The organism is Pseudomonas sp. AC239 (genome assembly GCF_979258545.1).
In genome coordinates, this window is record NZ_OZ409864.1 from 4362127 (window position 1) to 4417194 (window position 55068).

General features: G+C 60.9%; 56 protein-coding genes (2 of these 56 cut by a window edge). 26 read left to right on the plus strand and 30 right to left on the minus strand.

Annotated elements, in window-relative coordinates:
* On the minus strand, nt 1–125 hold the start of the coding sequence (locus ACZ0AZ_RS19975) for a class I SAM-dependent methyltransferase (protein WP_463537972.1). It extends 817 nt beyond the left edge of the window; the window shows 125 of its 942 coding nt (coding positions 1–125); the start codon lies at nt 123–125; its stop codon lies off the left edge, out of view.
* A 198-nt stretch (nt 126–323) separates the two neighbouring features.
* Between ACZ0AZ_RS19975 and ACZ0AZ_RS19980 the strand changes: the two genes are divergently transcribed.
* From ACZ0AZ_RS19980 to ACZ0AZ_RS19995, 4 genes are all read left to right on the plus strand, one after another.
* Entirely contained in the window at nt 324–737 is a 414-nt protein-coding gene (locus tag ACZ0AZ_RS19980; RefSeq protein ID WP_039762256.1) for a response regulator, read from the plus strand.
* Between the two features lie 57 nt (nt 738–794).
* The gene (locus tag ACZ0AZ_RS19985; protein WP_463537973.1) at nt 795–1463 is read left to right on the plus strand and encodes an HAD-IA family hydrolase; all 669 of its coding nucleotides are present in this window, start codon (nt 795–797) and stop codon (nt 1461–1463) included.
* 165 nt (nt 1464–1628) lie between these two features.
* Complete coding sequence (locus tag ACZ0AZ_RS19990; protein ID WP_041477026.1) at nt 1629–2426, plus strand: SDR family NAD(P)-dependent oxidoreductase; 798 nt, start codon at nt 1629–1631, stop codon at nt 2424–2426.
* Nucleotides 2427–2447: 21 nt separating this feature from the next.
* Entirely contained in the window at nt 2448–2858 is a 411-nt protein-coding gene (locus ACZ0AZ_RS19995; RefSeq protein WP_463537974.1) for an SRPBCC family protein, read from the plus strand.
* 131 nt (nt 2859–2989) lie between these two features.
* On the opposite strand, the gene ACZ0AZ_RS20000 is transcribed toward ACZ0AZ_RS19995, so the two are convergent.
* Entirely contained in the window at nt 2990–4384 is a 1395-nt protein-coding gene (locus tag ACZ0AZ_RS20000; RefSeq protein ID WP_039762252.1) for a sensor histidine kinase, read from the minus strand.
* Nucleotides 4362–5045 carry a response regulator transcription factor gene (locus tag ACZ0AZ_RS20005; RefSeq protein ID WP_056788996.1) on the minus strand — a complete coding sequence of 228 codons (684 nt, stop codon included), beginning with the start codon at nt 5043–5045 and terminating at the stop codon, nt 4362–4364. Before ACZ0AZ_RS20005 ends, ACZ0AZ_RS20000 begins: the two co-directional genes overlap by 23 nt.
* Before the next feature lie 308 nt (nt 5046–5353).
* On the opposite strand from ACZ0AZ_RS20005, the gene ACZ0AZ_RS20010 reads away from it, so the two are divergent.
* From ACZ0AZ_RS20010 to hcnC, 5 genes are all read left to right on the plus strand, one after another.
* A complete protein-coding gene (locus tag ACZ0AZ_RS20010) occupies nt 5354–6283 on the plus strand; it encodes a hypothetical protein (protein ID WP_039762248.1) in 930 nt (309 codons plus the stop codon).
* 211 nt (nt 6284–6494) lie between these two features.
* Nucleotides 6495–7043, plus strand: a complete 549-nt coding sequence (locus tag ACZ0AZ_RS20015) for a hypothetical protein (protein WP_346654679.1) — start codon at nt 6495–6497, stop codon at nt 7041–7043.
* Nucleotides 7044–7279: 236 nt separating this feature from the next.
* Entirely contained in the window at nt 7280–7594 is a 315-nt protein-coding gene (locus ACZ0AZ_RS20020; protein ID WP_133336715.1) for a (2Fe-2S)-binding protein, read from the plus strand.
* Entirely contained in the window at nt 7591–9000 is a 1410-nt protein-coding gene (gene hcnB, locus ACZ0AZ_RS20025; protein ID WP_463537975.1) for a cyanide-forming glycine dehydrogenase subunit HcnB, read from the plus strand. Before ACZ0AZ_RS20020 ends, hcnB begins: the two co-directional genes overlap by 4 nt.
* Nucleotides 8993–10252 carry a cyanide-forming glycine dehydrogenase subunit HcnC gene (gene hcnC, locus ACZ0AZ_RS20030; protein ID WP_463537976.1) on the plus strand — a complete coding sequence of 420 codons (1260 nt, stop codon included), beginning with the start codon at nt 8993–8995 and terminating at the stop codon, nt 10250–10252. The genes hcnB and hcnC overlap by 8 nt, the downstream gene beginning before the upstream one ends.
* A gap of 148 nt (nt 10253–10400) precedes the next feature.
* On the opposite strand, the gene ACZ0AZ_RS20035 is transcribed toward hcnC, so the two are convergent.
* The gene (locus tag ACZ0AZ_RS20035; protein ID WP_463537977.1) at nt 10401–12209 is read right to left on the minus strand and encodes a monovalent cation:proton antiporter-2 (CPA2) family protein; all 1809 of its coding nucleotides are present in this window, start codon (nt 12207–12209) and stop codon (nt 10401–10403) included.
* A gap of 248 nt (nt 12210–12457) precedes the next feature.
* On the opposite strand from ACZ0AZ_RS20035, the gene ACZ0AZ_RS20040 reads away from it, so the two are divergent.
* Entirely contained in the window at nt 12458–13372 is a 915-nt protein-coding gene (locus tag ACZ0AZ_RS20040) for a LysR family transcriptional regulator (RefSeq protein WP_129998422.1), read from the plus strand.
* Here ACZ0AZ_RS20040 and ACZ0AZ_RS20045 read toward each other — a convergent pair.
* Nucleotides 13362–14132: a substrate-binding domain-containing protein gene (locus tag ACZ0AZ_RS20045; protein ID WP_039762240.1), complete on the minus strand. Its 771-nt coding sequence runs from the start codon at nt 14130–14132 to the stop codon at nt 13362–13364. The genes ACZ0AZ_RS20040 and ACZ0AZ_RS20045 overlap by 11 nt on opposite strands.
* A gap of 12 nt (nt 14133–14144) precedes the next feature.
* The gene (gene tcuC / locus ACZ0AZ_RS20050) at nt 14145–15437 is read right to left on the minus strand and encodes a tricarballylate/proton symporter TcuC (RefSeq protein ID WP_463537978.1); all 1293 of its coding nucleotides are present in this window, start codon (nt 15435–15437) and stop codon (nt 14145–14147) included.
* An 818-nt stretch (nt 15438–16255) separates the two neighbouring features.
* Here tcuC and ACZ0AZ_RS20055 point away from each other — a divergent pair.
* Both ACZ0AZ_RS20055 and ACZ0AZ_RS20060 read left to right on the plus strand, forming a co-directional pair.
* A complete protein-coding gene (locus ACZ0AZ_RS20055; RefSeq protein ID WP_039762238.1) occupies nt 16256–16564 on the plus strand; it encodes an RcnB family protein in 309 nt (102 codons plus the stop codon).
* Nucleotides 16565–16652: 88 nt separating this feature from the next.
* Nucleotides 16653–17165: a hypothetical protein gene (locus tag ACZ0AZ_RS20060; protein ID WP_052269133.1), complete on the plus strand. Its 513-nt coding sequence runs from the start codon at nt 16653–16655 to the stop codon at nt 17163–17165.
* 1 nt (nt 17166) lies between these two features.
* Here ACZ0AZ_RS20060 and ACZ0AZ_RS20065 read toward each other — a convergent pair whose 3' ends face one another.
* Both ACZ0AZ_RS20065 and ACZ0AZ_RS20070 read right to left on the minus strand, forming a co-directional pair.
* Entirely contained in the window at nt 17167–17478 is a 312-nt protein-coding gene (locus ACZ0AZ_RS20065; RefSeq protein WP_039762237.1) for a protealysin inhibitor emfourin, read from the minus strand.
* 14 nt (nt 17479–17492) lie between these two features.
* Complete coding sequence (locus ACZ0AZ_RS20070; protein ID WP_039762235.1) at nt 17493–18539, minus strand: M4 family metallopeptidase; 1047 nt, start codon at nt 18537–18539, stop codon at nt 17493–17495.
* Nucleotides 18540–18672: 133 nt separating this feature from the next.
* On the opposite strand from ACZ0AZ_RS20070, the gene ACZ0AZ_RS20075 reads away from it, so the two are divergent.
* A complete protein-coding gene (locus ACZ0AZ_RS20075; RefSeq protein ID WP_041477007.1) occupies nt 18673–19011 on the plus strand; it encodes an FKBP-type peptidyl-prolyl cis-trans isomerase in 339 nt (112 codons plus the stop codon).
* Nucleotides 19012–19073: 62 nt separating this feature from the next.
* Here ACZ0AZ_RS20075 and ACZ0AZ_RS20080 read toward each other — a convergent pair whose 3' ends face one another.
* The 4 genes from ACZ0AZ_RS20080 to ftrA form a co-directional block, all read right to left on the minus strand.
* A complete protein-coding gene (locus ACZ0AZ_RS20080; RefSeq protein WP_463537979.1) occupies nt 19074–19406 on the minus strand; it encodes a hypothetical protein in 333 nt (110 codons plus the stop codon).
* A gap of 8 nt (nt 19407–19414) precedes the next feature.
* Nucleotides 19415–19654, minus strand: a complete 240-nt coding sequence (locus ACZ0AZ_RS20085) for a pyocin S6 family toxin immunity protein (protein WP_039762231.1) — start codon at nt 19652–19654, stop codon at nt 19415–19417.
* Nucleotides 19655–19668: 14 nt separating this feature from the next.
* Entirely contained in the window at nt 19669–20889 is a 1221-nt protein-coding gene (locus ACZ0AZ_RS20090) for an S-type pyocin domain-containing protein (protein ID WP_463537980.1), read from the minus strand.
* 146 nt (nt 20890–21035) lie between these two features.
* Nucleotides 21036–21992 (minus strand): transcriptional regulator FtrA, encoded by a 957-nt coding sequence (gene ftrA / locus ACZ0AZ_RS20095; RefSeq protein ID WP_463537981.1) that lies wholly within the window; start codon nt 21990–21992, stop codon nt 21036–21038.
* Nucleotides 21993–22093: 101 nt separating this feature from the next.
* Here ftrA and ACZ0AZ_RS20100 point away from each other — a divergent pair, with 101 nt between their 5' ends.
* The 4 genes from ACZ0AZ_RS20100 (at nt 22094) to ACZ0AZ_RS20115 (ending at nt 25791) form a co-directional block, all read left to right on the plus strand.
* Nucleotides 22094–22522, plus strand: coding sequence for a rhodanese-like domain-containing protein (locus tag ACZ0AZ_RS20100; protein ID WP_463537982.1), 429 nt, complete (start codon nt 22094–22096; stop codon nt 22520–22522).
* 277 nt (nt 22523–22799) lie between these two features.
* Complete coding sequence (locus tag ACZ0AZ_RS20105; RefSeq protein ID WP_463537983.1) at nt 22800–23579, plus strand: ABC transporter substrate-binding protein; 780 nt, start codon at nt 22800–22802, stop codon at nt 23577–23579.
* 202 nt (nt 23580–23781) lie between these two features.
* Nucleotides 23782–24894 (plus strand): succinylglutamate desuccinylase/aspartoacylase family protein, encoded by a 1113-nt coding sequence (locus tag ACZ0AZ_RS20110; protein WP_463537984.1) that lies wholly within the window; start codon nt 23782–23784, stop codon nt 24892–24894.
* Between the two features lie 180 nt (nt 24895–25074).
* Complete coding sequence (locus ACZ0AZ_RS20115; RefSeq protein ID WP_463537985.1) at nt 25075–25791, plus strand: alpha/beta hydrolase; 717 nt, start codon at nt 25075–25077, stop codon at nt 25789–25791.
* Here the strand turns inward: ACZ0AZ_RS20115 and ACZ0AZ_RS20120 are convergent.
* Both ACZ0AZ_RS20120 and ACZ0AZ_RS20125 read right to left on the minus strand, forming a co-directional pair.
* Nucleotides 25781–26338, minus strand: coding sequence for a DcrB/PsbP domain-containing protein (locus ACZ0AZ_RS20120; RefSeq protein ID WP_039762223.1), 558 nt, complete (start codon nt 26336–26338; stop codon nt 25781–25783). The two genes, ACZ0AZ_RS20115 and ACZ0AZ_RS20120, sit on opposite strands and share 11 nt — an antisense overlap.
* Before the next feature lie 84 nt (nt 26339–26422).
* Nucleotides 26423–27196, minus strand: a complete 774-nt coding sequence (locus ACZ0AZ_RS20125) for a hypothetical protein (RefSeq protein ID WP_039762222.1) — start codon at nt 27194–27196, stop codon at nt 26423–26425.
* Nucleotides 27197–27342: 146 nt separating this feature from the next.
* Between ACZ0AZ_RS20125 and ACZ0AZ_RS20130 the strand changes: the two genes are divergently transcribed.
* From ACZ0AZ_RS20130 to ACZ0AZ_RS20145, 4 genes are all read left to right on the plus strand, one after another.
* A complete protein-coding gene (locus ACZ0AZ_RS20130; RefSeq protein WP_129998430.1) occupies nt 27343–27879 on the plus strand; it encodes a chalcone isomerase family protein in 537 nt (178 codons plus the stop codon).
* 146 nt (nt 27880–28025) lie between these two features.
* Nucleotides 28026–29345, plus strand: coding sequence for an Nramp family divalent metal transporter (locus ACZ0AZ_RS20135; RefSeq protein WP_039762218.1), 1320 nt, complete (start codon nt 28026–28028; stop codon nt 29343–29345).
* 154 nt (nt 29346–29499) lie between these two features.
* A complete protein-coding gene (locus ACZ0AZ_RS20140) occupies nt 29500–30720 on the plus strand; it encodes a putative DNA modification/repair radical SAM protein (protein ID WP_039762216.1) in 1221 nt (406 codons plus the stop codon).
* Nucleotides 30717–31538 carry a TIGR03915 family putative DNA repair protein gene (locus tag ACZ0AZ_RS20145; protein ID WP_039762215.1) on the plus strand — a complete coding sequence of 274 codons (822 nt, stop codon included), beginning with the start codon at nt 30717–30719 and terminating at the stop codon, nt 31536–31538. Before ACZ0AZ_RS20140 ends, ACZ0AZ_RS20145 begins: the two co-directional genes overlap by 4 nt.
* Before the next feature lie 156 nt (nt 31539–31694).
* Here the strand turns inward: ACZ0AZ_RS20145 and ACZ0AZ_RS20150 are convergent, their stop codons facing one another.
* From ACZ0AZ_RS20150 to ACZ0AZ_RS20170, 5 genes are all read right to left on the minus strand, one after another.
* Nucleotides 31695–32714, minus strand: a complete 1020-nt coding sequence (locus tag ACZ0AZ_RS20150; protein WP_039762213.1) for a branched-chain amino acid aminotransferase — start codon at nt 32712–32714, stop codon at nt 31695–31697.
* A gap of 245 nt (nt 32715–32959) precedes the next feature.
* Nucleotides 32960–34333: a dihydrolipoyl dehydrogenase gene (gene lpdA / locus ACZ0AZ_RS20155; protein ID WP_039762211.1), complete on the minus strand. Its 1374-nt coding sequence runs from the start codon at nt 34331–34333 to the stop codon at nt 32960–32962.
* 6 nt (nt 34334–34339) lie between these two features.
* Nucleotides 34340–35614 carry a dihydrolipoamide acetyltransferase family protein gene (locus ACZ0AZ_RS20160; protein ID WP_129998433.1) on the minus strand — a complete coding sequence of 425 codons (1275 nt, stop codon included), beginning with the start codon at nt 35612–35614 and terminating at the stop codon, nt 34340–34342.
* Nucleotides 35615–36673, minus strand: coding sequence for an alpha-ketoacid dehydrogenase subunit beta (locus ACZ0AZ_RS20165; protein ID WP_039762207.1), 1059 nt, complete (start codon nt 36671–36673; stop codon nt 35615–35617).
* A 1-nt stretch (nt 36674) separates the two neighbouring features.
* On the minus strand, nt 36675–37910 hold the full coding sequence (locus ACZ0AZ_RS20170; protein ID WP_101162558.1) for a 3-methyl-2-oxobutanoate dehydrogenase (2-methylpropanoyl-transferring) subunit alpha: 1236 nt from the start codon (nt 37908–37910) through the stop codon (nt 36675–36677).
* Between the two features lie 185 nt (nt 37911–38095).
* Between ACZ0AZ_RS20170 and bkdR the strand changes: the two genes are divergently transcribed.
* Both bkdR and ACZ0AZ_RS20180 read left to right on the plus strand, forming a co-directional pair.
* Nucleotides 38096–38584 (plus strand): Bkd operon transcriptional regulator BkdR, encoded by a 489-nt coding sequence (bkdR, locus tag ACZ0AZ_RS20175; protein WP_039762201.1) that lies wholly within the window; start codon nt 38096–38098, stop codon nt 38582–38584.
* A gap of 127 nt (nt 38585–38711) precedes the next feature.
* A complete protein-coding gene (locus ACZ0AZ_RS20180; RefSeq protein WP_129998435.1) occupies nt 38712–39428 on the plus strand; it encodes a class I SAM-dependent methyltransferase in 717 nt (238 codons plus the stop codon).
* Nucleotides 39429–39442: 14 nt separating this feature from the next.
* On the opposite strand, the gene ACZ0AZ_RS20185 is transcribed toward ACZ0AZ_RS20180, so the two are convergent.
* The 7 genes from ACZ0AZ_RS20185 to ACZ0AZ_RS20215 form a co-directional block, all read right to left on the minus strand.
* Nucleotides 39443–39691, minus strand: coding sequence for a DUF6555 family protein (locus ACZ0AZ_RS20185; RefSeq protein WP_039762197.1), 249 nt, complete (start codon nt 39689–39691; stop codon nt 39443–39445).
* A gap of 213 nt (nt 39692–39904) precedes the next feature.
* Nucleotides 39905–40837: an MBL fold metallo-hydrolase gene (locus ACZ0AZ_RS20190; protein ID WP_129998436.1), complete on the minus strand. Its 933-nt coding sequence runs from the start codon at nt 40835–40837 to the stop codon at nt 39905–39907.
* A 40-nt stretch (nt 40838–40877) separates the two neighbouring features.
* Entirely contained in the window at nt 40878–42080 is a 1203-nt protein-coding gene (locus ACZ0AZ_RS20195; protein WP_039762194.1) for an NAD(P)/FAD-dependent oxidoreductase, read from the minus strand.
* A 301-nt stretch (nt 42081–42381) separates the two neighbouring features.
* A complete protein-coding gene (locus ACZ0AZ_RS20200; RefSeq protein WP_463537986.1) occupies nt 42382–42741 on the minus strand; it encodes a DUF6124 family protein in 360 nt (119 codons plus the stop codon).
* Nucleotides 42742–42856: 115 nt separating this feature from the next.
* Entirely contained in the window at nt 42857–43222 is a 366-nt protein-coding gene (locus ACZ0AZ_RS20205) for a DUF6124 family protein (RefSeq protein ID WP_076563354.1), read from the minus strand.
* A 544-nt stretch (nt 43223–43766) separates the two neighbouring features.
* A complete protein-coding gene (locus ACZ0AZ_RS20210; RefSeq protein WP_463570720.1) occupies nt 43767–44162 on the minus strand; it encodes a response regulator transcription factor in 396 nt (131 codons plus the stop codon).
* 96 nt (nt 44163–44258) lie between these two features.
* Complete coding sequence (locus tag ACZ0AZ_RS20215) at nt 44259–45263, minus strand: GlxA family transcriptional regulator (RefSeq protein WP_463537988.1); 1005 nt, start codon at nt 45261–45263, stop codon at nt 44259–44261.
* 197 nt (nt 45264–45460) lie between these two features.
* Here ACZ0AZ_RS20215 and ACZ0AZ_RS20220 point away from each other — a divergent pair, with 197 nt between their 5' ends.
* On the plus strand, nt 45461–46132 hold the full coding sequence (locus tag ACZ0AZ_RS20220) for a response regulator transcription factor (protein ID WP_463537989.1): 672 nt from the start codon (nt 45461–45463) through the stop codon (nt 46130–46132).
* A 58-nt stretch (nt 46133–46190) separates the two neighbouring features.
* On the plus strand, nt 46191–51653 hold the full coding sequence (locus ACZ0AZ_RS20225) for a trifunctional serine/threonine-protein kinase/ATP-binding protein/sensor histidine kinase (RefSeq protein WP_463570718.1): 5463 nt from the start codon (nt 46191–46193) through the stop codon (nt 51651–51653).
* A gap of 34 nt (nt 51654–51687) precedes the next feature.
* Here ACZ0AZ_RS20225 and ACZ0AZ_RS20230 read toward each other — a convergent pair whose 3' ends face one another.
* Nucleotides 51688–52563 (minus strand): LysR family transcriptional regulator, encoded by an 876-nt coding sequence (locus ACZ0AZ_RS20230; RefSeq protein WP_039762185.1) that lies wholly within the window; start codon nt 52561–52563, stop codon nt 51688–51690.
* Between the two features lie 120 nt (nt 52564–52683).
* Between ACZ0AZ_RS20230 and ACZ0AZ_RS20235 the strand changes: the two genes are divergently transcribed.
* Nucleotides 52684–53553, plus strand: a complete 870-nt coding sequence (locus ACZ0AZ_RS20235) for an SDR family oxidoreductase (RefSeq protein ID WP_039762184.1) — start codon at nt 52684–52686, stop codon at nt 53551–53553.
* A 99-nt stretch (nt 53554–53652) separates the two neighbouring features.
* Here ACZ0AZ_RS20235 and ACZ0AZ_RS20240 read toward each other — a convergent pair whose 3' ends face one another.
* The 3 genes from ACZ0AZ_RS20240 to gstA all read right to left on the minus strand — a co-directional run.
* Nucleotides 53653–54057 (minus strand): nuclear transport factor 2 family protein, encoded by a 405-nt coding sequence (locus ACZ0AZ_RS20240; protein ID WP_463537991.1) that lies wholly within the window; start codon nt 54055–54057, stop codon nt 53653–53655.
* A complete protein-coding gene (locus ACZ0AZ_RS20245) occupies nt 54047–54418 on the minus strand; it encodes a Rid family hydrolase (protein ID WP_039762180.1) in 372 nt (123 codons plus the stop codon). Before ACZ0AZ_RS20245 ends, ACZ0AZ_RS20240 begins: the two co-directional genes overlap by 11 nt.
* A 62-nt stretch (nt 54419–54480) precedes the next feature.
* Nucleotides 54481–55068 carry the 3' portion of a glutathione transferase GstA gene (gene gstA / locus ACZ0AZ_RS20250; protein WP_310409258.1) on the minus strand. The gene runs 24 nt beyond the window's last position, so only the last 588 of its 612 coding nucleotides appear in the window; its start codon lies off the right edge, out of view — the gene reads right to left on this strand; it ends in the stop codon at nt 54481–54483.

Sequence of the window (55068 nt, forward strand, 5' to 3'; positions counted from 1 at the left end):
GTCAACTGCTCGAGTCCCGGCCAGCAACGCCCGCGCCCGTGGAACAGCCGGCGGGTTTCGCAGTGTGCCGCCCCCAGTGCGGGCAGCAAATGGGCGTGGAGGGTGGCGAGAGCTTCAGGGTTCATGGATCAGGATCGGCCGGACAAAGGGCGCGCATTTTAACCACAAATGAGCATTTTGGACGGAAGCTGCAGCCCGAAAAACAACACCTTGGCGAAATCTCCTGTATCAAAAGTGAATTTCTGCAGGGCGCGCTGCTCATACCTGTTAAGCAGCGGATTCAAAACCGCTATTCGAAAATGTAATTCGGGGGAGTGCTGTTCATGTGCCCTACACCTACGTCGAGCGCGCACCTTCCTGACGGGTTGATTCTGGTTGTCGAGGACGATCCGTTGATTCTGGAGTTCCTTTGCGAAATTCTCCAGGAGGAAGGGTTCAAGGTCGAACCGCAAACCAGCGCCGACGCCGCATCCTTGTATCTGGAAAAACACGCAGCGGATGTAGCGCTGTTGCTGACCGACATCACCATGCCCGGCACGCTTAACGGCGCCGATCTGGCCAACCTGTTCGGCGATCGCTGGCCGGACAAACCGGTGATGGTCATGTCCGGCTATGAAACGCCCGAGACCTCTGGGGTCAAGCACTCGGTGGCGTTCATCAAGAAGCCCTGGGCGATCGGTCAGTTGCTCGATTGTGTGGAAAGTGCGTTCAAATCCAAGGCCCCGCAGCTGCACTGACAAGTGCTACATTGCCGGGCCTGTCTGCCCCGGCCATCTGTCAGAGGATTTGTTCTCTTGTCTGCACAAGCATCGGTTTTTGATCGCGCATTCGCCGCGTTCCTGTTCGATATGGACGGCACCGTCCTCAACTCCATCGCCGCCGCCGAGCGCATCTGGTCAGCGTGGGCGGTGCGCCATGGCGTTGATGTCGAAACATTTTTGCCGACCATCCATGGCGCGCGGGCGATCGACACCATCATCCGCCTGAATCTTCCGGGCGTGGATGCCGAGGAACAAGCGGCGTTTATCACCGCTGCCGAAATCGAAGACGTTGAAGGCATCGTCGAGATCCCGGCTGCGGCGGCGTTTCTCAACGCTCTGCCGAAAAATCGTTGGGCGATGGTGACGTCGGCGCCGCGTGACCTGGCCCTGCGCCGGATGGCGGCGGCGGGGATTCCCGAACCAGCGGTGATGATCACGGCGGAAGATGTGGAGGCCGGCAAGCCTGATCCTTCGGGTTATCTTTTGGCGGCGAAAAAGCTTGGCGTTGAACCGGCGGATTGTCTGATTTTTGAAGATGCCGCGGTTGGCATTCAGGCTGCGGAGGCGGCGGGTGCGGCGTTGATGATCATCACCACCACGCACCAGCATCCGATCGAAACAGCGCATGCGACGTTGGCCAGTTACGATGCGATCAGCGTCAGGGTCGGCGCTGATGGTTTGCTTCGTCTGACGCAAATCTGATCTGCATCAGAAGATGTTGCTCAACCACGTCAACGGTCGGCAGCTCTCTCGCAGATGCAACATCGCAACTACGCTGATCCATGCTTCTGAAATCGCCGCCATGGTCGAGTCCGCACAGGCATCGGCCGTCCGGCGCGAGCCCTTGCCAATCGATGAGGTAAACGCATGAAGATTGATCTGAGTGGGAAATTGGCCATCGTCAGCGGCAGCACCGCCGGTATCGGCCTGGGCATCAGCCAGTCGCTGGCCGAGGCCGGGGCGACGGTGGTGGTGATCGGTCGTGACACGGCCAAGGTCGAACAGGCGCTGGCGAGCATTCGCCAAGCCGTGCCCAGCGCGCAGTTGCGTGGTCTGACCGCCGATCTCGGGACGGCCGAGGGCGCGGAAAAGCTCTTCGCTGCCGAGCCGCGCGCAGACATTCTGGTGAACAACCTGGGCATCTTCAACGACGTCGATTTCTTCGAAACCCCCGACAGCGAGTGGACACGCTTCTATGAGGTCAACGTGATTTCCGGCGTGCGCCTGGCGCGGCATTATGTGCCGGCGATGGTTGAGCAGGGTTGGGGCCGGGTGATCTTCCTGTCGTCCGAATCCGGGGTCGCGACGCCGGCGGACATGCTCAATTACGGCGTGACCAAAAGCGCCAACCTCGCGGTGTCCCACGGCTTGGCCAAGCGTCTGGCTGGCACCGGGGTCACAGTCAATGCGATCCTGCCGGGGCCGACCTTCACCGATGGTCTGCAAGACATGCTCAGAGACGCAGCCGCCGAGTCCGGACGCGACCTGCGCGACGAAGCCGACGCCTTTGTGCGCAAGGCCCGCCCGACCTCGATCATCCAGCGCGTGGCGGATGTGTCGGAGGTGGCGCATCTGGTCACGTACATTGCTTCACCGCTGTCCTCGGCGACCACGGGCGCCGCGTTGCGCGTCGATGGCGGTGTGGTCGACAGCCTGACAATCTGAATTTTCCGAAAGAGAGGTTTTATGCCAACAGCATCTGCAACCATCGACATCCCGGCCTCGGCCGATCAGGTCTGGCAATTGATCGGCGGCTTCAACACGCTGCCGGAGTGGCTGCCGTTGATTACCAACAGTGAACTGAGCGAAGGCGGGCGCGTGCGCACTCTGCAATCCGCTGACGGCGGGGTGATTATCGAACGTCTGCAGACCTTCGATCACGCGGCCAGAACCTACAGCTATTCGATCGAACAGGCACCGTTCCCGGCCAGCGATTACCTGGCGACGATCAAGGTCGAGGCCCAAGGGCAGGGCGCGCGGGTGACGTGGTCGGGACGCTTCAACGCGGTGGGTGTGAGCGATGAGGAAGTGGTGGCGTTGTTCAACGGCATCTACCAGGGCGGTCTCGAAGCCTTGCGGGCGAATTGCCCGACCTGAGACGCAGATCGTTCCCACGCTCCGCGTGGGAATGCAGCCCGGGACGCTCTGCGTCCCATTTCGAAGGCCGGAACGCGGAGCGTCCCTTGAGGCATTCCCACGCGGAGCGTGGGAACGATCGGCGCGAGACGTCAGGCCTGGCTGATCAAACTCTGCCGACAATCCAGCACCAGTTTCGCCCCGCCCAGATCACTGCTGCCGACCTCAAGGCTGAAGCCGTGCAGGCTGACGATCGCCGCGACAATCGACAATCCCAAGCCAAAGCCACTCTGCGGCTGGCCACCCTCAGTGCGATAAAAGCGCTGGAACACCGCCTCTCGTTCAGCCTCGGGAATCCCCGGCCCTGAATCGTGAACCTCGATCCGCGTCTGCCCACCCGCATTGACTCCACGCAACATCACCGTGCCGCCGGGCGGGGTGAATTTGATCGAGTTGCTCAGCAGATTCGCCAGCGCTTCGAACAGCAACGCCCGGTCGCCATTGAGCGGCGGCAGTGTTTCCGGCATGTTTAGCTGAAAGCGCAGGTCGCCTTCTTCGGCCAGTGGCAGATAGAACTCGTGCAATTCTTCCAGCAACTGCGCCGGGTCGAGTTCGACGAAACCTGAACGGCGCTGACGATCTTCCAGTTCGGAAATCCGCAGCAACCCGCGAAAGCGCGCCATCAAGGTGTCCGCTTCGGCCAGGACCAAGTCCAGTTGCGCTGCTTGCTGCGAACCTTCGCCGGCCTGTTGCTGCATGCGATACAACTGCGCGCGCAAGCGGGTCAGGGGAGTGCGCAAATCGTGGGCGATGTTGTCGCAGACGCCTTTGACCTCGTTCATCAAACGTTCGATGCGCTCGAGCATGGCGTTGACGATCGCGGCGAGCATGTCCAGTTCATCGCGGCGATTGGACAACGGCAAGCGGTGCGTCAGGTCGCCGGCGACGATAGCCTGGGCGCTATTCTGGATCGCGCGAATGCGCTGCAACGGTCGACGCCGCAACAGATGCCAACCGGCGATCCCGGGAATAATCGTCAGCGACACGCCCCAGAACAGCGCGTGCAAAATGATCCGGGTGACCGCAAACAGCGAGCCATTGTCACGCAGCAGCACCAGCCAGCGTCCGTCGCGGGTTTGCGTGGCCACCGCATCGCAGCTGTCGCTCGGCAGGGTCGGATCGTCGGAATCGGCGCATTCGGCGAGCATGTGGATCTTGCCATCCAGCGGCAGCCCTTCGGGGATTTGCTGGAGTGCACCGCCCAGGTAAACGCCGTCCGCGCTGAATAGACCGTAGGCATCGATGCCGCGGATATCGAAGGTCATGCTGGCGGCGAGGGCGTCCTCCAGTTGCTCGCCGCGAAAGTGCGAAAACAGGTGCTGACGTTGCATCAACGAATGTTTGGCGAGTTTGTCGAGGTAGCCGGACACCTCGTAGTACATGACCCCCATGAGGATCGCGCTCCACGCCACGAACAGCGAACTGTACAGCGCCAGCAGGCGGCTGCTGGAGGAGCGCCAGCCGTCAGACGGGTTCGGCAATGACATAGCCGGAGCCCCGTACCGTGCGGATCAGCGGAACGTTGCCGGCTGCGTCGATCTTCTTGCGCAGTCGGCCGATGTGCACGTCGATCAGGTTGGTGCCTGGGTCGAAGTGATAACCCCAGACCTCTTCGAAAATCATCATCCGCGAGAGAATCTGGCCGCTGTTGCGCATCAGAAACTCGAGCAGCTTGTATTCAGTCGGCAACAGCGTCAGCACCTGTTCGGCGCGGCGGGCTTCGTGGCTGATCAGGTCCAGTTCCAGGTCGGCGACTTTTAGCGTCGTGGCCTGGGTGGCAACGCTGTTCTGCCGGCGTAGCAACACTTCAACCCGCGCGGCCATTTCATCGGTAGCGAACGGCTTGGTCAGGTAGTCATCGCCACCGGCGCGCAAACCGCGCACGCGCTCATCGACATCGGAGAGGGCGCTGATCATCAGAATTGGCGTCGCCACGCCCATGGTGCGCAGCGTGGTGACAATCGCCAGACCATCCAGCTCGGGCAGCATGCGGTCGAGGGTGATCAGGTCGTAGTTGCCGCTGACGGCGCGGTCGAGGCCTTCGCGGCCATTGTCGACCCAGTCGACGTCCAGCCCGTGGCTGCTCAGTTCGGCAACGATTTCCCGCGCGGTCACGGCGTCGTCTTCGATGGTCAAGATACGAGTCATAGGCAGGCCTGCTGATCGGTTCAAACGGAATGGCAGCATTTTGCCAAGAAATTACCGTGACGCTTTAAATTAACTTTCATCTTCGTCGCCCACAGAAATCAGAACTGATCGGATTTGCCCCTTTGTAGTTAATGCAGAAAACCCGCAGTCGTTAGCGTTTTGTTGCAACTTGCACGGTCTGAGGAAGTTCAAGTTTTATAACTTATTGAAAATTAAGGATTTATAAAAAATACGTATCTGGCACGCTCACTGCAATTCCTCACATGACGAGTTGTAACACCATTTTTCATGCCTGGAGCAGCACAACAATGAATAGATCCCCTGATGGCTATTATTCTGCCGTGGAAGAGTCGAGCAGTGTTTCAGGCGTGTCCTGGGGCGCGATCTTCGCCGGTGCTGCGGCTGCCGCTGCACTGTCGATGATTCTGGTATTGCTCGGTTTCGGCCTGGGCTTTTCGGCTGTTTCACCGTGGGCCGGAGAGGGCGTCAGCGCCAAGGGCCTGGGCATTTCGACGATTGTCTGGCTGGCTGTGACGCAGATTATTGCTTCCGGTATGGGCGGCTACATTGCCGGCCGTCTGCGTGTGAAGTGGGCCAACATGCACGGTGACGAAGTGTATTTCCGCGACACCGCCCATGGTTTCCTCGCTTGGTGTGTCGCCACTTTGGTCACCGCTGTGCTGGTCGTCGGTTCGGTCAGCAGCGTCGTCAGTGGCGGCGTGCAGGCCGGTGCCAACGTCGTTGGCGGTGCTGCCGGTGCGATGAGCCAGGCCGCCGGCTCGGCTGCTGCCAACACTGACAGCGATCAGTACGGTTACTTCGTCGACAGCCTGTTTCGCGATGATCGTCCTGCTGCTGTCAGCGATGATGCCGCACGCGGCACCGTGACCCGCATCTTTGCCCAGAGCCTGGCCAACGGTCAGCTCAGCGCAGAAGACCGTACCTACCTCGCGCAACTGGTGTCGCAACGCACCAACCTGAGCCAGGCCGATGCCGAACGCCGTGTCGACGAGATCTACGCCAACACCCAGAAAGCCATCGCTGACGCCAAACTGAAAGCCCAGCAAGCTGCCGACACCGCCGCCAAAGTCGCTGCCTACACCTCGCTGTGGATGTTTGTAGCGCTGTTGGCCGGTGCGTTCTTCGCCAGCCTCGCAGCTACCTTCGGCGGTCGTCGTCGCGATGCGGTCGAGTACGTTGAAGTCGATACCTACACCACTACCACTCCGGTCCGTTAAAAAGGAGAGTCACCATGCGCTCATTACTGCTGTTCTTCCTCGGCGTACCGATCCCGATCATCATCCTGATCGCCCTGTTCGTGCACTGATCCCTCTGAGGCAGGATGCCTCTGCCGCTTTTACCTTCGGGTAAAAGCGGCTTTTTGCTTTCTGCGGTGCCAAAAGCGAAAATCCCTGCGCAAAGCGGGCGTTCCGCTTTATCACTTTAAGGATGATTCAGTTGGACAAGAAGGAAACCAAACGCCAGGTCGGCGAAATGCTCGATGCCGGTCGCTCGAAAACCGAGACTTTCCAGGCATTCTCCGGTGGTGCGCTGAAAGACAAGGCGCTGGCCTACCTGATCGGCTCACGCCCCGATCCGGATTTGATTGAACGACACGCCGGCAAGATCAAAATCCTTCTCGGACTGATCTATGTTCAGGCGCTGATCGGTCTGGTGGGCGGCTATTTCCTCGGGCTGACTATCAGCACTGGTTTTGCCATCGGACTTGGTTTGTTTGCAGGTGGCGTGCCTTTGCTCTTTGCCTGGGGTTTTTATCGCAACGCAGCTCACGCTTACACGGTGTACGTGGTGCTCTCGATCAGCCAGGTGCCGCGCATGTTCAAGGAATACGGAGATGACCCGACCGGTACGGTGATCGGCGTGGCAATCACGCTGGCGATGATTTTCTACGTCGCGTGGTTGAAGAACCTGCTGTTCCCCGACCTCGGTTTCTTCGGCGCAAAGAAAATCAAAGGCCAGTTCGTCTTCTCCAACTAATCGTTACCATCCCGCCATTTTCACTGGCCTGGATCAATATTTCGCGTGGCGATGTCGCCTACCGTAAATGACCCAGGCCTTTGCTGAGGTATGAGCTACAGTGCTTCTCGCGCACCTTGTTGCGCTGACGAAGTATCCGCGTCGACGTTGACAACACAGCAAAAAAGCGTCGACGAGGCGTAGTGCAGCAAGGAGCTGTCACAACCTCAACTGAATCTTCACGGACGAACACCGTAATGAACTGCCTAGAAAGAACCTTCGATATCCAGCCCTTGGTGCAGGCGGACATGACCGTGCACATCAACGGCCAAGCGGTCAGCGCCGCCATTGGCGAAACTGTCCTCAGCGTCATCCAGTCCCTCGGCGTGCGCCAGATCGCACGCAACGACCACGATCAGATCAGCGGCGCCTATTGCGGCATGGGCGTGTGCCAGTGCTGTCTGGTGAAAATCAACGGTCGCCACAAACGCCGGGCCTGCCAGACCGTGGTGCGCGACGGCATGCAGATTGAGACTCAGGTCAACCGCGTCGTCGCGCAGGAGGTCGTATGAGCCTGCAACCGTTGATCGTCGGCGGCGGGCCGGCGGGGATGGCGGCGGCCATCGAACTGGCGCGCCACGGCGTGCGCAGCACCTTGCTCGAAGAGGCCTCGCGCCTCGGCGGGGTGGTCTATCGCGGGCCGTTGCGTGATGGCGTGCAACTGGATTATCTCGGGCCGCGCTATTCCGAAGCACTGGACAAACTGCATGGTGAATTTCAGCAGCAGTCAGGGCTGATCGACGTTCGCCTCAACCATCGCGTGGTCGGCGCCGAAGGCACCCGCGCAGTGGTGGTGCTCGACGGTGATGAGCAACTGCACGAGATCGCTTATCCGCAACTGCTGCTGGCCGCCGGTTGTCATGAACGCAGCGTGCCGTTTCCCGGCTGGACATTGCCGGGAGTCATCCTGCTCGGCGGCCTGCAACTGCAGATCAAGAGTGGCGTGGTCAAGCCGCAAGGGCCGGTGATCATCGCCGGTACCGGGCCGCTGCTGCCGCTGGTCGCGACCCAATTGCATGCCGCTGGCGTGCGCGTCGCCGGTGTCTACGAGGCTTGCGCGTTCGGCAAGATCGCCCGCGAGAGTCTGGCGCTATTGAACAAACCGCAGCTGTTCCTCGACGGCTTGAGCATGCTCGCTTACCTCAAGTTGCACGGCATCCCGATGAACTACGGTTGGGGGGTGGTCGAAGCCCACGGCGAGGGCGAATTGAAGAGCGTCAGCGTCGCGCCGTATTCGTCGACGTGGGAGGCGGATCTGTCGCGGGTCGAACGCTTCGAAGCGCAGACGTTGGCGGTGGGGTACGGTTTTATTCCGCGCACGCAATTGAGTCAGCAGATGGGTCTTGATCACGGCTTCAGCGACGATGGCTACCTGCGAGCCCACGCCAATATCTGGCAGCAAAGCAGCGTGGCGCATGTGCATCTGGCCGGTGACATGGGCGGGATTCGTGGTGGTGAAGCGGCGATGCTGGCGGGCAAGATCGCCGCCACTTCGATTCTGCTGCAACGTGGCGTACTCGACGCCGGACTGGCCCGCGTTCGCCGCGACCGTTACGCGAGCAAGCTCAGAGCCATCGTGCGCTTCCGCGCAGCGGTGGATCGCTACACCGAGCGCGGCGTCGGCCAGACTGCTTTGCCCGCAGCCGACACGGTGATCTGCCGCTGCGAACATGCGACCCGCGCCGACATCGACTTGGCCCTGGAGCAGGGCGTGCAAGACATCGCCAGCCTGAAAATGCGCACCCGCGTGAGCATGGGCGATTGCCAGGGGCGGATGTGCGTCGGTTATTGCAGTGATCGCCTGCGCCAGGCCACCGGACGTCAGGATGTCGGCTGGCTGCGCCCGCGCTTTCCGATTGATCCAGTGCCGTTTTCCGCGTTTCAGTCCTTCGGCACGGAGGCCGCTTCCCATGAGTAAGTTCTACGACGTGGTCATTGCCGGTGGCGGCGTGATCGGCGCGTCCTGCGCTTACCAATTGTCAAAACGCAAAGACCTCAAGGTGGCGCTGATCGACGCCAAGCGCCCCGGCAACGCGACCCGCGCGTCGGCTGGCGGTTTGTGGGCGATCGGCGAGTCGGTCGGCCTCGGTTGTGGGGTGATCTTTTTTCGCATGATGTCGGCCAATCGCAAGCGCGAAACCCAAGGCGCAGCGGTGGCGGTGGACGCCACTACGCCGCACATTTTGCCGCAGTCGTTTTTCGATTTTGCCTTGCAGTCCAACGCGCTGTACCCGGCGTTGCACCGCGAGCTGAAAGACAACCACGGCATGGATTGCAAGTTCGAGAGAACCGGGCTGAAATTCGTGATTTATGACGACGAGGATCGGCTGTATGCCGAGCACATCGTCGGCTGCATTCCGCATCTGGCCGATCAGGTGCGCTGGCTCGATCAAGCGGCGTTGCGCGCGGCGGAGCCGAGTGTCAGTCATGAGGCTCGCGGGGCGCTGGAGTTTCTTTGTGATCATCAGGTCAGCCCGTTCCGCCTCGCGGATGCCTACATGGAAGGCGCGCGGCAGAACGGCGTCGACATCTTCGTCAACACCAACATCACCGGCGTGCTGCATCACGGCACTCGCGTAACGGGAGTGCAGACGGCGGAGGCGGGGGTGTTCCACTGCAAGACGCTGATCAACGCCGCAGGCGCCTGGGCGGCGGATTTGAGCGAGTGGGCGACGGGTATTCGCATTCCGGTAAAACCGGTGAAAGGCCAGATCCTGCTGACCGAGCGCATGCCGAAGATCCTCAACGGCTGCCTGACCACCAGCGATTGCTACGTGGCGCAAAAGGACAACGGCGAAATCCTCATTGGTAGCACCACCGAAGACAAAGGCTTCGACGTCACCACCACCTACCCGGAAATCGCCGGGCTGGTGCAGGGCGCGGTGCGCTGTCTGCCGGAGCTTGTGGACGTCAATCTGAAACGCACTTGGGCGGGACTGCGTCCGGGCTCACCGGATGAATTGCCGATCCTCGGGCCGATGCGCGGGGTCGAGGGTTATCTGAATGCTTGCGGGCACTTCCGCACCGGCATTCTGACGTCGGCGATTACCGGGGTGTTGCTGGACAAACTGGTGAATGACGAGCCGCTGCCGCTGGATATCACGCCGTTTCTGGCGGATCGGTTTGCAGTTGCAGCCGTCGAGCCAGTGCCCGCGCTGGAACTGGCCTGACCCAGGCAGCATTGATGTTGAATGTGCCGGCCTCTTCGCGGGCAAGCCCGCTCCCACAGGGTTATATGTCGTACACGAAATATCGGTTCGACTCGACCAATGTGGGAGCGGGCTTGCCCGCGATGGCGGCTTGAGCAGCGCCGGATTTTCAGCTGTCGCGCGCTTGCTCTTCCAGTTGATCCGATTCAAACAACTTGGCCAGTTCCGCCCGGGCTTCCTGGGCGGTCTGCAGGACTTTGGCGGCGTCGTCGTAAACGGCGTGTTGCGCCTCCAGCACCTGTTCGTCGTGATGCTTGAAACGTTTGATGCGCGCATCGGCCTGGGCCTGGGTCAGCCCGAGGCCGACCAACGTGCGCCGGCTCATTTCCAGACTTGAATAATAGGTCTCACGAATCGCCTCCGCGCCCACATCAACCAGGCGATGCACGTGCTGACGGTTACGCGCGCGGGCGATGATTTTCATGTGCGGATAGAGCTTGCGCACCACTTCGGCAGTCTTGATGTTGGTCTCCGGATCGTCCGTGGCAATGACGAAATACTCCGCTTCGCCAACCTTTGCCGCGTGAAGGATTTCCGGGCGCATCGGGTCGCCATAGAACACCGGCACACCGCCGAAGCTGCGCGACAGTTCGATGGTTTCCACCGAGGTGTCCAGCGCAACGAACTTGATGTTCTGCGCGCGCAGAATCCGCGCCACGATCTGGCCCATACGGCCCATGCCGGCAATCACCACGCGCGGCGCTTCGGTGTCGATTTCGCGGAATTTCTCCGGCACTTCCACCGGCTGCACTTTCGGGCTGACCAGCCGTGCGCAGATCAACAGCAGCAACGGCGTCAGCGCCATCGACAGGGTGATGGTCAGCACCAGCATGTCGTACAGTCGCGGCTCGAACAGGCCTTGATCGCGACCGATCTTGAATACCACGAAGGCAAACTCACCGCCGGCAGCGAGGACGATGCCGAGGCGGATTGCGCTGATCTTGTTCAATCCTCCCGCCAAGCGCCCGACCACGAACAGCAGCGGCAATTTCAGGCCGATCAGCAGCAGGGTCAGGCCCAACACGGTGATCGGCGCGCTCAACAACAGGCTGAGATTGGCGCCCATGCCGACGCTGATGAAAAACAGCCCGAGCAGCAGGCCTTTGAACGGTTCGATCTGCGCTTCCAGTTCATGGCGATATTCCGAATCCGCCAGCAGCAGGCCGGCGAGAAACGCACCCAACGCCATCGACACGCCGACCAGATCCATCAGCCACGCCGTGCCGATCACCACCAGCAACGCGGTGGCGGTGGACACTTCGGGCAGACCGGTTTTTGCCACCACGCGGAACACCGGACGCAGCAGATATCGCCCGCCGATCACCACCACGGCAATGCCGCCGAGCACCTGCAGGCTGTGCCGAATATCATCGGCGGTGCTGGTGTGGTGATCGACGCCGGCGAGCATCGGCACCAGCGCGATCAATGGAATCGCGGCGATGTCCTGGAACAGCAGAATCGCAAACGCGAGACGCCCGTGGGGGCTGGTCAGTTCCTTGCGTTCGGCAAGGCTCTGCAGGCCAAACGCTGTAGAGGAGAGCGCCAGACCGAGGCCCAGCACGATCGCACTGTTCAGCGGCTGGCCGAACACCGACAGCGCCAGCCCGCCGATCACCGACGCGGTCAGCAGCACCTGCGCCAGGCCGACACCGAACACCGATTTGCGCATCACCCACAAGCGCCGCGGCGACAGCTCGAGGCCGATGATGAACAGCAACAACACCACGCCGAGTTCGGAAATATGCGCAACGCTTTGCGGATTGCCGATCAGTCCCAGCACCGATGGGCCGATGATCACCCCGGCAAACAGATAACCCAGCACAGCGCCCAGTTGCAGGCGTTTGGCCAAAGGCACGGTGAGCACCGCCGCGAACAGAAACACGACAGCGGCTTGCAACAGATTGCCTTCATGGGGCATTGGAACGACTCCTGACTACGGGTACGGCGGGGCGACAAGGATAAGGGTTACGCGGTCTCCAGACCATTCGAGATCCAATGTGGGAGCGAGCCTGCTCGCGAATGCGGTGGGTCAGTCACCTATGCATTGACTGATGCCCCGCATTCGCGAGCAGGCTCGCTCCCACAAGGGCAGCTCTTTCAGGCCTGTAATAATTTGCATCAAATGGTTACATTTATAACCCCTGCGCATCAATTTCCGGAAACGCCATGGCCATCAACTTCGACCTCAACGACCTGCAAGCCTTTCGTGCGGTGGTCGAGCAGGGCAGTTTTCGCAAGGCTGCCGAGACCGTGCGCCTGTCGCAACCGGCGCTGAGCCGGCGCATCGAAAAGCTCGAAGATGCCCTCGGCGTGAAACTGTTCGAGCGCACCACGCGCAAGGTCAGCCTGACCCAGGCCGGGCGCGGCTTCATGCCCAGCGTCGAGCGCTTGCTGGATGATCTCGACATTGCCTTGCTCGGCATCAGCGAAGTCGCCTCGACGCGTCTGGGTCATGTCACCGTCGCCTGCGTGCCGTCGGCGGCGTACTACTTCATGCCCCGCGTGGTCGCGCGCTATCACCAGCAGTTTCCACGGATCAAGGTCAAAGTCCTCGATTCCAGCGCCCACGATGTGTTGAGTGCGGTGGTCAATGGCGAGGCGGATTTCGGTTTGAGTTTTCTCGGCACGCAGGATGCCAAAGTCGAGTTCGAACCGCTTGTGCAGGAGTGCTACGTTGTCGCCTGTCGTCGCGATCATCCGCTGGCCGGGCGCAGCAGCGTCAGCTGGGACGAGTTCTATCAGCAGGATTACATCGCGCTGGACAAGACTTCGGGCAATCGCTTTCTGCTTGATCAGGCCTTGGGCGGGGTAGTGCCGCAGCGGCAGAGCATCTGCGAGACGCGGCATGTGACGACGATGATCGGGCTGGTGGAGGCGGGCTTGGGCGTGGCGGCGGTGCCGTTGATGGCGATGCCTGGGCCGGATCATCCGATCCTGACGCGGGTGCCACTGATTGAGCCGCAGGTGATGCGCAGTGTCGGCATCATCAAGCGCCGGGATCGCACGTTGACCCCGGCGGCACTGGAACTGGAGCGGCTGGTCGTAGAAATGCGCGTCCAGCCGCCAACGCTCAGCGCTTGACCGAATCCAGCCCGGTGGCCTGCACGTCAGCCTGAGCGGCCGGTGCAGCGAGGTAAGCGAGCAGGGCCTTGGCTTCTTGCGGATGCTCGGCCTTGACCGGAATGCCAGCGGCGAAACGCGTCACCGACTGTACCGATTCCGGAATCTTCGCGACGAAGCTCACGCCCGGCACCGGCAGCAATTCACTGACCTGCTGGAAGCCCAACTGATAGTCGCCAGTGGCGACCACCGAGCCGACCGGGATCCTGGCGATCATTTTCGCTTTCGGTTTCAGCTGGTCTTCGATGCCGAGTTTCTTGAACAGCTGCTGCTCGATGTACACGCCGCTGGCGCTGTCGGAGTAGGCCACCGACTGCGCATCAAGCAGGGCTTTCTTCAGACCATCGACATTGCTGATGTCCGGTTTCGCCGCGCCCTCACGCACCACCATGCCGATCCGCGAATCCGCCAGTTCAACGCGGGAGGCCGGGTCGACTTTGCCTTGTTTGATCAGCTCATCGAGGGCGTAGCCGACCATGATCACCACGTCGGCGTGCTCACCGCGCGCCAGACGATTGGGAATTGCTTCCGGCGCCTTGCCCATCGACGGGCCGAGGCTGGTGGTCAGGGTGTTACCGGTGGCGGCAGCGAATTTCGGCCCGAGGATCTTATAAGCGGCAGTGAAGCCACCCGAGGTCATCACGCTGAGTTCTTCGGCCTGGGCCGCGAAGTTGAAAGCGAGACCGGCGAGCAGGGCAGTGACAGTAAAGAGTTTTTTCATGGCGAGTTTTCCTCAGGCCGCGACAGGTTGCAGACGACCACCGGCACGGCGGTACAGATAAAGCGTGGCGCACAGCGCGCACAGGGCACCGATGCTCATCCAGTAACCTGGCGCGGCTTTGTCGCCGGTGTACTGGATCAGGAAAGTCGACATCGCCGGGGTGAAACCGCCGAAGATCGCCGTGGCCAGGCTGTAGGCCAGGGAGAAGCCGGCGACGCGCACTTCCACCGGCATGATTTCGGTCAGCGCCGGAATCATCGCGCCGTTGTACAAGCCGTAGATGAACGACAGCCACAGCAGCGACAGCAGCATGTTGGTGAAGCTCGGCGCCTGCACCAGGAACGACAGCGCCGGATAAGTCGTGGCCAGCGCCAGCAAGGCCATGCCGATCAGTACCGGACGACGGCCGATACGGTCGGACAACGCACCGCCAATCGGCAGCCAGAAGAAGTTCGAAACACCCACCAGCAGCGTCACCAGCAGCGCGTCGGAAGTGCTCAGGTGCAGCACGGTTTTACCGAAGGTCGGCGCGTACACGGTGATCAGGTAGAACGCGGTGGTGGTCAGCGCGACCATCAGCATCCCGCCAAGTACCACGCCCCAGTTCTGGCCGAGGGTGCGGAACACTTCGCGCATGCTCGGACGGTGTTTGCGCGCGGCGAACTCTTCGGTTTCCGCCAGATTACGACGCAGGAAGAAGATGAACGGGACGATCATGCAGCCGACGAAAAACGGAATGCGCCAGCCCCACGCGGCCACGACTTGCGGCTCCATCCACTGGTTCAGACCGTAGCCCAGCGCGGCAGCAACGATGATCGCCACTTGCTGACTGGCCGACTGCCAAGCGGTGAAAAAGCCTTTGCGGCCCGGCGTGGCGATCTCGGACAGATACACCGACACACCACCCAGTTCCGCACCGGCCGAGAAGCCTTGCAGCAGCCGGCCGATCAGCACCAGCGCCGGAGCGAACAGGCCAATGGTTTCGTATCCGGGCACCAGCACAATCAATATCGTGCCGCTGGCCATGATCGACAGGGTGACGATCAGACCTTTGCGACGACCGACATCATCGATGTATGCACCGAGCACAATGGCGCCGAGCGGACGCATCAGGAAGCCTGCGCCAAACACCGCGAACGTCATCATCAGGGAGGCGAACTCGCTGCTCGCCGGGAAGAACACCGCCGCGATCTGCGTGGCGTAGAAGCCGAACAGAAAGAAGTCGAACTGTTCGAGGAAGTTGCCCGAGGTCACCCGGAAGATGGCACCGGCCCGCGAGCCGTTGGTTGGGATTGAGGCTGTCATAGGAAAAGTACTCCACCGCTTTTATGACGTGCGCTACGGAGAAGCGGCGCACGGTTTTTATTGAGGTGGATGGTGGCGCAGATGTAACAATCTGTTAATTGCATTGTTGGCATGGATTGATGCGCGAGGCGGATCAATGCTTTGGTGCTTAGCGCATATGTGGGAGCGTGCGTGCCCGCGAAGGCTTTTTGTCGAGCGATAATTGTTCTGGTTGACCGGGTACATATCCGTTGCTGCGGTAACGGCTGCTTAGGGTTTCGCCCTTACGGCGAGTCACCTTTTCCAAACGCCGAAAAGGTAACCGAAAAGGCTTGCTCCTGCGTTTGGCCCTCGCAGGCTCGGGTTCCTTCGCTGCGGGATCGATCCGGGCGCAGCGGCTCCGGTTTGCTTCGCTGCACCTCCTTGCGCTGTGTCTGGCTGCGCCAGACGGTCGCTGCGCTCCCACGCCCGGATCAATCCCTCCACTCAGCCTTCCGACGTCGCCCGTGGATCAAAAGCACTCGAGCTAACGCACATTGTTGAGTGGGGCGGCTTCGCTGCTTTGCTTTTCTGTGGGAGTGGGCCTCCTCGCGATAGCGGTATCAGGCGAAAATGATGTTTGCCAGTCGAAGGTTATCGCGAGCAGGCTCACTCCTACAGAGATCGGAGCTCCGGTCAAAAAATTTGGTGAAACACCAATCCCTGTGGGAGCTGGCTGGCCAGCGATGGCGGTCTGATGGACGAAGCCCTCTAGTGTCCATCTCTGGCAAAAAACAAGGAATGTTTCCCGCGCCGCACAGTCGGAGTTCAGGTACTACCTATCTGAAAGAGGTTCACCGATGAACAGCAAAACCCTAATCGCCAGCCTGGCCCTTGTTGCGGGCATTGCCGGGATCACGCCCATTGTTCAAGCGGCGCAAACCTCCAGCGACCCCTCTGTGCAATCGCCGACCAGCGATCGCCAGCTGAAGGTCAACGACCGCGCGCCGGAAATGTACCAGCGCGAAGACAAGGCGCTGAAGAACTGGAAAGCCAAAGGTCTGAAAGCACCGATCGAGCAGGCGCAGTGGGTGCAGATCAATGACAAGTACGTGATGGTGATGATCACCAATGGCACGATTGTCGAGATGCAGCCGGTCGAGAAATAGCCTCGGCTTTACAATTGGCCACGGATGGCTGATTGCATTCGAACGCCGTTCCGGTAAAACAGCGGACGTCTGGATGAGGAACAAGGGATTGGACAAGAAACCGCTTTACCGCAAAGTGAATACTCGAACGTGGGGTGTTCGTCGCCACGAATCAGTTGCGCATTATCGCGATCAGCGCAACAGCAAAGCTGCAAGCCGTGACGAAGGCATGCGAAGTTCGATGCACCCAGGCAAACAATACGGGCGAGATTACACGCCGTTGTTTCGCTTCCTGCTGTCTCGGGTTGGCGGTTCTTGGGATGCCATTTTCAGCGAAGCTGTGGCGCGACTGGATCAATCAGCGCCGGTGTTCTGGATGGTTGCCATCCATGAGAAGGATCGCGAAGAAGTCGTGCGACTGGGTGAGTCCAGTTATTTCAACGGGCTTTACGTCGACGAGCAAAATCTCCTGCAACTGGTCAATCCGAAACTGAAGGCGCAGGACATGACGCCGAGCTGCGAGTGTTGTACGCACACGTTCAACGGTGTCGTATTCGGCCAGACCGCGGGCTTTGGCCCGCGCACATCGTCAGTTGTCGACGCAGAAGAACCGCCAGCATGAATCAGAGCAGCTCCCCCTTGTCCCACAAATGCACCAGCTCCCCCGGTGCACGGTCCTCCGGCACCTTCAACACCATTTCCCCGGACTGATAGCGCACCTCAATCTGATAAAAGCGTTGATCACCACGTCCGGATTCGCTGCTGTCCAGCGGCAGGCACCCCTCAAGCACCGAGCAGATTCTTGAACGCTGACTGATGTCGCATTGCGCGAATTCGATTTCCCTCGGGCGGCTCAGGCTGTGAATCGCTGCAACGCCACCCTGGCGAGATACGCGCAAAACGGAATCGTCATCCAGCTCGGGTAGCGTTTTCATACAGTCTCCTCGGATTATTCGATGCCGACCTGTGCCCAGGCTTGCTGCACTGAGCCGGCTGCTTCGGCGCCGAAGCGCTGAGCAGCGTGGTCGATGGTCAATTTTGCAAACGCGTCGAACGTTGCCTCTTGGCTCAAGCGGTTGTCGCATAGTGTGTCGTACCAGATGCGTCCGGCTTTTTCCCAAGCAAAGCCGCCAAATGCTCGGGCTGCCAGGTAAAACGCGCGGTTGGGAATGCCGGAGTTGATGTGTACGCCGCCATTGTCTTCGCTGGTGATGACGAACTTGCGCATATGGTCCGGCTGCGGGTCCTTGCCCAGCAGCGGGTCGTCATACGCCGTGCCGGGGTGCGACATCGAGCGCAGGCCCTTGCCCTGGATCTTAGGCATCAGCAGGTCGGCGCCGATCAACCAGTCGGCCTGCTCGGCGGTTTGACCGAGGGTGTATTGCTTGGTCAAGACACCGAACACGTCTGACAGCGACTCGTTCAACGCGCCGGACTGGTTGGCATAAATCAGCCCGGCTTCGCTTTCGGTGACGCCGTGGGCCAGTTCATGGCCGATGACGTCGAGCGAGCGGGTGAAGCGCTGGAAGATTTCGCCATCGCCGTCACCGAAGACCATCTGCGCACCGTTCCAGAATGCGTTCTCGTAGCCCTGGCCGTAATGCACGCTGCCGATCAGCGCGAAACCTTGATTGTCGATCGAGTCGCGACCGAGCACTTTCCAGAAGAAATCATAGCTGGCGCCCAGCGCATCGTAAGCCTCATCGACCGCCGGATCGCCCGACGCCGGCTGGCCCTCGAGACGCACCGGCATGCCCGGCAAGAGCATTTTGTTCTGCGCATCATGCACGCTGCGCCGGGCCAGGCCAGGCTTGGTCGCCTCCGGCAGAATCGCGCGCGCCGGCGGCTGCGAAGGGCGGCCGGGATTGGGCAGCAGACTGCGCACGTGGTTGAGCGTCTGCATCGCGGCGCTGCGCTGCGGCTCCGAACCGTGAGCAATGATTCGGTTGAGGATGTAGGGCGGGATGAAACTGCGCAGCAATCGAGAGTCGGTCATCAAAGCATCCTTGTCGTCATACGATGTCGATACACATGTGAGCGGTAAGGCGTGTTTTCGGTTCCATGGATTGCCATCGGCAACGGATTCTGCGAAAAACGCCGCCTGCAAATATCTCAACAGAGCCAACGACATGACAGACGAACTGCAAATCATCGACCTGCAACCGGGCGACGGCAAAGCCGCGGTGAAGGGCGCGCTGATTACCACCCAATACACCGGTTGGCTGGAAGACGGCACTGAATTCGACTCGTCCTGGAGCCGGGGCAAACCGTTTCAGTGCGTGATCGGCACTGGGCGCGTGATCAAAGGCTGGGATCAGGGGCTGATGGGCATGCAGGTCGGCGGCAAACGCAAACTGCTGGTACCGGCGCATCTGGGGTACGGCGAGCGGACCATGGGCAAGATTCCGCCGAATTCGAATCTCGTGTTTGAGATTGAGTTGTTGGAGGTTTTGACGCGGGAGGATTGACGTCTGAGGAACGTGCGTCTGGATGAAGCCACCCTCATCCAGACGCTTGCAACTTCGGATGCTCAGGTGAACATCTCAATATCGTCAATTGTGTCCTCAATGATGCCCTGCAACGAGGGCATCCGACGCCTTAAGTTTTCGAGCGCCGGCAAAACGGTTTCGGTATCCAGTCCATGCCGACGAGCCATATGGCCCAGGGCGGTGATGGCAGATGCAGCAATCGCCTCGGTTTCGCTGGAGAGGTGCTGGAAGCAGATCGCCTGAGCCCACACTGCATCTTCTTCGCTCATACCAATCGACACTAAGCCCATTACCACATTTTCGGCGACGCCACTTGCAATGCGAGTCATCGCCGCGTCGCGGGAAATGCATGGATCTTGGTAGATGAGGCTCATCGTCGACGCTAGCCCCTGACGCCGATGAATAAGTCCAGCTCCTTCGGCAATTGCTCTCCGAGTATTTCGCTGATCCGTTGAGTTTGGTCCGCAGTCAGCAGCCATTCTCCGTCGGGACTTAGATTGAGTTCTGGCCAGCCCATTACGGCCAATATCGGACGCTCAGATTTCGAGTGGACCGTCAGCTCGAATTTCAGCGTATCGTCCTCGCTTTCGTCTGGTAAAAAACCACTAATCCATAAATACATATTTTTATTCCTCTTCACTTTGGAGTCCATCGCTCGGGATCGGCAGGATCGATTTGCTCGCCCGTTTCGAGATTAAACTCACCTAGATGTTTGCCTTGCTTGTTATAGAGTTCTATAGCCCCTGTTTTGCTATCCCATTCATAGATTCGACCTTTCTTGTCTTTCCATCTGCTGCGCTTGCCGCCACCACCTTGAACACTGCTTTTGGATTTGATGGGATAGGTATCCGGGAATGCTGGGAGAGTTACGGGAGGCCGGTGATATTTGATGTCACCGCCAAGAGCAGGTCTTGAAAGCACAACGTATAGCGGGCGTACTCCGGAGTCCGCCGGAAAGACCAGAATAAAGTCCTGGTATTCAGGCGGGTAAACCGGATTGACGATGACGTTGTCCGCCTGCTCGGTCGGCGGGAATACCCAAATGTGGGGAACCTGCGGCGCACTTTCCAGCGGCGCAATTGCCGATCCGCGTGACGAGTCTACTGAGGGAGTCCAGAGCAGGGTCGCCCCATTGCCAAAATCTGCGACGTACGAGGCGCCTTGCTTGACGAACTGGACGACGGGAATCATTTCCCAGTCGCTGCGAGTTTGAGTGTTGTATCCGTATCCTTTCAACGTGCCGTCGGGCTGCTGTTCTACATGCAATCGAACCCGAGTCCGAGCCGTCTCAAGCGACTGTAGCTGCTCCTCTGTGTAGAGAGCGCTATCGGCGAGACTCGATGGCCACAGCAGCGCAACCAATCCGAGCAACCCGCCTGCGACGACACCGCCGGTGGCCAGGCTGGTGGTACTTGCGGCGGCAGTGCTAGTGCTCAGACTGCCAGAGCTGCCGAGAGCAGAAGCTCCGATCGACGCTTGCAAACTGGTCGCGCCAATTGCCTTGAGTGCAATATTCCCGGCGGAGTCACGTTCACGCCCCGCTAGCAAGGACAGCGTTCCATAATCCGAAATTTTCCCAACCGGTATAAATCCGGATGGATTGGCATCATTGATGACACCGTTCGGCAGCTTGCAACTTTTCACGAAAACACAGCCGCTTATATTTTGCTGTTCATGTATGACCTGGTGGCCAAGTCGATCTTCATGGGTCTGCTGCCGCGCCAGCATGTCTTCATAAGTGCCTTGTGCGGCCTCGCGCGCAGCAAGTTCGCTGGCAGTCATGTAGCGGCTGGTGATGTGGTGTCCGTCTCCCTCTGGCGGGTTCTGGATCCGGGGAATGTCTTTCTTGCTAGCCATGAGCGTCCTTGTCCGCTGTTAAAGACGAAGTGGACGCTAAAGCGACGAAGGAGTGATGGATGTAGGACGCGTCTGAAAGTGTTGCAGTTGTTAGGACTGCAAAAAGATCAAATCCATGACCAGTCAGGTCAACAAACCGCCTTACCCTACCGCCCAAACCGCTCCCGATAAACCGAAGGCGGTACGCCCACCACACTGCGGAACGCCACACGAAAACTCTCCACTGATCGATAGCCGCAGCACTGGGCGATCTGCTCGGTGTGCTGGTGGGTGCTTTCCAGTAACTCCCGTGCTCGCGCCAGCCGTTCATGTTGCAGCCACGCCTTGGGCGATTGCCCGCTGGCTTCGGTGAAGCGCCGCAAAAACGTGCGCTCGCTCATCGCGGCTTCACTGGCCAGATCGCGGACTTCCAGCGGTTCGTGCAGGCGTTCGCGGGCCCATTGCATGACGCGCGACAGGTCGCTGCGCGGCGTCGCGCTGACCGGGGTGGGGATGAATTGGGCCTGGCCGCCGGTGCGTTGTGGCGACATGACCAGGCGTCTCGCAACAGCGTTGGCGACCTGGGTTCCGAAGTCACGCGTCACGAGGTGCAGGCAGGCGTCGATGCCGGCTGCGCTGCCGGCGGAGGTGATCACCTGACCGGCGTCGACGTAGAGCACGTCCGGATCGACCTCGATCGCCGGGAAGCGTTGCGCCAGTTCACCGGTGTAGCGCCAGTGCGTGGTGGCGCGGCGGCCGTCGAGCAGGCCGCTGGCGGCGAGCACGAACACGCCCGAGCAGATCGACAGCAATCGCGCGCCTCGGTCATGGGCCTGACGCAACGCGTCGATCAGCGCAGGCGGTACCGGGGCGTTGCGGTCGCGCCAGCCCGGAATGACGATGGTCCGCGCTGCGGCGAGCAGTTCCAGGCCACCATCGGCCAGCACCTGAATCCCGCCCATAGCGCGCATCGGGCCTTTATCGACCGCGGCAATCGCGTGTTCGTACCAAGGGAAGTCGAACTCTGGCCGGGCCAGGCCGAAGATCTCGACGGCAATGCCGAACTCGAATGTGCAGAGGCCGTCGTAGGCCAGAATGGCAACCAGATTGGGCTGAGTGGGCATTTGGCGGAAAACTCCCGGTCGGTGTCTTACGCGCCACTGTAGCGGCAACCGCCGTCTCGATAAAGTTCGTTCATCCCCCACAGACAAAGGAGCAACACAGCATGACCAGCCTGGTTCGCGAAATTCCCGCCGCGCCTTCGGCGGTTGCCCTGATGCATTTCAGCAATCGTCTGACCTTCGAAACCGATTGTTCCGACGTGTTCAGTAGCCACGAGGCCGGGGAGGTCGATTTTGTTCTGGTGGATGTGCGCGGCCCGTTGGCGTTCGACCGCGGCCATGTGCCCGGTGCGATCAATATCCCGACCCGCTTGCTCACGGCAGAGCGCTTGGCCGATTACTCGAAAAACACTTTGTTCGTGGTCTATTGCGCCGGGCCGCATTGCAACGGCGCGAACAAGGCTGCGGTGAAATTTGCCGCGTTGGGCTATCCAGTCAAAGAGATGATCGGCGGCGTCACCGGATGGCTGGATGAAGGTTTCAACCTCAACGCGGCGGCGGTCGCCAACACACCCATCGCCTGCGAATGCTGATCTCTCTGTACGCGCAGCCTTCGGCAGCGCCTGCAGGGGAAACGACATTTTTTGCTCTGCAAACAGTCTTGTCCTACAGCCTTCGCACCACCACGGCGCACGCGTTGATCCTCGTCAATGCGTGCGCCGATGTTCTGTAAGTATTTGTCGCTTAAAAACAATTGCCCCCGCGCGCGTCGCCATAGACTGCCGGCCACTTCGGTTTTTGCCGTTAGAACGCCATGACCGAATGCTGAATCGAAAGCTGCCAATAAAAGCCTCCGCACGGGAGTAATAAATGAAAAAGCTAGTGATGTTCGGTGCCCTGGCACTGTCGATGTTGTCCCTGACCGCTGTGGCGGAAGACGCCAAGCCGATCCGCATCGGTATCGAAGCCGGTTACCCGCCATTCTCGATGAAAACCCCTGACGGCAAACTCACTGGTTTTGACGTGGACATCGGCGATGCGCTGTGCGCGCAGATGAAGGTCAAATGCACGTGGGTCGAGCAAGAGTTCGATGGCCTGATCCCGGCACTGAAAGTGAAGAAAATCGATGCGATCCTGTCGTCGATGACCATCACTGACGATCGCAAGAAAAACGTCGATTTCACCATCAAGTACTACCACACCCCGGCGCGCTTCGTGATGAAGGAAGGCTCGGGCGTGAAAGACCCGCTGACCGAACTCAAAGGCAAGAAAGTCGGTGTGCTGCGCGCCAGTACTCACGACCGTTACGTGACCGAAGTGCTGGTTCCGGCCGGGATCGAACTGGTGCGCTACGGCTCGCAGCAGGAAGCCAACCTCGACATGGTTTCCGGACGTATCGACGCGATGCTCGCTGACTCGGTCAACCTCAGCGACGGTTTCCTGAAAACCGACGCCGGCAAAGGCTTCGAATTCGTCGGCCCGACTTATGAAGACGCCAAATACTTCGGCGGCGGTGCTGGCATTGCCGTGCGCAAGGGCGATACCGCGCTGGCTGAGCAGTTCAACAAAGCCATCACCGAAATCCGCGCCAATGGCGAGTACAAGAAAGTCCAGGACAAGTACTTCGACTTTGACGTGTACGGCCATTAATACGCCGTGAAAAAAAGTGGCCCCGTTTGCGCGGTGGCCATTTTTTTATGTTTTCAGTTGTACTGATAGAGATCCATTGTGGGAGCGAGCTTGCTTTCGAATGCGGTTTAACATTCAGCATCTTTAGTGGCTGACACATTGCATTCGCGAGCAAGCCCGCTCCCACAGGGGACCTGTGTGATGCAGATATGAGGAGTCAACAATGCAACGCATCGACCACGTTCTGCCCTGGAGCCATTTGGGCAGTGAGCGCTCGCTCAGCGTGTTCCGTTACGGCGCTGGCAGCCGCAAGGTGTATATCCAGGCCAGCCTGCACGCCGATGAACTGCCGGGCATGCGCACCGCATGGGAACTCAAGCTGCGTTTGAACGAACTGGAGCAGCAGGGCCGTTTGCAGGGCGTTATCGAACTGGTGCCGGTGGCCAATCCGATTGGTCTGGATCAGCATCTGCAAGGCAATCACATGGGCCGCTTCGAACTCGGCAGCGGCAAGAATTTCAACCGCGCATTCGTCGAACTCAGCGCCCCGGTCGCAGCGCTGGTGGGCGAGCGTCTGGGCGCGGATGCCGAGGCCAACGTCGCCCTGATCCGCCAGGCCATGGCTCAGGTCTTCGAAGAATTGCCGGCGCCGGCCTCGCAACTGGAAGCCTTGCACCGCTTGTTGCTGCGCCACGCCTGCGACGCCGACATCACCCTCGATCTGCATTGCGACTTCGACGCTGCGATTCACCTCTACGCGCTGCCGCAACACTGGCCGCAATGGCAGTCTCTGGCGGCGCGACTAAAGGCCGGCGTAGCCTTGCTCTGCGAGGATTCCGGCGGCAGCTCGTTCGATGAATCGTGCTCGACGCCGTGGCTGCGTCTGGCCAAAGCGTTCCCGAACGCGGCGATTCCGGCGGCGAATCTGGCGACGACGCTGGAGCTGGGCAGTATGGGCGACACCCGCGTCGATCAGGCTCAGGCCAACTGCGAAGCGATTCTGGGCTTTCTCGCCGAGCAGGGCTTCATCAGCGGTGAATGGCCGGCGGCGCCTAGCGAATGTTGTGAAGGTTTGCCGTTTGAAGGCACCGAATACCTGTTTGCGCCGCACCACGGCGTGGTCAGTTTCTTGCGCAATGCTGGCGAGTGGGTCGAGCAGGGCGACGCGCTGTTCGAGGTTGTTGACCCGTTGCAGGATCGCGTGACCACCGTGCGCGCCGGCACCAGCGGGGTGCTGTTCGCGATTGATCGCGGGCGCTATACCGAGCCGGGGATCTGGCAGGCGAAAGTGGCGGGGCGGGTGCCGTTTCGTACCGGCAAGCTGACGAACGACTGACAGGTTGCGGTGAAGGTGCGGGCCTCTTCGCGAGCAGGCTCGCTCCCACAGGGGGAACGCATTTTAACGGTGGGAGCGAGCCTGCTCGCGAAAGGGCCATCAGCCACTCCACAAAATTTGGATCCTCAGCCGAGAATGTTAGGCTCCCCGCGAACCCGACACTCTGTGAAGGAAGGCTTTATGTTGAAACTATTCGCCCTGCTGACCCTGCTCGCATCCACCGCCGTCCACGCGCAAACCACCCTGCAATCCGATCTGCCACTCAAGTACCTCGAACAGGTCCACGCCGACGCCGAACCACGTCCGCTGGTGATTTTCCTGCACGGCTACGGCAGTAACGAAGCCGATCTGATCGGCATGAAATTTCAGCTGCCGGCGCAGTACAACTACCTTTCCGTGCGCGCGCCGATGACGTTGGGTGAAGGACGTTACCAGTGGTTTCGCAAGAAGGGCGACGGTGCCTACAACGGCGAGACCGATGATCTGAAGGTCAGCGGTCAGAAGCTGCGCGACTTTATCGCCCAGGCGGCGAGGAAATATCACGCCGCGCCGGACAAGGTTTACCTGATCGGCTTCAGCCAGGGCGCGATGATGAGCTACGAAGTCGGCCTGCGCGCCCCGGCGGCCGTTGGCGGCTTTGCCGCGTTGAGCGGGCGCTTGTTGCCGGTGCTCAAAGCCGAACTCAAGCCTGGCCAACCGCCGCTGCCGCTGAGCATCTTTATCGGCCACGGCACTGCCGATGACCCGGTACCTTACCGCCACGGCACCGAGGCCAATGCGCTATTGCAGAAACTCGATTACAAGCCCGAGTTTCACGCGTATCCGGGCGTCGGCCACAGCATCAGTTCGGCCGAATTGCGCGATCTGAATGGCTGGTTGCAGCGGCTCAATCCTTGACGATGGCTTTGACCAGGGCATCGTGACCTTTCTTGTCGCTGGCGCGGGAAATCACCTGCACCAGCGCCATCTTCGTTCCGGAGCCGGCCAGCAGCGTGGTGTTCAGGGTCTGGCCACCGCCTTGGGTGGCGGTGCTGTCAACCTGGCGCAGGCCGAGACCGGTGCCTTTCTGGGTCAGGCTTTTCTCGCTGAGCTTGTTGAAGTCCGGCAGGGCCTTGCGCTGATCGTCGATGAAACTCGATACGCTGCCGTCGAGAAACTCACCGTCGTTATCCTTGACGTTCTGCCCGGCCGGGATCTGGTTTTCGGCGGCGATGACCACGGTCTTGGAGGTCTGGTTGGTGTACATCGTGCCCTTGGCGCCGCTCGGGCTGGCGGGCAGCGGGTCGGCGACAAAGCCTTTGGGCAGGACGAAGGCAAACTTGCCGTCAAGCAGCGAGACCTTCTCGGTTTTGACTTTTTCCTTGGCGGCGTGTGCGTTGATCGCGGCGAAACCGGCGACGGCCGCCAGCATCAGGACGACGGCTTTTTTGCTCAACAATGACATCTGAATCTCCGGGAAATGGTCGCGCGAGGCGGGCGATCATCCCACGGAGCACACCGGGCGTTCCAGCGCGATTCGTCCGGGCGGTTATTGCGCTTGCGCCTTGGCCACTGGCCGCGCCAGCAGACGCCTGGTCACCCCGAGCATCGCTACCGACACCGCTACGCCTGCCACGAAGCCGCTGAGGCCCATGCTCGGCAGCGTCAAGGCCGACACCAGGCAGAACGCCGAGAACGAATACATGCCGGTCGCCGTTGCGCGCAATAACGCAGCGGTGAAGGCCGGACCGCGAGTTTGTTGCGAGAACACCGCCATCACACTGCCGAGCACCGGGAACACCGCCAGCAGCCCGCTCCAGCGTTCGCCGACAGTGCTGGCGAGCATCGTCACCACCAGTGTCAGCGCCGCGCCGGCAATCATTCGCCAGATCAGTTTGTCCGACTTCGGTGCTGGCCCCTTCAATACCGGCTGCACCTCCGGGAACAGATAAGGCGAAGCGAGCAGTGCCACCGCTGCCGCAATCACCGAGAACGGCAAGGACGCCGGAATGACCGACAACACCGCCGCCAGTACGCCCCAGACCGCCAGTGAAATCGTCAACGCCCATGGCCAATTGGCCCGCTGCGCCACCTGCGCATAGGTGATGCAGAACGCAATCATCGCGAACATTGCCGACAGCGCCGCCACCGCCGATTGCGCGGCAAACTGCGGCCCTTGTTCGATGGCGAGGAAAAACAGAATCGGCCCGACCACCACCGGCAATCCTGACAGCCATCCGGCCACGCTCGGCCCCCAGCGTTTGCCCGCCAGGGAAATCAGCAGGAGAAAACCGGGAATCAGCAGCAGTTTGAGGATCAGCACGCGGGTGTCTCCGTCGGGTCAGAATGAGCCACGTTAGCACTGCCGACTGAAGATTGCTGCTCATGTTCGCAATTTTTGTATACAAAAAATCAGGTGCGAATCCAGCTATGCTTTGCTCATCAGCAGGCAGCGGAGACGATACGGCGATGAACAGAACACCCAAGCTCGTACGTGGTTGTTGTGGCATCGGCTTGTGGGCACTGTTGCTGACGCCGACGTGGGCCAATTGGCAGGACGCAGTGCCAGGGGCGCAAATCATTGGAAGCGGCGATTTCAGCGTGTTCGGCTTCGATGTTTACAGCGCGCGCTTGTGGAGTGCCGCGCGGCCTCTGGCGGACGGCCAGCCGTTTGCCCTGGAGCTGATCTACCGGCGCAAAATCTCGCGAGACGATCTGGTCAGCACCAGCGTCGAAGAAATCAAACGCCTTGCCGGTCCCCGGGTCACTTCTGCGCAATTGGCTGGCTGGCAGACGCAAATGCAGCAATCGTTTGTCGACGTGCAGGCCGGCACGCGGATTACCGGTGTGTATCTGCCGGGGCAGGGCGCGCGGTTTTTTGTCGGCCAGAAGCTTCAGCATGAGATCGAGGATCCGCAGTTTGCCAAGGCGTTTTTTGATATCTGGCTGGACCCGCGTACGCGCAGTCCCGAGTTGCGCGAGCAGTTGCTGGGGGTGAAACGATGAGATCAGAAGATCGCAACCTTCGGCAGCTCCTGCAGGACATCGCATTACCCATGTACGAGCTGCCGAAGGCTGCGATCTTTGCTCTTCAAGGCTGTGGGCGAAACGACTAAGCTGCCGGGCTCCCGTGTTTGTTTCTGGATGTGTGCGTGAAATTCAGTTTGCCCAAAATCGCCACCGCGCCGTTTTGTCCACCGGAAGTCGCCGGTAGCGTCGCGGTCGATCCGACTGCTTCCTTCTTCAAACGTGTGCTGCGCTTCGCCGGCCCCGGTTTGCTGGTGTCGATCGGCTACATGGACCCGGGCAACTGGGCCACCGCGATTGAGGCCGGTTCGCGTTTTGGCTACAGCCTGTTGTTCGTGGTGTTGCTGGCGAGTCTGGCCGGCATGGTGGTGCAGTGCCTGTGCTCGCGGTTGGGCATCGCCACCGGGCGCGATCTGGCGCAGCTGTCCCGTGAGCGCTACAGCACGCCGACCGCGCGTTTGCAGTGGGTCTTGGCGGAAATCTCGATCATCGCCACCGACCTCGCCGAAGTGCTTGGCTGCGCCTTGGCATTTCACCTGCTACTCGGCTGTTCGCTGACCTTCGGCATCGCTTTGACGGCGTTCGACACGCTGCTGGTGCTGGCCCTGCAAAACCGTGGTTTCCGCCGTCTCGAAGCGATCATGCTGGTGCTGGTCGCGACTATCGGCGTGTGTTTTTTCGTTGAGCTGTTGCTGATCAAACCCTACTGGCCAGACGTCGCGATGGGCTTCAAACCGTCGCTGTCGGCTATTGGCGATGCTGCGCCGCTGTATCTGGCCATCGGCATCCTCGGTGCCACGGTGATGCCGCATAACCTTTATCTGCACACCTCGATCGTGCAGACGCGGATGATCGGCAAGGATCTGGCGAGCAAGCAGGACGCGGTGAAACTGGCGCGGATCGACACCATCGGTTCGCTGGCCTTGGCGTTGCTGGTCAACGCGGCGATCCTGATTCTCGCCGCGGCGGCGTTCCACCAGTCCGGACATACCGATGTGGTCGACATTCAGGACGCCTATCACTTGCTCGATCCGCTGGTGGGCGGTGCGCTGGCGAGTGTGTTGTTCGGTGTGGCACTGCTGGCGTCCGGGCAGAGTTCGACGTTCACTGGGACCATCGCCGGGCAGGTGATCATGGAGGGCTATCTGAACCTGCGCATCCCGTGCTGGCAGCGGCGCCTGATCACCCGCGGGCTGGCGCTGATTCCGGCGTTCATTGGCGTCTGGTTGCTCGGTGACGGCGCGATCGGCAAGTTGCTGGTGTTGAGCCAGGTCGTGCTCAGCCTGCAACTGCCGTTTGCCCTGTACCCGTTGATACGCATGACCAACGACCGACAATTGATGGGGCCGTTCGTCAATCGCTGGCCGACGCGGGTGCTGGCGTGGGGGCTGTTTGTGTTGATCAGCGGGGCGAATTGCTGGTTAATCCTGCAGTGGGCGGTTTGATCACTGAGTTGCGGTGACTGGCAGGGCCTCTTCGCGAGCAGGCTCGCTCCCACACGCCGCAAACTGGATGGCCAGCCGACGAGGGGTCATCCGTCAACTTGTTTCGCGGCGGTCGAGCCTATACTGTATATGCACACAGTAAAGAGCCCGTGCCATGCAAATCATCGACAAGCTCAGCATCCTCGCCGACGCCGCCAAGTACGACGCCTCCTGCGCCAGCAGCGGTGCGCCCAAACGCAGCTCCGAGGGCAAGAGCGGGCTAGGTTCGACGGATGGCATGGGCATTTGCCATAGCTACACGCCGGACGGGCGCTGTGTGTCGTTGTTGAAAATCCTGCTGACCAACTTCTGCCTTTACGATTGCCAGTACTGCGTCAATCGCCGTTCCAGTGATGTGCCGCGTGCGCGCTTCACCCCGGAAGAAGTCGTGACGCTGACCATGGATTTCTACCGGCGCAACTGCGTCAGCGGCCTGTTTCTCAGCTCCGGGATCATCCGCTCGGCAGACTACACCATGGAGCAACTGGTGCGCGTCGCCAAGTTGCTGCGTGAAGAGCACGAATTTCGCGGCTACATCCATTTGAAGACCATTCCCGAAGCCGATCCTGCCTTGATCGAAGAAGCCGGGCGTTATGCCGACCGTCTCAGCGTCAACATCGAACTGCCCACCGACGCCAGCCTGCAGACGCTGGCGCCGGAGAAGGACATCACCTCGATCAAGCAAGCGATGAACACCATCTACACCGGCGTGCAAACGGTGTTGAACGAGCCGCGCTCGGCCAAGTTCGCCCCGGCCGGGCAAAGCACGCAATTGATTGTCGGTGCCGATGACACCGATGACAGCACCATCCTGCACAGCGCCCAGTCCCTGTATGGCAACTTCCGTCTGCGCCGGGTTTATTACTCGGCGTTCAGCCCGATCCCCGACAGCCCGAAAAGCGTACCGCTCGCCGCGCCGCCGCTGATGCGCGAGCATCGTTTGTACCAGGCCGATTTCCTCCTGCGCAGCTATGGCTACAGCGCAGATGAATTGCTCAAGGGGCCGGGCAATCTGGCGCTCGACATCGACCCGAAGCTGGCCTGGGCCCTGGAAAATCGCGAAGTGTTCCCGCTGGACCTCAACCGTGCCGACGCGTCATTGATCGCACGCATCCCCGGCATTGGCTTGCGCACCACCGAGCGCCTGGTCGAGCTGCGCCGCCAGCGTCGCATCCGTTACGAAGACGTAGCGCGGATGCGCTGTGTGCTGGCCAAGGCCAAGCCGTTCATCATCACCAGCGACTACCATCCGCAGCAGGCGGAAGTCACCAGCCACATGCTCTACCAGCAATTGCGCGACCGGCCGATGCCGCAGCAGATGGGGTTGTGGGGATGATCAGTCTCGATTGCGACGATCTGTTCGACACATGGCGTCAGCAGGCGCGCTGGTTGCTCAGCCATGAAATCGATCCAAGTCTGGTGAGCTGGGCGGCGGAAGGCGTTGGCGATCTGTTTGCCAGTGATGATCACGTGCCCGAAGGGCAGGGGCCGTTTCAGGCGCGTATTCCCCGTGCGCTGCTCGACACCCTCGAGCAAGCGTCGCGCTATCGCGGTGAACAGCGCTGGAGCCTGTTGTATGAAGTGCTCTGGCGCGTCAGTCACGGCGACCGCACGGCGATGATGGCCGGCGATAAGCTCGGCAGCGAATTGCAGCGCCGTATCAAACAGGTCAGCCGCGAGGCCCATCATCTGCATGCGTTTGTGCGTTTTATCGAGCGGCCGAAGGATCAGCCCGGTCCACAATACGTGGCGTGGCACGAGCCGGCCCATGACATTCTGCACAGCGCCAGCGCGCACTTCATCGGGCGCATGGGCCAGCATCGCTGGTTGATCGCCACGCCGCGTGACGGCGTTTATTACGACGGCGAGCAATTGATTCACGAACGGCAGTGCCCGATCGAATGGCAGCAACTGGCACAGAACGTCGATGACCCTCACGGCGATTTGTGGTTGACCTACTACAGCCACATCTTCAACCCGGCGCGGTTGAACCCGAAAGTCATGCAGGGGCATTTGCCGGTGCGGTTCTGGAAGAACCTGCCGGAGGGTGAGTTGATACCGGGATTGATTACCCAGGCGCGAATGGGCAAGCAACAGAATGGGCAGGCGAGTGGGATTGCCAGTCGAGCCGGAAAGCGGATTGCTTTGAAATAGAAGATCAAAAGATCGCAGCCTTCGGCAGCTCCTACAGAGACCGTGTAGGAGCTGCCGAAGGCTGCGATCTTTTGATTTTTTGATCTTCTGTAGCCCAGCAAAAAGCCCTCCATTCATCACTCAATGGAGGGCTTTCCAACATCAATAACCGTCAATTCAAACTTTGACGATCCAGCCCGCAGGCGCTTCGATGTCGCCGGTCTGCACGCCAGTCAGCTCTTTGTAGAGCTGCTGGGTCACCGGGCCTACCTCGGTTTCGCTATGGAATACATGCAGATGATCGTTGTAGCTGATGCCACCAATCGGGGTGATCACGGCAGCGGTACCGCAGGCACCGGCTTCCTTGAAGTCCGCCAGTTTGTCGATCAGCACGTCGCCTTCAACCACTTCCAGGCCCAGACGCGATTTCGCCAGCTCGATCAGCGACAGGCGGGTGATGCCTGGCAGGACCGATGGCGAGTTCGGGGTGACGAACTTGTTGTCGTGGGTGATCCCGAAGAAGTTGGCCGAACCGACTTCCTCGATCTTGGTGTGGGTCATCGGATCGAGGTAGATCGCGTCGGCGAAGTTGGCTTTCTTGGCTTTCGAGCCCGGCATCAGGCTGGCGGCGTAGTTGCCGCCGACCTTGGCCGCACCGGTGCCTTGTGGGGCCGCGCGGTCGTAGCTGGAGATCTGGAAGTTGTGCGGGGTCAGGCCGCCCTTGAAGTAGGCGCCGACCGGGATGCAAAAGATCGAGAAGATGAACTCGGGTGCGGTGCGTACGCCGATGTTGTCACCAACGCCGATCACGAACGGACGCAGGTACAGCGCGCCGCCGGTGCCGTACGGCGGGATGAAACGCTCGTTGGCGCGAACCACGGCTTTGCAGGCTTCGATGAACTGCTCGGTGTCGACCGTCGGCATCAGCAGACGCGCGCAGCTGCGCTGCATGCGCAGGGCGTTCTGGTCCGGGCGGAACAGGTTGATCGAGCCGTCCTTGCAGCGATAGGCCTTCATGCCTTCGAAGCACTGCTGGCCATAGTGAAGGGCAGTGGAGCCTTCGCTGATGTGCAGGACGTTATCTTCGGTCAGGGTGCCTTTGTCCCACTCGCCATCGCGAAAGTACGACAGATAGCGCTTGTCGGTCTTGATGTAGTCAAAACCCAGCTTGTCCCAATTGATGCTTTCGTTACCCATGACACCCTCTATCACTGAACAACCGCCGAAACGGTTCAAGGCTTCTGACGTTTTTTTGGATGGGCACAACAATACTTCATTCTTGAGCGGTTTCGCAGCTTGTGGCGAGGGGATTTATCCCCGCTGGGCTGCGAAGCGGCCCCTTTGGCTCAGATATCTGACGTTCGGCGGTGGCCGATTTTGCGGTTGCTGGGCAACCCAGCGGGGATAAATCCCCTCGCCACAGCGGCATTCGGCTGCATCTGTCACAGATGCAGCGCATGCCCCAGCGCCCGCAACGCCGCTTCCTGCACCGCTTCGCCCAAGGTCGGGTGCGCATGAATGGTGCCGCCGATGTCTTCCAGCCGCGCGCCCATTTCCAGGCTTTGTGCAAACGCTGTCGACAACTCGGAAACCCCAACGCCCACCGCTTGCCAACCGACAATCACATGATTATCCCGACGAGCAACCACGCGCACGAAGCCGCTTTTCGATTCCAGGGTCATCGCCCGGCCGTTGGCGGCGAACGGGAAACTTGAAACGATGCAGTCCAGCCCGGCAGCCTTGGCTTCGTCCGGGGTCTTGCCGACCACCACCAGTTCCGGGTCGGTAAAGCACACGGCAGCGATGGCGGTGGGGTTGAACTCACGGGTCTTGCCGCTGATCAGCTCGGCAACCATCTCGCCTTGAGCCATGGCGCGGTGCGCGAGCATCGGTTCGCCGCTGACATCGCCAATGGCGTAGACATTATGCATGCTGGTCTGGCAACGGCTGTCGATCCTGATCGCCGAACCGTTCATGTCCAGGTTCAGTGCTTCGAGATTGAAGCCTTGAGTGTTGGGTTTGCGCCCGACGGCGACCAGCACCTGATCGGTTTCCAGGTTCAAGGATTCACCCTCGGGATCGCGCACCTGCAACGTGCCGTCGAAACCCAGAACGCTGTGCTTGAGGTACAGCTTCACGCCCAGTTGCTTCAGCGCTTCATGTACCGGTTGCGTCAGCTCAGCATCGTAGGCGGGAAGGATGCGATCCTGCGCCTCGACCACGCTGACGTCGGCGCCGAGCTTGCGATAGGCAATGCCCAATTCCAGGCCGATGTAACCACCGCCGACCACCACCAGGCGTTTTGGCACGGACGTCGGCGCCAGCGCTTCGGTGGAGGAGATGATCGGCCCGCCAATCGGCAGGATCGGCAGGTTGACGCTGGTCGAACCGGTGGCCAGCACCAGATGCTCGCACTGGATGCGCGTATCGCCGACTTCCACGGTTTTGCCATCGATGATTTTCGCCCAGCCGTTGACAACCTGGACCTTGTTCTTCTTCAGCAGTGCCGCGACGCCAGTGGTCAGGCGATCAACGATGCCGTCCTTCCACTCGACGCTTTTGCTGATATCCAGGGTTGGCGCGGATACGTTGATGCCTAAGGCCGAATGCTGGCTGTGATGCTGCGTCTGGTGAAACTGCTCAGCGACATGAATCAGCGCTTTTGACGGAATGCAGCCGATATTCAGGCAGGTACCGCCCAACGATTGGCCTTCGACCAGAATGGTCGGGATGCCCAGTTGTCCGGCGCGGATCGCGGCGACGTAACCACCAGGGCCGCCGCCGATGATCAGCAGCGTCGTGTTCAGAGATTGCATGCAGGCTTACTCCACAAACAGAGTGGCAGGTTGTTCGAGCAAGCCACGGATGGCCTGGATGAAGAGCGCCGCATCCATGCCATCGACCACGCGGTGATCGAAGGAGCTGGAGAGGTTCATCATCTTGCGGATCACGACTTGGCCTTTGATCACCATTGGCCGCTCGACGATTTTGTTCACGCCGACAATGGCCACTTCCGGCAGATTCAGCACCGGCGTGCTGACAATCCCGCCCAATGCGCCGAGGCTGGTCAGCGTAATGGTCGAACCGGACAGCTCATCGCGGCTGGCCTTGCCATTGCGTGCGGCATTGGCCAAACGCGAAATTTCCGCGGCGCTGTCCCACAGGCTGCGCGCTTCGGCGTGACGCACCACGGGCACCATCAGGCCGACATCGCTTTGCGTGGCGACGCCGACATGCACCGCGCCGAGACGGGTGATGACTTGCGCTTCGTCGTCATAACGGGCGTTCATCTGCGGGAAGTCGCGCAGGGCCACAACCAGTGCACGGACAAGGAACGGCAATAAGGTCAACTTGCCTCGGCTGGCGCCGTGCCTTTCATTGAGATGCGCACGCAGTTCTTCTATCGCGGTAACGTCGATTTCCTCGACGTAGCTGAAATGCGCGGCACGCTGAGTGGCGTCCTGCATGCGCTGAGCGATCTTGCGGCGCATGCCGATCACTTGAATCTGTTCTTCGTCGTTGCGTTGGGCGTAAGCGGCAGCGGCCGGCGCCGAAGCGTTCGACTGACCTTGCGCCAGATAGGTCTCAAGATCCTCATGCAACACGCGACCGGCTGGGCCGCTGCCGCGCACCAGACGCAATTGAATACCCAGATCCAGCGCGTGTTTGCGCACGGCTGGCGAGGCAAGCGGGCGTTCGCCTGGTTCGCGAGCAACCATCGGGCCTTGGCAGGCAGGAGCAGGGGCAGGGCGCGGCGCGGCTGCAACAGGTTTGCTCTCCACGACGGCTTCAACTGTCGGCGCAACAGGCTCTTTCGTAACAACAGGCGCGGCGGACTCTTTAAGGTTGCCTGCACCTTCAACTTCGATGCTGATCAGCACACTGCCGACCGCCATCACTTCACCCGGCTGGCCACCGAGCGCAATTACTTTGCCGTGCACTGGCGAAGGAATATCGACCATCGCCTTGTCGGTCATCACATCCGCCAGCACCTGGTCTTCAACCACCAGATCGCCCACCTTGACGTGCCACTGCGACAGTTCTACTTCTGCGATGCCTTCGCCGATGTCCGGCATCTTGATAACGTGCGTGCCCATTCAGACCTCCATGACCCGTTTCAACGCCGCACCCACTCGGGACGGCCCTGGGAAATACGCCCACTCCTGCGCGTGCGGGTAGGGCGTGTCCCAACCGGTGACGCGTTCGATCGGCGCTTCCAAGTGATGGAAGCAATGCTCTTGCACCAGCGACACCAGTTCGGCGCCGAAACCGCAGGTGCGCGTGGCTTCGTGAACCACCACGCAGCGACCGGTTTTCTTCACCGATTTGACGATGGTGTCCAGATCCAGCGGCCACAGGCTGCGCAGGTCGATGACCTCGGCATCCACGCCTGACTCTTCGGCAGCCACTTGCGACACATAAACGGTGGTGCCGTAAGTCAACACCGTCACATCTTTGCCCGGACGAGTGATCGCGGCGACGTCTAGCGGCACGGTGTAATAGCCATCCGGCACTTGCGCGGCAGGGTGTTTCGACCACGGAGTTACCGGGCGGTCGTGATGGCCATCGAACGGGCCGTTGTACAGGCGTTTCGGCTCGAGGAAGATCACCGGGTCATCGTTTTCGATGGAGGCAATCAACAGGCCTTTGGCGTCATACGGGTTGGACGGCATGACGGTGCGCAGACCGCAGACCTGAGTGAACATCGCCTCGATGCTCTGGCTGTGGGTCTGGCCGCCGTAGATGCCGCCGCCGCACGGCATGCGCAGGGTCATCGGCGCGGTGAACTCACCGGCCGAGCGATAACGCAGGCGTGCCGCTTCGGAAATGATCTGGTCGGAGGCGGGGTAGACGTAGTCGGCGAACTGGATTTCCGCAACCGGACGCAAACCGTAGGCGCCCATGCCGACGGCCACGCCGACGATGCCGCTTTCCGAGATCGGCGCGTCGAACACCCGCGAGGTGCCGTACTTGGTCTGCAGGCCTTCGGTGCAGCGGAACACGCCGCCGAAGTAGCCGACGTCCTGACCGAAGACGACGACGTTGTCATCGCGCTCAAGCATCACATCCATGGCCGAGCGCAGGGCCTGGATCATGGTCATGGTGGTCGTGGTCATGGCGGTTTCCAACTGAATATTGTTGTTGTGATCGTTCATGTCAGATCCCCAACTGCTGACGCTGGCGCTTCAAGTGCTCCGGCATCTCTTTGTAGACGTCTTCGAACATGGTCGCGGCGCTCGGAATCTGGCCGCCGGCGAGGGTGCCGTACTGTTCGGCCTGTTTCTGCGCGGCGATCACTTCGGCTTCGAGTTCGGCGCTAACGGCGGCGTGCTCTTCTTCGGACCAGTGGCCGGCCTTGATCAGGTGCTGTTTCAGGCGCGCAATCGGATCGCCGAGAGGGAAGTGGCTCCAGTCATCGGCAGGGCGGTATTTGGATGGATCATCGGAAGTCGAGTGCGGGCCGGCGCGGTAGGTGACCCATTCGATCATGGTCGGGCCGAGATTGCGCCGGGCGCGTTCGGCAGCCCAGGCGGAAGCGGCGTAGACCGCGTAGAAGTCATTGCCGTCGACACGCAGCGAAGCGATGCCGCAACCGACGCCGCGTCCGGCGAAAGTCGTAGCCTCACCGCCAGCAATGGCCTGGAAGGTGGAAATTGCCCACTGGTTGTTGACGACGTTGAGGATCACCGGCGCGCGGTATACGTGGGCGAAGGTCAGGGCGGTGTGGAAGTCGGATTCGGCGGTGGCGCCGTCACCGATCCACGCCGAGGCGATTTTGGTGTCGCCCTTGATCGCCGAAGCCATGCCCCAGCCGACACCCTGAATGAACTGGGTGGCGAGGTTGCCGGAAATGGTAAAGAAACCAGCGTCCTTGACCGAGTACATGATTGGCAACTGGCGGCCCTTGAGCGGGTCGCGCTCGTTGGACAGCAGTTGGCAGATCAGGTCGACCAGCGGCACATCGCGGGCCATCAGGATGCTTTGCTGGCGGTAGGTCGGGAAGCACATGTCATCAATGTTCAGCGCCAACGCCTGGGCGCTGCCGATGGCTTCTTCGCCGAGGCTCTGCATGTAGAACGACATCTTTTTCTGGCGCTGGGCGACGACCATGCGGTTGTCGTAGATGCGCGTCTTGAGCATCGCGCGCATGCCTTTGCGCAGGATCTCGACCGGCACGTTTTCAGCCCATGGGCCGAGGGCGTTGCCCTGATCGTCGAGCACGCGAATCAGGCCTCGCGCCAGGTCGGCGGTGTCGGCAGGTTCTACATCGATTGGAGGTTTGCGCACCGTACCGGCATCGGTCAGATGCAGGTAGGAAAAGTCGGTTTTACAGCCGGGACGGCCCGAGGGTTCAGGGACGTGCAGGCGCAGCGGTTCATACGCTTGGGTCATGGCTTCTACGCTCGATCTTGTGAATTTCTTGTAGTGAGCTGGCAGTCATTCCTGGGTAGAGGAAATCTTGTCCTACAACAATCATAGGCGCGGCCAAGAAGAATATTTCTCTGTGTTTCGTTGCGCTGGCGACCATTTGCAGATAGAAATTCTGCATAAACATAAAAAACAGGTGGTTTTGTCTCATGCGCAAACTGGACCGTACCGATATCGGCATTCTCAACAGCCTTCAGGAGAACGCGCGCATCACCAACGCCGACCTCGCCCGCTCGGTGAACCTGTCGCCGACGCCATGCTTCAATCGGGTCAAGGCCATGGAAGAATTGGGCCTGATTCGCGAACAGGTCACGCTGCTGGATGCCGATCTGCTGGGGCTGCATGTGAATGTGTTCATTCACGTCAGCCTGGAAAAACAGGTGGAAGAGGCGCTGCAGCATTTCGAGGAAGCGATCTCGGATCGCCCCGAGGTCATGGAGTGCTATCTGATGGCCGGCGATCCGGATTATCTGATCCGCGTGCTGGTGCCGAGCATCCAGTCGCTGGAACGCTTCATGATGGATTTTCTGACCAAGGTGCCGGGGGTGGCGAACATCCGCTCCAGCTTTGCCCTCAAGCAGGTGCGCTACAAAACTGCGCTGCCCTTGCCAGCCAATGGTTTGACGTTAGGCACCTGAGCGGCCCGGCAGGCCTGACGACGGCGGGCCGGCGTATTCCCCAGCGGAATATCCCCCATGAAATCATTGGATTTTTCTTCTGTTCGCTCATGGCGTAGCGTGCCCGTGAAGGACAAGGAGAATCACCATGACTCAACTCGCCATCGATCCCGCCGGCAAATTCGACAACTCCAGAGCCAATGAATACGCCAGGCAAAGCCGGATTGCCCTGGCCGGCTACGATGCCTGTCACGATCTTTCCGCCTGCATGCTGGCCGCCAGCCTCGGCCCGTCGCGTCCGGCAAAAGTGCTGGTGGTGGGCGCAGGTGGCACGGCGCAGGAAATCATCGCCATGGCCGCGCTGGAGCCAAGCTGGAATTTCACTGCAGTCGATCCTTCCGAGCCGATGCTGGATGCCGCCACCCAGCACTTGCGCGCCAATGATTTGCTGCACAGAACCCGAATACATCTCGGCCATGTCGAAGACTTGCCGGCAGACGCGTCCTTCGATGCCGCGACGCTGATCGGCGTCCTGCATCACTTGGCCGGCGACACGGCCAAGCAACAGATCCTGCAATCCATTCACGCCCGGCTCAAACCCGGCGCGCCATTGATCGTCGCCGGCAATCATTACGCTTACGACAGTCAGCCGTTGCTGCTGCAAGCCTGGAGCCAGCGCTGGCGACAGCAGGGCGCCACCGCCGAGGAGGTGCAGGCGAAACTCGGGAAGATTTTGCAGGGCGCTGATCCGCCGCACTCGGAGGCGGCGGTTCAGGCGTTGTTGCATGACGCGGGGTTCGGTGAGGCGACGCGGTTTTTCAGTAGTCTGTTCTGGGGCGCCTGGCTGACATGCAAGCTCAGTTAAGCGACTCGGTTTGTTTAAGCCTCCGTCCAGTCCAGTGCTGCGGTTTCGCGCCACTTCACATCAGTGATGCCGTAGCGCTCGGCCTGGGGTTTGGAAACGACTTTCAACGGCGGTTTGCCCGGTTTTGGAATCGGCGCAATACCGGCGTCACAGCTCGCCCAATGCCAAGCGTCGGCGTTGCGCATACTCTTGGCGCGGATGACGAATGATTTTGGCTGGTCGTGCAGTTTGTATTCGATGACGAAAATATCGGTGCTACGCATGAGTTCCTCCTTACGCTCATACGTAAATGATTTTGTCCGACAAAAAAAATTCAAAGGATTTTCTGATCAGGTGATCAGCGAAACGAAACGCTCTGGAACGCGGTTCTCCAAGGATTCTCAGGAGCCGGAAAACCTTGCCGGCGCAGACACTTCAAGTCTCCCGCAACAGCTTCGCCCGGCAAGTGCCGGGCGAAGCTTTTTTCAGACCCGCAATCAGTAATCCCAGATCGCCGGAATCCAGCGGAACGCATCGCCATTGACCGCCACTCGGCCCACCGATGGGAAGGCCAGATGCGTGGCGACGAACAGTTCGCCGCTGGCGGCGGCTTCCCTGAGCATGCGCACTCGGACTTCCACCGATTTCGCCGGATCGTGTTCGAAACCGTTGTGCCAATCAGGATGATCGAACGCCACCGGGAACAGCGCATCACCGGCGAAGGTCAGGCGCTCGCCGCCGGAGTTGACGTAGACCACGCAGTGGCCAGGCGTATGCCCGCCGGTGAGTTTGGCGACTACGCCGGGAGCAACCTGGCATTCGTCTTCAAAGATCTGCAGCTTGCTTTCATAGTGATCGATGAACGCGTTGGCAGTGCTGCGCAGGACGTCCGGCACAGGCGCGGGCATGTCGGTGTAGGTGAAGTCCGGCGTGGTCCAGAAATTCACTTCGGCGGCGGTGACGTGGATACGCACGTCTTCACGCAGACGACTTTTCACTGAGTCGACCAGCAGGCCGCCGATGTGGTCCATGTGCATGTGGGTGATGACGATATCGGTGATATCAGCGAGGTCCACCCCGGCAGCGGCGAGGCGCTTGGGAAACTGCCCGGCGCGCGGGAAACCGGGGAACTGGCCACCGAGACCGGCGTCGACGAGGATGACTTGCTCGCCGCTGCGCACCACCAGCACGTTGAGCGCCCAGTCGAACGCATCGGGGCCCAGGTACATTTCCTTGAACCAGGCGGCTCGGTCGGCGGGATCGGCGTTGGTCGACATGGTCTGGGTCGGCAACGGCAGCACGCCATCACTGATCACCATCACATCGATGTCGCCCAGGCGCAGAGCGTAGCGCGACGGCACCAGTTCTTCGCTCGGGCTTTGCAGGGCTACCGCGCGGTTGGCGGTGAAGGAATCCAGATGCAGGGTCATGGTGTTCTCCTTGTTCTCAGGGCTAAAACGCAGGGTGAAATCAGGCAACCGGGATCAGCGGGTCGGCGGCCGCGAGGGCAGCGCGACGATCGGCGGCGGGCGGGTAGATCCACACCGTGTTGATTTGCGTCTTCAACTCTTTGGCTTCAGCCTTGACCAGTTTCAACTGACGATCCCAGCCTTCGGTGTACACCGCGCCCCAGGCGCCCAGATCCAGGCAAGTCACGTACTTGGGCTGGCGGTACATTGTCGGGGCAACACCGAGCAGATCGGCGGCGGCGTTGTTGCCGGCATAACGGCCCAGGCTGATCGCATGCTGGCAAGACATCGCGGCGTAGTTGCCGAGGTCGTCAGTGGCGGCGCGAGCGACATCACCGGCGGCAAATACATGATCGATGCCTTGCACCTTGAGGTTGCCGTCGACATGCAGGCGGCCTTGGCCATCGCGTTCGGCGTCGAGTTGTTCAGTGAGCGGGCTGGCGCGGAAACCTACGGTCCAGATCACGGTGTGGCTTTCGATGTGGCGGCCATCGGCGAGGGTGACGCCATTGGCATCCACGGCAGCAACGCTGGCGTCGACGATCCATTCGATACCCAATTCATTGGACGCCTCGATGATCGATGGACGAATACCGTCGCCCATGGTCGCGGCGATGTCCTTGCTGCGATCGACAATGATCACGCGCAGATCTTGATCCTCACCGAGAATCGCGCGCAGGCGCGCCGGCATTTCCGTCGCGGTTTCAATCCCGGTGAAACCACCACCGGCGACCACCACGGTGTTGCGCGCAACGCTGGCCGGTTGGTCGGCGAGGGCGATGAGATGGCGTTCCAGACGCGCCGAGGATTCGATCTGATCGACATCGAACGCATGCTCCTTGAGCCCTGGAACCGGCGGCCGTGCGAGCTGGCTGCCGCTAGCGAGAACCAGCCGGTCGTAGCTCAGTTGACCCGGACGCCCGGCCTCGTCGCGGTAACCGATTTGGCGCGCCTCGGCGTCGATGCTGTCAGCGGTGCCTTTGACGAAACGCACACCCACCGCATCGAACAGCGCGTCGAGCGGCGCGTACATGCTGTGCACATCCGGCTCGTAGAAACGCGGGCGAATGCGCAATTCGGCTTGCGGGGCGAGCAAGGTGATCTCGACATCCTGACGGTCATGCATATCCAGCAAACGCGCAGCGCTCAGCGCACTCCACAGCCCGCCGAACCCCGCACCGATCACCAATAATTGCTGTTTCATAATGTGCTCCCTGACGCTGATGGATGGATGACACCCGAGCCCTACGCGGACTCTGGCGTGACGATCACTGGCCGCCGCAACTGCTTGCCTTACTGCCTGGCGCTCAATCGTTCGCTGTCGAAAGTCATGCTAGGGCGGGGAGGCTGCGGGCGCAGTTGTCCATCGGTGTGCGTGGGGTACGCATGGGTGGAAGAGGGGTATACGAAGGTATGGGGGCAGGTGGGAACATCGGGCCAGGTGTTGTTCGAAACGAACATCGCCGCGCAGGGTGCCAGCACGCCTGCACGGCCGATGCCGTTGTTCAGTCGGTGGGCACTACGTTATCCAACGCTTTGTTGACAGCCAATTCTCCTAGCATGACCACCTGCGCGATGCCCAACAGGGTATTGCGCCGTGAGCCCTCCAGCATCCCGGCGAAATCACCGAGCATCACCGTGGCTGAGGCCAGGGATTCGCAGGCGTTGACCAGCAGCGATTCGGTGTCTGATTCCGGGCTGACCATAAACAGGGTGTTGGGACTGTAGGGCGTGGCGTTGATATTGGTCGGCGCGAGGTAATGGTCGAGCGCGCGCTCGGCGGCGTCATGCAGTTTTTTTGAATGAAAGGATTCGTAAGGCGAAACCGAGTCGGTGACCGGCGGATGGGACGGTGTCTGTGACATCAGCTGAAACTCCGGTGAGAGCCGCTTGAGCGTCTGAGTATGGGAATGCCGCGCCACGGCTGTGGCGCGTCCGCTGGCAGTGAGGGAGCATGCCCCCTCCTGCCTGGGTTGCCGGCTAGCTCGACACGCGTCGGCTGTCGAGCACGCGATTGACGATCAGCTCACTCAACATGATCACCTGCTGCAACATCAGCAGCGATCGACGCTGTGGATGGTCGATCACGCCACCGATTTCACGGGCCATGTCATTGGCGGCGGCCAGCGATTCACAGGCTTCGACGAGCAGCGTTTCCTCGTCCACCGTGGGATCGATGAGAAAGATCCTGCCCGGCTGGCGCTTGGGAATGGTGGTCTTGAGCGTCTGAGGGTCGAGGTAAAAGTTGATGGCACGAGCGGCCGCGTCTTTTATTCGCTGGGGTTCCAGAGCGGGGTCGTACGGGATCGAATCGGCTTCTGGCGGGTTTGGCGTTACTTTGAACATAAATGACTCTCTACCTTGAAGGAATGAAGAGCCGTCACTATCGCTACCAAACGATGGGTGGCGGCCACGCGCGGGTTGGTAGACCGGTCAAGATAGTTAACCCCGGCGCTCACGAATGAGCCCCACGCATGGCCACCATAGAGAGCTGAGCCTCGAAATAGAGGCCGCATATGGGGAAGCCGTACAACTATCAAGAAACGGGCTACCAAACCCGATCACTGTTTCGCAGTGACAGGGAAACGATATAGCCCAACCGATAGCTGTGTAAGCCGGCGGATTCTGAAGTACCGGTAGGCAGCGGCGCAAGGCGTTGTAGGCTTTTTGCAGTAACAGTCGGTGTAATTTAAACGTGATTGCCAAGTCGTGTTTATGCGCTGTACGTGCCTGCTCATCTCACCTTTTCAAAATGTAGGAGACCCAAATCTGGTTTAAGCCGATTTCAAGGCCGTTGCGCCGTGGAAAGAGGAATATGGCCAAAGGGAGGCGTTGATCAAGCGATCGCTTTCGCGAGCAAGCTCGCTCCCACAAAGGTAACTGCGGTGGGTCAGTTTTTTTGAGTTCCGCTAGCCTGGAGCGTACGCAGTGCAACCTCTACCCAGACAACTAACTCGTCCGCCGCAAAAGGTTTACGCAGGCAGGCAACGACATCAGTCGCTCGGGACTTGTCGCAGGGCAAATCGCCCGCGTGCGCCGACACGAAAATCACTGGCATCCTCCAGCCTTGCGCCCGCAGTGCATCCAGCATCTGCGTACCACTCATGCCCGGCATCTGCATATCGGAAATCAGACAATCAGTCTGCGCCGGCCCATCCGATTCAAGGTAATCCGCCGGCGCCGCATAGTCGAGCACTCGATAACCCGACGCTCGCAGCAGGCTGCTCAGCGACGTGCGCATGGCCTCGTCGTCGTCCACTACCGCAATGACATGCGTCTTGTGCATAACGCTCCCGGGCCGGGTGGCCGAGCTGGTGACTCCTGTCGTTCTTGCACCATACGCTGATGGCCAGCGGGCAAAACTATACGTAGGTATAGCGGTTCAGCCATCGCGGCTGAAGCGACTGCGGTAGTCGCGCGGGGAGATCGACAGGTGGCGCTGGAAACAGGCGCGCAGACGTTCTTCATCGCTGAAGCCGCAAAGGCGGGCGATTCGTTCGATTTTATGCCGGGAATTTTCCAGCAGGCGTTTGGCCGCTTCGAGGCGAAACAGCTCCAGCGCTTTCGACGGTGTGCGCCCGGTGCGCGCTTTGTAGACCCGCGTGAAGTTGCGCGGGCTCATCGCGGCTTGCTCGGCGAGGCGCTCCACCGTCAGATTCGGATCGCCGAGGCGCTCCATCAGCCACAGGTGCAGATCATCGAACATCGCAGCGTCCTGCGCCTGCGATTGCAGCAGCGTGCTGTATTGCGCCTGGCCGCCGGGGCGTTTGATGTACACCACCAGTTCCCGCGCGACCTGCAGCGTCACGTCGCGGCCGCAATCGGCCTCGACCAGTGCCAGCGCCAGATCGATCCCGGCGCTGACTCCGGCCGAGGTCCAGACCTTGTCCTGCTGAATGAAAATCGCATCGGCATCCACCTCGATCGCCGGAAAGCGACCGCGCAAAGCGTCGCACATCGCCCAGTGGGTGGCGGCGCGGCGGCCATCGAGCAATCCGGCCTGAGCCAGCAGAAACGCACCACTGCACACCGAAACCACGCGGCGGGCGAGCTGAGCATGGCTGCGCAGCCAGTCGGTGAGTTCGCGGTGCTCGTCGAGGCTCTCGCAAATGTCGGGAGCGCCGGGCACGACCAGGGTGTCCAGCGCGGCGCTCTCGAGCGTGGTTAACGCCTGGGTGTCGATGGCCAGCCCTTCGACGGTCTCGATCAAACCGCCGCTGAGGCTGGCGGTGTGCAGTTGATAACCGGGCTGCCCGCGCTCGGCCATGGCTTTGCTCGCCGCCCAGAACACGGTTTGCGCACCGCTGAGGTCGAGCAGGCTCAGGCGTGGGTAGGCGATGAACACCACGTCGCGCGGAGCCGTTGTAAAAGCGGGATGAGTGGACATCGCGGGCCTGCCTGTTTGCAGCGCTGGCGGCGGGACTGCCTCAGCCTGGCCGATTTTCAGGGGTTTCTGGCCGGTCGGCAATGGCGTCGACTGATAGCCTGATCGCTGACCGCCCGGGGTGTCTGGCTGCGGTCGCCATCCTGAACTAGATTTATTGACCAGCCCGATGCGTGCTGCGATCTCGCCGAGGAGACACGATGACCTTGTGGTCGCATTCCAGCCCTGCGCAAAGTCCCGCTGTGCTCAGCGAGCCGGTGGTGTACGTGGTCGATGACGATGCCTCGATGCGCCAGGCGCTCGACAGCTTGCTGCGCTCGATCGGCCTGCAGGTGCGAACCTTTGACAGCGCCGCGGATTTTCTCGCGCAAGCGCAACGTGAGGTGCCCGGTTGTCTGGTGCTCGACGTGCGTCTGCGCGGCGAAAGCGGCCTGACATTTCAGGAGCAGATGGAGAAAAACGGCCTGCGCATCCCCGTGGTGTTCATGACCGGCCACGGCGACATCGCCATGAGCGTCAAGGCGATGAAGGCCGGTGCGGTGGATTTTCTGGCCAAGCCGTTCCGTGATCAGGACATGCTCGACGCCGTGGCCAGTGCGCTGGCCCGCGACCGCGCGCGGCTCGCCGACGAACATTCCGGCGCCGTCCTGCGTCGGGCTTACGAAACGCTGACCGCACGTGAGCGCGAGGTGCTCGGCTACGTCATTGCCGGGCTGATGAACAAGCAGATTGCCGGGCAACTCAAGCTCAGCGAGGTCACGGTCAAAGTCCATCGCGGCCAGGTCATGCGCAAACTGGGCGCACGTTCAGTGGCCGATCTGGTACGAATCGCTGAGGCGTTGGGCATCGAGCCTGTGCAGCGCGGCCCCTGAGCGTTGCTAACGCAGAACACCCGGTACGGCAGAAAAACCTTGAGCAGTGTCTACGCAGATGGCCAGCAACAAACAGATTTTGTGGGACGACGGCGAGCGGGTGTTGTCCCGCGAGCGCGGTTCGGGCGAGGGCAGCGTGTTGGCGGTGCGTCCGGCGCTCGGTCAGCCGTTGCCGGCGACCCTTGCGCGGCTCGCGCATGAATACAGCCTCAGGGACGATCTCGATTCCGCCTGGGCTTTGCAGCCTACGGCCTTGACGCGCACGGGCACTCGGGTTCGTCTGCTGTTCGACGATCCGGGCGGCGAGCCGTTGTCGCGATTGCTGGTCGCACCCCTGGCTATCGAAACCTGTCTGGGCTTGGCTGCCAATATTGCCAAGGCGCTGGGCCATCTGCATCAGCGCGGCCTGGTGCACAAAGACCTGAAACCGCAGCACATCTTCGTTCATTGCCATGATGGAGCGGCACGGTTGACCGGCTTCGGCCTGGCCTCGCGCGTGCCTCGCGAGCGGCAAGCGCCCACGCCGCCGGAAACCATCGCCGGCACGCTGGCCTACATGGCGCCGGAGCAAACCGGACGGATGAATCGTTCGATCGATTCGCGCAGCGACCTGTATGCCTTTGGCGTGACGCTGTACCAGATGCTCACCGGCTCGCTGCCGTTCAGTGCGAACGATCCGATGGAATGGGTGCATTGCCACATCGCGCGGCTGCCGATGCCAGCCTGCGAACGGGTGGCGACGGTGCCGCCGATGCTCTCGCGGGTGGTGATGAAACTGTTGGCGAAAACTGCCGAGGAACGCTATCAGACCGCGGCCGGCGTCGAGCATGACTTGCGCCGTTGCCTCGACGAGTGGCGACGGGCGCGACAGATCGAGACGTTTACGCTGAACGAGCAGGGCGCCCTCGAGCGTTTGCTGATTCCGGAAAAACTCTACGGCCGCGAACACGACGTGCAAACATTGATCGATGCCTTCGCCAATGTAGTGCAAACAGGTGCGCCGGCGCTGGTGCTGGTCTCGGGTTATTCCGGCATCGGCAAATCGTCGGTGGTCAGCGAACTGCACAAAGTGCTGGTGCCGACCCGTGGCTTGTTCGCCGCCGGCAAGTTCGACCAGTACCAGCGCGACGTACCCTATTCGACATTGGTCCAGGCCTTTCAGGGGCTGGTGCGGACGCTGTTGGGCAAGCGCGCCGACGTGCTGGCGGGCTGGCGCGAAGCACTATTGCAGGCGCTGGAACCGAATGCACGGTTGATCACCGACCTGATTCCCGAGCTCAAATTGATCATCGGCGATCAGCCCGCCGTGCCCGAGCTGGAACCGCAGCAGGCGCAGCAGCGATTTCTAAAGGTTTTGCAGCGCTTCATCGGCGTGTTCGCCCGGGCCGAGCATCCGCTGACGCTGTTCCTTGACGACCTGCAGTGGCTCGACGCGGCCACCCTTGATCTGCTCGAAGACTTGCTGAGCCGTGCCGAAATTGCTCATCTGCTGCTGGTTGGCGCGTATCGCGACAACGAGGTGGATGGCGATCATCCACTCAGCCGTACCCTCAACACGCTGCGTAGCGCTGGCGTGCGGATTGACGAGATTCGCCTCGCCCCCCTGGCCGGCGCGCACATTGAACAACTGATCAGCGAGTCGCTGCGCTGCCCGCCGGCGAGTATCGTCGCGCTGGCGCGGCTGGTGCTGGACAAGACTGCCGGCAATCCGTTTTTCGTCATCCAGTTTCTCCACGCCCTGGCCGAGGAGAAGCTGCTGACATACGAGCCTGCGCGCCAGCGCTGGCGCTGGGATGTGCAGCTGATCAACGGCAAGGGCTACACCGACAACGTCGTCGATTTGATGGTTGGTAAGCTGGCGCGACTGCCGCTGGAGACCCGCCAGGCACTGCAGCAACTGGCTTGCCTGGGCAACGTTGCACGGCTCGACACGCTGGCCACCGTCCTCGATATACCTGTCCCTCGCGTTCACCCCGCGTTGTGGCCAGCGGTGCGGCTGGAGCTGGTCGAGCGTCAGGACGGTGCCTACCGGTTTGTGCATGACCGCATCCATGAAGCGGCGTATTCGCTGATCGCTGAAACCGAACGGGCGCAAATGCACCTGCGCATCGGCCGCTTGCTGGCGCTGCAAACCCAGGGCGAGCGGCGTGAAGAGGCGATCTTCGAGATTGTCGGCCAGCTCAATCGCGGTGCGCATCTGATCAGCCTGCGTGCCGAGCGCGAGCAACTGGCCGAATTCAATCTGCTTGCCGGCCAGCGCGCCAAGGCTTCGACCGCTTACACCTCGGCACTGACTTACTTGGGCGCCGGCGCAGAGCTGCTGGGCGAGCAGGGTTATGACAGTCGGCATGAGCTGGGTTTCGCTTTGGCGCTGAACCGCGCCGAGTGCGAATTTCTCACCGGCCAACTGGCGCTCGCCGACACGCGTCTGGCGACATTGGCCGAGCGCGGCGTGACCACCGTCGAGCGCGCGGCGGTGGCCTGCCTGCAAATGGATGTCTACTTGCTGCTTGATCGCAGCGACCGGGCGGTGGCGGTGTGTCTGGCCTATCTGCGTCAGGTCGGCATCGATTGGTCAGCGCATCCGGGCGATGCTCAGGTGCGTGACGAATATCAGCAGGTCTGGACCAGCCTGCGCGGGCGCAGTATCGAGCGGATGATCGACTTGCCGCTGATGGAGGACCCAGCCGCGCGGGCCACCCTCGATACACTGGGCAAACTCTTCGCGCCGGCGGTGCAGTCGGATCTGAACCTCGCCAGCCTGACCATTTGCAAAGCGGTCAGCCTGAGCCTGCAATACGGCAACTGCGATGCGTCCTGTTTGCTCTATGCCAACTTCGGGCGCATATCGGGGCCGCGATTTGGCGACTATGCCGCCGGCTATCGATTTGGCCGTCTGGGCTGCGATCTGGTTGAGCGACGTGGGCTGACGCGTTACGAGGCGAGCACCTGGTTGTGCTTTTCGATTTTCGTGGTGCGCTGGATGCGACCTGTGCGCGAGTGCCGCGAACTGCTGCGCCGTGCGCTCAACGCGGCCCATCGCAGCGGCGATCTGCCGTATGCGGCGTTTGCCGGCAACAGCCTGATTTCCGATCTGTTGTTCATCGGCGAGCCGCTGGCCGAGGTGCAGGCGCAAGCTGAAGCAGGCCTGGCTTACGCCGAGAAGGTCGGTTTCGGTCTGGTGGCCGATTTCATGCGCTGCCAGTTGGCGCTGATCAAGATGCTGCGCGGGCAGACGCCGACGTTTGGCGGCTTCAACCATGACGGTTTCGATGAAACAGCTGTCGAGGCGCATCTCGCCGCGTCGGCGGATCTGGCGCTGGCGCGCGGCAAATACTGGGTGCGCAAGTTGCAGGCGCGCTACCTGGCGGGGGATTACGCGGCGGCCGCTGAGTGCGCGGCGCAGGCGCAGGGATTGTTGTGGGTGATTTCGGCGTTTTTCGAAGAGGCCGAATATCATTTTTATGCGGCGCTGACTTTGGCCGCTCACGGCGAAACCGACGCCGATGCGCTACAGCGTCTGGGTCAACACCATGCGCAATTGCAAGTGTGGGCGGGTTTGTGCGCGGAAACCTTCGCCAGTCAGGTGGCGCTGGTCGGCGCAGAAATGGCGCGCGTCACCGGGCAGTTGCTCGAAGCCGAATTGCAGTACGAGCAAGCCATTCAATTGGCTCAGGACAATGGTCTGCTCCATATCGAAGCGCTGGCCAACGAACTGGCCGCACGGTTCTACAGCGCTCGCGGTCTGGCCAAGATATCCCGCGTTTACCTGCGCGACGCACGCTACGCCTATCTGCGCTGGGGCGCCGCAGGCAAAGTGCGGGAGCTGGAGCGACGTCACCGTTTTCTGCGTGCCGAAGAGGCGCAGCCGAATCCGACCACCACGCTCATTACGCCTGTTGAACACTTGGACATGGCGACGGTGCTCAAGGTCTCTCAAGCAGTGTCCGGGGAGATCGTCCTGGACCGTTTGATCGAAACGGTGATGCGCACCGCGATCGAACAGGCCGGGGCCGAGCATGGCCTGCTCATTTTGTTGGATGCCGACATTCCCTATGTCGCTGCGCAAACCCGCATCGGCGACGGTGCCACGCAGCTGTGCAACGCGCCGCTGCACGCGGTGGCGCTGGCTGAGTCGGTGCTCTACCAGACGCTGCGCACCGGCGAAAACCTGTGCCTGGACGACGCGGTTGCCGATCCGCTGTTCGCCGCCGATCCATACGTTCAGCAACGAGGCGCGCGCTCGATCCTGTGCCTGGCATTGATGAATCAGGCGCGGGTGGTCGGGGCGCTGTATCTGGAAAACAACCTGTCGGCCGCGGTGTTCAGCCCGGCGCGTCTCGCCGTGTTGCGCCTGGTGGCGTCGCAGGCAGCGATCTCGCTGGACAACGCGCGCCTGTATCGCGACCTCGCCGAGCGAGAAGCGAAAATCCGTCGGCTGGTCGATGCCAACATCATCGGCATCATCGTCTGGAGCGTGGAAGGGGAAATCATCGAGGCCAACGACGCGTTCCTGCGCATGGTCGGTTACACCCGTAACGAGTTGCTTTCGGGCAGTGTCCATTGGCGTGACATGACGCCGCCGGCGATGCGCGCCAACAGCGACGTGGCACTGACAACGGCCATCCGCACCGGTCGCGCCCAGCCATTTGAGAAGGAATACATCCGCAAGGACGGCAGTCGCCTGCCAGTGATTGTCGGTCTGGCCGCCTTCGAAGCAAGTCAGCAGCAGGGCCTGGCCTTCGTCCTGGATATCAGCGAACGCAAGCTCGCCGAAGAGCAAGTGCGCGAAGGCGAGCGGCGGTATCGTCAGGTGCAAACGGAACTGGCCCACGCCAATCGCGTGGCAACCATGGGTCAGTTGGCCGCGTCGATCGCCCACGAAGTCAATCAACCGATCGCCGCCACGGTGACCCATGCCAACGCCGCCCTGCGCTGGCTGGGTGCGCAACCGCCGAACGTTGCCGAGGTGGAGCAGGGCCTGCGGCACATCATTCTCGACGGCAACCGCGCCGCCGACGTACTCGGACGCATCCGCGCGCTGATCCACAAAACCCCGCCGCAGCGTCAGCCTGTCAGCCTCAATCTGCTGATCGAAGAAATGGTCGGTTTCAGCCGGGGTGAAGCGCTCAAACACGGCGCTGAGGTCAGCGTTGAGCTGGCGGCAGATTTGCCTTTCGTAGTGGCGGACCGGGTCGAACTGCAACAGGTGTTGCTCAACCTGATCATCAACAGCCTCGAAGCCATGACGATCATGGCAGCGGGGCAGCGACGTCTGCTGATTCGCAGTGAGGCGCTGGGCGAAAACGTGCAAATCAGCGTGAGCGATGCGGGGCCGGGCTTTGCCTGCGAGCAGCCAGAGCAGGTGTTCACGGCGTTCTACACGACCAAATCCACCGGGCTGGGCATGGGCCTGTCGATTTGCCGCACGATCATTGAAGGACATGGCGGCAAATTGTGGGCCGAGCGCAATGAGCCGAGGGGGGCGCGGGTGGTGTTTGGCTTGCCGTGTTGTGAATGAGGATTGGGCAAGTGTTCATGTTGGTTACACGGCGTCAGGCGTTTAGCAGCAACGCTTTGTCCGGGAAGCGCGCGCAAATGAAATCGACAAACGCACGTACCTTTGGCGCGGCGAGTCGGCGGGACGTGTGTAGCACCCAGAGTTCCGGTTCCACGCCCGTTATCGTGCCCCACTGCGTCAGTTCACCGCGAGTCAGTGAGGCCTGGGCGATGGAGTGGGGCAGCAGCGCCGCGCCGGCTCCGGCGATGGCTGCATCGCGAATCATCAGGAACGAAGAAAGGCGCAGCGTGGGGTTCGGCTGGAGAATCAACTGTCCGTCATCCAGCCGCCACTGAGTCGGCTCGAAACTCGGCATGACGATGGCGGCCACCAGGCCAACCTTGCCCGGCGCTGGCTTGGCCACGTCCGGCGCGGCGACGACGACCAGCCGATCCCTGGCAAAACAGCGCCCGACCAGACTGCTGTCCGGGCTCGGGTTGATCCGGATGGCAACATCGAATTGTTCCTCGACCAGATCAACCCGACGATCTTCGGCAATCACTTCAAGCTCGATCTGCGGGTAAGCCGCGCAGAACTCGGCGCCGATCCGTCCCATCGCCAGTTGCGAAAACAACACCGGGGCGGCGATGCGCAAACGTCCGCGCGGCGTCGATAAACCCTCGCGCGCCGCCGTCAGTGCTTCGGCCACTTCACTCAACGGCGCTTCGGTTCGCGACATCAACAACTCACCCGCTTCGGTCAATTTCAAGCCGCGCGCGCTACGCTCGATCAGACGCACGCCCAGTTGTTCCTCAAGATCGGCGATGCGTCGTGACAGGGTGGCCTTGGAAATGCCACTCGCGCGACTGGCCTTGCCCAAGCCCTCATTGCTGGCAACAAGCAGGAAATCGATCAAGGCATTGAGGTTCATGGCTGTTCCGGATTTGAAACGAAGTGTCTGCATTCTGGTGTCTGTGCGTTATGCCTGCAACAGCCTACCTTCGCCTCATCGGGCTTCGAAACGCGGGCCCGCAACGATAGGAGATTCACCATGAGCATTCTCGTTATTGGCGCCACCGGCACCATCGGCTCACTCGTCACGCAAGGCCTGGCCGAGGCGGGCGCAGAGGTCAAAGCCCTCGTGCGCCAGACCGGCAAACGCGACTTTCCGGCCGGCGTCAGCGAAGTGGTCGGCGACCTCACAGACGTGGCGTCGATGCGCCAGGCCTTGGCGTCGGTGCGCACGCTGTTCCTGCTTAACGCCGTCACCCCCGACGAAGTCACCCAGGCACTGATCACCCTCAACCTGGCCCAAGAGGCGGGCATCGAACGCATCGTCTACCTGTCGGTGATTCACGCCGACACCTTCACCAACGTCCCGCACTTCACCGGCAAATACACCGTAGAACGCATGCTCGAAAGCCTTGACTTGCCCGTTACCATCCTGCGCCCGGCGTACTTCATGCAGAACGAATTGATGGTCCGGCAGACCATTCAGGACTACGGCGTCTACCCGATGCCCATCGGCTCCCAAGGCGTAGCGATGATCGATGCGCGCGATATCGCCGACGTCGCGGTGGCGGAACTGCTGCGCCGCGATCGAGCTGATTCTGCGCAGGAACGTGTCACTCTCGAACTGGTTGGACCGCAGGTTTTGACCGGGGAGTCGGTAGCAAAAATCTGGAGTACCACGCTGGGGCGCGACGTTGCCTACGGTGGCGATGATGTCGCCGCGTTTGAAGCGCAGTTGGCGACCTACGGCCCAGGGTGGCTGGCGTATGACATGCGCCTGATGATGGCGGGGATCCAGCGCTTCGGCATGCAGGCCGGGGCAGCGGCGGTGGAACGGATCGAGGGATTGATCGGGCATCCGCTGCGTCGGTATGAGGATTTCGTGCGGGAGGCGGTAGCCGGGAGTTGATGGCGGGATCTCCTCACCCTGGAATTATTCTCTTCGCAAACTCTAGGTTTCGAAGCCTGGGTGAGGAATGCCGGTGGTGCCGCCGGTTTGATCGATCGCTCAGCCCGCGTCCACCACCACAGCGGGTTCGAGCGGTGTCGCCTGATAGACCAGCAGTTGCCACTGCTCATCGGTTCGCTGCCAGGCGGTAAGCGTGCGATTGTGCAGACGTTTGCACACCCCACCGGAGGTTACGGTGGTGCTCATTTCACCCAAGGCAATCGCCAGCTCTCCGACCCGCGTCACTTTGTCGATCTGCAGATCAAGGGTGTGATAAACGAATTCACGAGAGCGGCATTTCTCCAGATAGCTTTTGAGGTTGTCGATGACGCCGCTGGCGTGAATGTAGGTGAGATCGGGGTGGAACAGGTAACTGAAAATATCCAGGTGCCCACCGAGCATGGCGGCGCAACGCTGTGCCTCGCAGGTTCGGATCAGCAGATCGGTTTGATCGTTAAGCGTCATCTGCCGCTCCCCGCACTGCTGTAACGATGATTTCGATCAGCAACTTCCCGCCAAGATCAACGCCGTAACAAGCGCGCTGAGGCCAGTGCTGCGGGTTGTCGCCAATCCACTGCGCCCAGATTTCATCGACAATGGGTTTGCTGGCCATGTCGGCAAGAAGCACCTGCGCCGAGAGCATGCGCGAGGCGTTGGAGCCGAGTCCTTCGAGGCTGGCGCTCAGGGTAGCGAGGGCCCGGTGGGTCTGGCCGCTGATGTCCAGCGAGGTATCCGCGCTGGTCGCTACGGTGTAAACCAGGTCGGCGTAGGCGCAGGAACGGCTGCGTCCTGCGTGGCCGCTCGGGACGCGTTCAATGGTCTGCATGAGGCTTCATCCTTGTTGAAGTCAGGCAGAAGCCGGCATCGACCAGCTTCTGTCATCCATGATTACACTGGCTGTGTTGCCTCTTCCGCGGCGATGGCGGCCTGCACACTTGGACGCGCTTCGATGCGCGCCACGAACGCAGCCAGTTCCGGCCAGTCGCCGATGTCGATATTGAAGAAAGGAAGCCATTTCAAAACCGTAAACAGGTAGGCATCAGCGAGCCCGAAAGTGCTCAACAGATAATCCTTGTTGACCAGTTCCTTGTTCAGGTAATCCAGGCGCTTGAACAGTTTCTGGCGAAAGATTTCCTTTACCGGCTCCGGAATGTCTGCATTGAACAACGGAGCACTGCCACCGTGGATCTCCGAGGTGATGAAATTGAGCAGTTCCTGCAGGCGAGTGCGTTCCCAGGTACCGTTGGCCGGTGCCAGAGCGTTGCCCGGTACCTGATCGGCCAGGAATTGAATGATGGCCGGCCCTTCAGTCAGCACCAGGCCGTTGTCCAGCACCAGCGCGGCCACATAGCCCTTGGGGTTGATGGCGCGAAAATCACGGCCGTCCGCCGTGGCTTTGGTCTTGTTGTTGACCCGGATCAGTTCAAAGGGCAGGCCCAGCTCACGCAACACAATGTGTGGCGACAGGGAGCAGGT

Excerpts from the sequence above, each read along its gene's own strand:
- hcnB (WP_463537975.1), top strand. The coding sequence starts at position 7,591 with ATGAGCCTGCAACCGTTGATCGTCGGCGGCGGGCCGGCGGGGATGGCG.
- ACZ0AZ_RS20105 (WP_463537983.1), top strand. The coding sequence starts at position 22,800 with ATGAAAAAGCTAGTGATGTTCGGTGCCCTGGCACTGTCGATGTTGTCC.
- ACZ0AZ_RS20205 (WP_076563354.1), bottom strand. The coding sequence starts at position 43,222 with ATGTTCAAAGTAACGCCAAACCCGCCAGAAGCCGATTCGATCCCGTAC.
- ACZ0AZ_RS20160 (WP_129998433.1), bottom strand. The coding sequence starts at position 35,614 with ATGGGCACGCACGTTATCAAGATGCCGGACATCGGCGAAGGCATCGCA.
- ACZ0AZ_RS20130 (WP_129998430.1), top strand. The coding sequence starts at position 27,343 with ATGAACAGAACACCCAAGCTCGTACGTGGTTGTTGTGGCATCGGCTTG.
- ACZ0AZ_RS20065 (WP_039762237.1), bottom strand. The coding sequence starts at position 17,478 with ATGAAAACGCTACCCGAGCTGGATGACGATTCCGTTTTGCGCGTATCT.
- ACZ0AZ_RS20165 (WP_039762207.1), bottom strand. The coding sequence starts at position 36,673 with ATGAACGATCACAACAACAATATTCAGTTGGAAACCGCCATGACCACG.
- ACZ0AZ_RS20185 (WP_039762197.1), bottom strand. The coding sequence starts at position 39,691 with ATGCGTAGCACCGATATTTTCGTCATCGAATACAAACTGCACGACCAG.
- ACZ0AZ_RS20010 (WP_039762248.1), top strand. The coding sequence starts at position 5,354 with ATGAATAGATCCCCTGATGGCTATTATTCTGCCGTGGAAGAGTCGAGC.
- ACZ0AZ_RS20195 (WP_039762194.1), bottom strand. The coding sequence starts at position 42,080 with ATGAAACAGCAATTATTGGTGATCGGTGCGGGGTTCGGCGGGCTGTGG.
- ACZ0AZ_RS20210 (WP_463570720.1), bottom strand. The coding sequence starts at position 44,162 with ATGCACAAGACGCATGTCATTGCGGTAGTGGACGACGACGAGGCCATG.
- ACZ0AZ_RS20020 (WP_133336715.1), top strand. The coding sequence starts at position 7,280 with ATGAACTGCCTAGAAAGAACCTTCGATATCCAGCCCTTGGTGCAGGCG.
- ACZ0AZ_RS20245 (WP_039762180.1), bottom strand. The coding sequence starts at position 54,418 with ATGCAGACCATTGAACGCGTCCCGAGCGGCCACGCAGGACGCAGCCGT.
- ACZ0AZ_RS20015 (WP_346654679.1), top strand. The coding sequence starts at position 6,495 with ATGATTCAGTTGGACAAGAAGGAAACCAAACGCCAGGTCGGCGAAATG.
- ACZ0AZ_RS20190 (WP_129998436.1), bottom strand. The coding sequence starts at position 40,837 with ATGACCCTGCATCTGGATTCCTTCACCGCCAACCGCGCGGTAGCCCTG.
- ACZ0AZ_RS20040 (WP_129998422.1), top strand. The coding sequence starts at position 12,458 with ATGGCCATCAACTTCGACCTCAACGACCTGCAAGCCTTTCGTGCGGTG.
- ACZ0AZ_RS20055 (WP_039762238.1), top strand. The coding sequence starts at position 16,256 with ATGAACAGCAAAACCCTAATCGCCAGCCTGGCCCTTGTTGCGGGCATT.
- ACZ0AZ_RS19980 (WP_039762256.1), top strand. The coding sequence starts at position 324 with ATGTGCCCTACACCTACGTCGAGCGCGCACCTTCCTGACGGGTTGATT.
- ACZ0AZ_RS20005 (WP_056788996.1), bottom strand. The coding sequence starts at position 5,045 with ATGACTCGTATCTTGACCATCGAAGACGACGCCGTGACCGCGCGGGAA.
- ACZ0AZ_RS19995 (WP_463537974.1), top strand. The coding sequence starts at position 2,448 with ATGCCAACAGCATCTGCAACCATCGACATCCCGGCCTCGGCCGATCAG.
- ACZ0AZ_RS20085 (WP_039762231.1), bottom strand. The coding sequence starts at position 19,654 with ATGTATTTATGGATTAGTGGTTTTTTACCAGACGAAAGCGAGGACGAT.
- tcuC (WP_463537978.1), bottom strand. The coding sequence starts at position 15,437 with ATGACAGCCTCAATCCCAACCAACGGCTCGCGGGCCGGTGCCATCTTC.
- ACZ0AZ_RS20150 (WP_039762213.1), bottom strand. The coding sequence starts at position 32,714 with ATGGGTAACGAAAGCATCAATTGGGACAAGCTGGGTTTTGACTACATC.
- ACZ0AZ_RS20220 (WP_463537989.1), top strand. The coding sequence starts at position 45,461 with ATGACCTTGTGGTCGCATTCCAGCCCTGCGCAAAGTCCCGCTGTGCTC.
- ACZ0AZ_RS19990 (WP_041477026.1), top strand. The coding sequence starts at position 1,629 with ATGAAGATTGATCTGAGTGGGAAATTGGCCATCGTCAGCGGCAGCACC.
- ACZ0AZ_RS20120 (WP_039762223.1), bottom strand. The coding sequence starts at position 26,338 with ATGTCATTGTTGAGCAAAAAAGCCGTCGTCCTGATGCTGGCGGCCGTC.
- ACZ0AZ_RS20215 (WP_463537988.1), bottom strand. The coding sequence starts at position 45,263 with ATGTCCACTCATCCCGCTTTTACAACGGCTCCGCGCGACGTGGTGTTC.
- ACZ0AZ_RS20145 (WP_039762215.1), top strand. The coding sequence starts at position 30,717 with ATGATCAGTCTCGATTGCGACGATCTGTTCGACACATGGCGTCAGCAG.
- ACZ0AZ_RS20230 (WP_039762185.1), bottom strand. The coding sequence starts at position 52,563 with ATGAACCTCAATGCCTTGATCGATTTCCTGCTTGTTGCCAGCAATGAG.
- ACZ0AZ_RS20080 (WP_463537979.1), bottom strand. The coding sequence starts at position 19,406 with ATGAGCCTCATCTACCAAGATCCATGCATTTCCCGCGACGCGGCGATG.
- ACZ0AZ_RS20180 (WP_129998435.1), top strand. The coding sequence starts at position 38,712 with ATGACTCAACTCGCCATCGATCCCGCCGGCAAATTCGACAACTCCAGA.
- ACZ0AZ_RS20115 (WP_463537985.1), top strand. The coding sequence starts at position 25,075 with ATGTTGAAACTATTCGCCCTGCTGACCCTGCTCGCATCCACCGCCGTC.
- ACZ0AZ_RS20225 (WP_463570718.1), top strand. The coding sequence starts at position 46,191 with ATGGCCAGCAACAAACAGATTTTGTGGGACGACGGCGAGCGGGTGTTG.
- ftrA (WP_463537981.1), bottom strand. The coding sequence starts at position 21,992 with ATGCCCACTCAGCCCAATCTGGTTGCCATTCTGGCCTACGACGGCCTC.
- ACZ0AZ_RS20070 (WP_039762235.1), bottom strand. The coding sequence starts at position 18,539 with ATGACCGACTCTCGATTGCTGCGCAGTTTCATCCCGCCCTACATCCTC.
- ACZ0AZ_RS20045 (WP_039762240.1), bottom strand. The coding sequence starts at position 14,132 with ATGAAAAAACTCTTTACTGTCACTGCCCTGCTCGCCGGTCTCGCTTTC.
- ACZ0AZ_RS20110 (WP_463537984.1), top strand. The coding sequence starts at position 23,782 with ATGCAACGCATCGACCACGTTCTGCCCTGGAGCCATTTGGGCAGTGAG.
- ACZ0AZ_RS20235 (WP_039762184.1), top strand. The coding sequence starts at position 52,684 with ATGAGCATTCTCGTTATTGGCGCCACCGGCACCATCGGCTCACTCGTC.
- ACZ0AZ_RS20035 (WP_463537977.1), bottom strand. The coding sequence starts at position 12,209 with ATGCCCCATGAAGGCAATCTGTTGCAAGCCGCTGTCGTGTTTCTGTTC.
- ACZ0AZ_RS20090 (WP_463537980.1), bottom strand. The coding sequence starts at position 20,889 with ATGGCTAGCAAGAAAGACATTCCCCGGATCCAGAACCCGCCAGAGGGA.
- ACZ0AZ_RS20170 (WP_101162558.1), bottom strand. The coding sequence starts at position 37,910 with ATGACCCAAGCGTATGAACCGCTGCGCCTGCACGTCCCTGAACCCTCG.
- ACZ0AZ_RS20100 (WP_463537982.1), top strand. The coding sequence starts at position 22,094 with ATGACCAGCCTGGTTCGCGAAATTCCCGCCGCGCCTTCGGCGGTTGCC.
- ACZ0AZ_RS20140 (WP_039762216.1), top strand. The coding sequence starts at position 29,500 with ATGCAAATCATCGACAAGCTCAGCATCCTCGCCGACGCCGCCAAGTAC.
- bkdR (WP_039762201.1), top strand. The coding sequence starts at position 38,096 with ATGCGCAAACTGGACCGTACCGATATCGGCATTCTCAACAGCCTTCAG.
- ACZ0AZ_RS20075 (WP_041477007.1), top strand. The coding sequence starts at position 18,673 with ATGACAGACGAACTGCAAATCATCGACCTGCAACCGGGCGACGGCAAA.
- lpdA (WP_039762211.1), bottom strand. The coding sequence starts at position 34,333 with ATGCAATCTCTGAACACGACGCTGCTGATCATCGGCGGCGGCCCTGGT.
- ACZ0AZ_RS20000 (WP_039762252.1), bottom strand. The coding sequence starts at position 4,384 with ATGTCATTGCCGAACCCGTCTGACGGCTGGCGCTCCTCCAGCAGCCGC.
- ACZ0AZ_RS20240 (WP_463537991.1), bottom strand. The coding sequence starts at position 54,057 with ATGACGCTTAACGATCAAACCGATCTGCTGATCCGAACCTGCGAGGCA.
- hcnC (WP_463537976.1), top strand. The coding sequence starts at position 8,993 with ATGAGTAAGTTCTACGACGTGGTCATTGCCGGTGGCGGCGTGATCGGC.
- ACZ0AZ_RS20200 (WP_463537986.1), bottom strand. The coding sequence starts at position 42,741 with ATGTCACAGACACCGTCCCATCCGCCGGTCACCGACTCGGTTTCGCCT.